The following is a 44,594-nucleotide window of genomic DNA, read 5'->3' on the forward strand; positions in this document are numbered from 1 at the left end:
CCCGAATAATGCGAAGGCGAAGGTCCGGCGAGAGTGGTTTAGCCATGGGGGCTGGCCTCCATCACCAGCCCTCAGGGTGAATCACGATTTGCTTCCCAAGGGAATCCCTTCCGATTCCGCCAAGTCGGAAAATGCTCTAGCAGTAATCGTCTGTCCATTCAGATCTCTCTGCCACGATATTCGTGGCGACATGGCCCAAGCATTCGCGACTGACAATGTTGCTATAAATGAAGCCACAGACAGCTTTCAGGCAGACGTTTCAATTGAGGATCTGTGGACCAGAAAGACGATCTTGATCGTAACGCCTGAAAAGCTTCTTTATCTCTTGCGCCGAACGCCTGAACTTGCCGCGACAATTGGTCTTGTCGTCTACGATGAAGGTCATCAGTTCGATAGTGGCGCGCGCGGGGTGACGTACGAGTTGCTTCTAACCTCGCTGAAGTTGATGCTTGCCACGAACACTCAAATTGTTCTGATTTCTGCGGTCATCGCCAACGCGGCCCGCATCTCCGAGTGGCTTTTGGGCAATCCGGACTTGGTAGTCGACGGAATCGGACTGTTACCAACATCGCGCAGCATCGCGTTTGCAACGTGGCGCAATCCGCTTGGCGCGCTTGAATACGTAAATCCACTCGATCCCGATGACAGGGAGTTCTTCGTGCCGCGCGTTATTGAGACGGTTACGCTGCCGGCCTTGCCTCGTGAAAGAGCGCCTCGGGTCTTCCCGAAGGCAGAAGACGGTCCCTCGGTCGGCCTGTATCTTGGTCTCAAGCTTGTCTCAAAAGGAAGCGTCGCACTCTTCTGTGGGCGCAAGGACACGGCCGCTAAGATTTGTGAGGATGCGGCCGCGATGAGCGCGCGAGGCATGGATCTCACCGGTCCCGCCGCTGTCTCGGACGGCAACGAGGTTGTCAAGATTGCCGCCCTCTTCGGTCGTCAAATGGGCGCGGCAGCAGCTCTCACTCGGTCGGCTGCCCTCGGGATTTTTCCACACCACGCTAGTGTGCCTCACGGACTTCGTCTTTCCATCGAGTTTGCGATGAAGGCGAGCTTGATCAAGTTCGTCGTCTGTACCTCAACCCTTGCGCAGGGGGTCAACCTCCCAATCAAGTATCTGATTGTGACTAGCGTGAACCAGGGGAAAGATAGAATTCTCGTCCGAGACTTCCACAATCTCATCGGAAGGGCCGGACGTGCGGGGATGCACACCGAGGGCAGCGTAATCTTTGCAGACAACGCGGTCTTCGATAAAAAGGGGCAGCGGAGGGAACGCTGGCGTTGGCTTGGCGCAAAGGAACTGTTGGATCCAGCAAATTCTGAACCATCGGCCAGCAGCATCTCAGAGATATTCAAGCCTTTCGTATACGGCCGTTTACCTGGACAATCCGTATCCGTCGATGTGGGGCAGCTGCACCACTTGCTGTTTTCCGATGACGAACAAACCTTGAACACACTTGCGCAGGCTGCGCGCACCGCCGATCCAAACGTAAAGGTCCGCGATTTCATACGGTTTCTGCAAGAGCGGGCTCGTATTGTGCATGGCATTGCATCGTTCCTTCTCGCGCATCTCGACTTCGAAACCCCGGGCTTGCCCGAACGGTCTGTCGAGCTAGCAAAGAACACGCTCGCTCATTTTCTCGCGGACGATGCTCAGCAGGTACAAATCGAAGACTTGTTCAGAACCATCGCCAAGAATTTACTAGCCGGCGCTCAGACGGTCGATGTTCGCGCGGCGCTTCGGCGGTCGCCGCTTGCTCCTCGATCGGTTCAGGCATTGAGAGCATGGCTCACTGTAAATCTAGCGGCATTGTTGCAGGCGACCCAGGCTGGGCGGCTGCTCGAAGTCGTCATACCCGCCATGTTGCAACACAATGTGCATGGCACGATTACCGCACTTTCCGATCCGACCATCGTACCTCATCTCGTTCAAGCTTGGGTTCGGGGTGATCCTTTCGAAGCGATACTGGGTATCCTGTCTGAACGAAATGTCAGAATTGGAGGAAATAGCCGCATTCCGAAAATAGAAGACGCGGTGGCGCTTTGTGAGGGCGGATTCGGGTATGAAGGAGCAATGATCATTGCGACGCTTGCCGATCTTGCTGATGGTCTAAACGACGTGCTCCGTGAAGCATTCAAATTTCTGCAGCGGCAGATGAAGGCCGGTCTCGCGTCAGCATCAGCTCTTGGGATGTACGAGGTAGGATTCTCGGACCGCGAAATTGCAAAGGATCTCGGCGCTCGCTTTGTGGACGTGATTGACTATGGAACGGCGACAGCCTGGATAAAAGCGAACGGCCAATACACGCGCGAGGCAATCGCAGTATATCCCGCGTATTTCGAGAATGTTTTGGATGAATTGCTGCGGTAATTTCGCCGTATGTGCATTGCACCATAGCCACCGAGGCGATCGTTCATCGAACTAACCCGCGCTTCACCACGTAAGCGGTAATCTTCTTTCATCGTAATTGGAGCCAAAAGTACCGTTTCTCAAGCAATAAGCCTTCTGGCGCAACGCCTCCCTCAAAACTCCCTAATCGCCTTCCCGTCCGGTCCCACCAGCGACGACGGTGCTTCCCCGAACACCAGCCCCTCCGGCTGAAACTTGATCGTCTTGCCGCCCTCGACGAACTCCGCAAAATTCCTTGGCGTCGCCGAGTGCACGCCGTTGTCCAGGAAGTCGTCGATCTCGTAGCAGGTGTCGGGCTTGCCGCCGGAGCCTTCGCCCAAGAACTTCTGGAAGTTCTGGGTCGTCACCTTGGCCTTCTTGCGGGCTGACCAGTTGGTGTAGCGGCGGTAAAGCTTTGGCAGGATCACCGGGCCCTTGTCGGTCGCGAGCACGTCGGTCTCATTCTTCTTGGGCTCGCGCAGGTCGAAGTCGAAGGCGCCGATGGTTTTCGCAAGGTGCTTCCAGACCGGCAGCTTCTTGGTGCGCGCAGGCTTGGCCAGCGCGAGGAAGGCCTTGATCTCGTCGTCGTTCATCGATGAGTAGAACGTCGGATAGGCGAAGCCCTGCTCGACCAGCCAGTGGTTGATGTCGACCGTCTTGCCTGCGATCGTCACCTCGATGTCGCCGACCAGTCGCCCGTAGGTGTCGAACACCTCGTTCGGGGCGTCGACATGGGTGAACACCCGGCAGGCGAGCGTCGCCTCGCCGGCGCCGCTGAGGAAATCATGCAGCGCCTTGCTCGAGGTGGCGCCGAGGAATTGCCGGTAGGAGTGGGTGACCTCGTGATAGGCCTGCCGCTTGGCATCCGTCAGGCCCTTCTTCTCGGCGGCCGAGAGCGGTGACGGCATGTAGTGCAGCTCGGGTGCGTCGATGCCCTGAAGGCGAATGGTGAGCTTGCCGTTCTTGATCGGCGCCGTCGCGGTGCGGCCCTTGACCTTGGCGTTGTCGAAGACATGGGTCGGCTGGAACGGCGCGGTGTCGTTCTTGCGGAAACGGATCGCGTCGGGGGCGATGGTCACGATGACCTTGGTGGTGTCGGCGTCCGACCGTCCCGCCGGCCAGAACTGGCCGACATCGATGGTGCCTTCGACCTCCAGCAATCCAACGGGCATCGGCAGCTCCCTGTCACCATGCGCGACGATCGCTCGATGGAAGCGACTCGCGCGCATGCGGGAGGTAGCGGACCATCTTCGTGCGACAGGCCCGTGACGACAGACGGGACAGGGGGACACGTCGCGGCGCGGAGCGCGCGCGGATTGTTTTTTCCAGGTCCCCAAAGAGCACGGGCCGGCAAGGTGCCGGCCCGCGTCAGATCAAAGGACGGTGTCGCCGAAGCGCGCCTTATCTCTCGGAGAGCTCCTGCCGAACCTCGACTGATGCATCCGCCTGCCGCGGCTTGGCCGCATAGGGGCAAACCATGGTCAGGTTGAGCAGCGTCGGCGCCTGGTCCTCGCCGTTGCCGTACTCCCAGACCAGGCGGATTTCGTGCTGGTCCGAGTTCGGGGCGTCCTTCTGATGCTGCGTGATGTCGGCCTTCATCGGGATCGGCGGCTCCGAGTTGAAGCATTTGCGGATCGATGCATCCAGCAGCGCGCATTTCGTCGGCGGGACCACGACACGCTCGTCGTTCGACAGCGGTGTGGTGTTGGGCTGCGCGGTGAGCTGAAGACGGGCATGGCCGAGCGCTTTGAACCAAACCTTGCCACTGCCGTTCGGCCAGGTGTCGAGCGGCGACAGGATCGGCTGATACTGGCCGTACTCCATGGTCTCGATGTCGATCTGCTTCGAGGCCTTGAGCCTGGCAACGCTCCTCTTCATGTTTTCGAGAGGATAGTAGTTGCCGTTCATCAGGTTCTTGTACTGTTGATCGTCGTAGATGCCGCCCATCGATCGCTCCCGTATTGCCCGGCCGCACCAGGCACGGGTGCCAGCGAGACATTCCAATTGCAACGCGGCTCACGACGAGCAGCGCTCGTGCCCCCAATCTTGCGCAGTGAAAAGCTATCATTCGAAAAGAAACGGCGTCAACAAAGACAACTCAAAAGCGCGCTTCGTTGTGCGCACCATGCGTGCCTTACTTGTCGGCGCTTTGCGCCAACGCCAGTTGGCCTTTTGCATCCGCCGTGCGCGGCCCCCAGCGTGTCAACGCAACCGCTGCGCAGGACAGCACGCCGAGCACGATCATCGAGCCGGCGGTGAGCGTGAAAAAGCTCGTGGCCGTTGCGGCCTGCGCGGTGAGATACCAGCCGCCCAAGAGGATGAAGAGCAATCGCGCGGTCTGTGCCAGGACCGGTCCGATCACGTTGCCCGCGCCTTGCGAGGAGAAGTACATCGCCGAGGCGAGCCCGATGAAGGTGTAGAACGGCGCGACCATCTGCAGGAATTGCCGGCTGGCGGTGCGCGCGCCGGCATCGTCGGTGAAGAGGTTGACCCAGGGATCTGGAAAGGCGGCGACCGCGCCCGCGAGTGCCCCGACCACAATGACGGCGACGAGGCCGGTGGTCCAGGCAACCCAGCGGGCGCGCGCGATGCGTCCTGCCCCGATCGCGACGCCAATCATGGGCACGGAGCCGATGCCTACGGAGAAGGCAATGGTCGCCAGCACATATTCGAGGCGTGCACCGATGCCATAGGCGGCAAGGGTGGCCGTGCCGAACATGGCGAGCATGTGGGTGAGGGTGAGGTTCGTCAGCGTATTCTGCAACGGGGAGAAGCAGGAGACCACGCCGACCTTGAGGATGTCGGCAAACAGCGCCCATTGCATGCGAAACCCGCGCAGCCGCGGGATGATGCGGCTCCGGCCTGAGAACAGGTACCAGCTCATGATCGCGATGTTGATTGCGTAGGCGATCAGCGACCCGGTCGCGACCCCCGGCATTCCGAACTGCGGCACCGGTCCGAGGCCGAGACCCAGCGTGCCGCCGAGGATGATCTGGCAGATCGCGGAATTGGCGACCATCAGCGAGGGCAGCTTCATATTGCCGGTGCCGCGCAGGATGCCGGCCTGCGTATTGACCAGCCAGGTCAACACGGCGCCGCCGAAGTAAACCTGGCTGTAGGCAAGTGCCTGCGCCAGCACGTCGCCGCGCCCGCCCAGCAATTCCAGCAGGTGCCGGCCACCGGTCAGCATGCCCAGCATGAAGACGAGGCCGAAGAAGACCGCGATCAAAAGCGCATGGGTGGCGAGATTCTCGGCGCGGTCGCGATCGCCGGCGCCGAGCGCGCGGGCAATGGCCGAGGCGACGCCCCCGCCCATGGCCGCGCCGGACATGCTCATGGTCAGCATCACGCAGGGAAACACCAGCGCCATCGCTGCCAGCGCCTCGATCCCGAGCCGGCCGATATAGGAGGTCTCCGCGACCGCAACCAGGGTGCCGGCCAGGAATGCGAGTGCGTTCGGCCAGGCTAGCGAGAGCAGGGTGCGCAGGATCGGTCCGTCGAGCAGCGCGTTCGCGGCCGGGCGAGGCGGTGGAGGCAACGGAGCTTCCTTGTTCGATCCTGGCTGCTTGTTCGGGCGGTCGGCTGTCCTGCCGCTCGCTCTCCGGCGGTTGATCGCGGGATGGTGCCATCGTGCCGGTGTTTTGCCCGACGTGTCAAACGGCTTGCCGGGCGACGCGACGCTTGACGGCTACTGTGCATGGGGTTGTTTTCGACTTTTTTGTTTCAGTGGGATGGGCCGCCATCGCGGCGATGCGACGGTCGCTTGTGCGGCGCAAGGAGGTGCCGTGGCACCCTCTTGTGACGACGAAAATCCCTTGCGCGGCCGCCAAGGTGAGCTACCGTTGACGGACTAGCCGCAGGGCCAGTGACGTTGCCAAGCGACGTTTTGACTTAGATTTTTTAGCATCCGATTTCATCGGCGCCGCGACGGCGCGACGCCCACCGAATGAGGCGGGGGCCATGATCGTACGAGACCAGTCGGCACTCCTGGCACCGGTCGAGCGCGACCTGCGGCTCGACCTGTTTCGCGGCATCGGCCTGTGGATGATCTTCCTCGACCACATTCCGCACGACGTCGTGGCCTGGCTGACGCTGCGCAATTACGGCTTCAGCGACGCCGCCGAGTTCTTCGTCTTCATCTCGGGCTACCTGATCGGCTGGATCTACGGCCCGATCGTCGCGGGCGGCTGGTTTCTCGCGGCCCTCAAGCGGCTGTGGCGGCGCGCAGCCGAGTTGTACGTCGCCCACATCATGCTGTTCCTGCTGTTCACGGCGCAGATCGCGCGCACCGCGCGCCGCTTCGACAATCCGATGTACGAGCACGAGTTCAACGTGTTCAATTTCCTGGCGCATCCGGACGAGCTGATCGGGCAGGCGATCGTGCTCAAGTACAAGCCGGTCAATCTCGACGTGCTGCCGCTCTACATCACGCTGGTGTTCGCTTCGCCCTTCATGGTCTGGTGCCTGGTGCGCCGGCCGAACCTGACGCTTGCGGCGTCCGCGGTGCTCTACATGCTGTCGCGCTGGTTCGACTGGAACGTCGCCTCCTATCCGCCCGGCACGACGTGGTACTTCAATCCGTTCTGCTGGCAGCTGATGTTCGTGTTCGCGGCCTGGTGCGGCATCGGCCAGATCGAGAAGATCGCGACCTTGGTGTGGTCGAAGGCGGCGATGACGCTGGCGGCGGCGTGGCTGTTGTTCGCGCTCCTGATCGTGATGACCTGGCACATCCCGGCGCTCGAGGCGCTGGTCCCGAAATGGATGATCAAGCGGATCTATCCGATCGACAAGACCGATCTCGACATGCTGCGCTTCACCCACTTCCTGGCGCTGGCGATCTGGGTGACCTATTTCGTCTCGCGCAAATGGCGCGCGCTGCACACGCCCTGGCTGCGGCCGGTCATCCTCTGCGGCCAGCATTCGCTGCCGATCTTCTGCCTCGGCGTATTCCTGTCGTTCTCGGCGCACTGGATCCTGACGCAGTACACCAAGGGCGTCTGGGAGCAGCTCGCCGTTTCGGGCATGGGCATCGTCATCATGATCGGTGTGGCCTGGCTGCTCGGTCGGGCCGAGCAGGTGCCGAACCTGTTTGTGAAGGTGACGGAAGTCGAGGAGGTCGATACGGGCCTTGACGGCGCGCAGGCGACGACCGCCGCCGCGCCGGCCGGTCATTGAGCATCGCCAGCGTGCACTTCGTGGAGAGCGGAGAGATCAATGTCGAGAGGTTTGTTGAGCATCGCGGGCGCGCTCTTGTTGCTCGTCTGCGGCGCCTCGGCGCAGGCGCCGTCGCCCGAGGCGATGGCTGCTGCGCGCAAGTTGGTGGTCACGCTGAAGATCGCGGATCAGTACCGCGCATTGCTGCCGCAACTCCTGCTCAAGCTTCGGCCCGTGGTCGCGCAGGACAGGCCGGAGATCGAGCGCGACTATGACGCGTTGACGGTGCCCGGCGCCGAGATCTACGCTCCGGCGCTCACGTCGATGACCGACCAGATCGCCGCGCTCTATGCCCAGAGTTTTACCGTCGATGAGCTGCGCCAGATCGAGGCGTTCTATGCCGGGCCTGCGGGCCGGAAATATCTCGAGAAGTCCGATGCGCTGGCGCAGGCGAGTGTGCAGATCAGCCAGGACGTCAGCCAGAGGGCCGCGGACGAGTTGAAGCAGCGCCTGATCGAGGCGCTGCGGCAGAAGGGACACAAGCTCTGAGCTGTTCGGCCCGAATCTAGGCGAGAAAGGCGCGAAACCGGCGCAGCGCGATCAGGAAGAAGACGCTGCCGATCAGCGCGAGCGCGACCAGCTGCGGCCACACCGCCTCGAGGCCGGCGCCGCGGAACAGGATCGCCTGCGCCAGCATCACGAAATGCGTGTTGGGTGCCGCCAGCATGATGTCCTGGACGAATTGCGGCATGCTCTCCCGCGGCGTCATGCTGCCCGACAAGGTCTGCAGTGGCAGCAGGATCATGATCAGCAGCAGCCCGAACTGCGGCATCGATCCGGCGACGGTGGCCAGAAAGATGCCCATGCTCGTGGTCGCGAACAGCTGAAGCGCAGCGCCGAGCAGGAACAGCGCCAGCGAACCGTCGATCGTGACCGCCAGCCATCCCTTCACCACGAACGCGATCGAGAGGGCCGAGGCGAGCAGGACCACCGCGCCCATCGACCAGACCTTGCTCGCCATGATCTCCAGCGGCGTGACCGGCATCACCAGCAGATGCTCGATCGTGCCGTGCTCGCGTTCGCGGATCAGCGCCGCGCCGGTCAGGATGATCGAGAGCATGGTGATCGAGCTGATCACGTGATCGATCGCCCCGAACCATGACTTCTTCAGCTCGGGGTTGAAGCGCGCCCTCAGCGCCAGCTCGATTGGCGGTGTCTGCGCATTGCGCGTATGCGCCAGAAACTCGACGATCTCCGCGCTGACGATCTGCTCGACATAGCCGCCGCCGTTGAACGCCTGCGAGATGCGCGTGGCGTCGACGTTGAGCTGGATGGTCGGCGATTTCCGCGCCAGCAGGTCGCGCTGGAAGTCCGGCGGAATGTCCAGCGCGAAGGTGTCGAGGCCGGCATCCATCCGCCGGTCCATCTCGTATTGCGAGATCAGGCGCGGCTCGGAGAAATAGGGCGCGGTGAACGCCATCTCGATGCGGGTCGAGACCGGTGATCGGTCCTCGTCGACGACCGCGATCGCGGCGCGGTTCAGCGTTTCCGGCAGGGCTTTGGCGCCGGAATAGACCGCCAGCGTGAAGGAATAGACGATGAGCACGAGCAGCATCGGGTCGCGCACGAGACCACGCAATTCCTTGATGCCGAGCTGAAGCACGTTGTCGATACGCATGGTCAGCGGGCCTGTTTTTTCAGCAGCATCGCGCCGGCGATCATCAGCACGGGGACCATGATGGCGAGCGCCAGCAGGTCGTTGTGAAGGGTGTCGAACGCCAGCCCCTTGGAGAAGGTGCCGCGCGAGATCGTGACGAAATAGGTGGTCGGATAGAGCCGCCCGACCAGTGCGCCAAACCCCTGCAGCGACGAGACCGGGTCGATCAGTCCGGAGTACTGGATGGCGGGGATCAGCGTGATCAGCACCGTGCCGAACAGCGCCGCGATCTGGCTGTTCATGAAGGCTGAGATCACCAGCCCCATGCCGGTCGTGGCTGTGACGTAGAGCAGGGCGGCGAGCGCATAGGTCGCGAAGCTGCCGGTGAAGGGCACGCCGAAGACGACGAGGGCGAAGCCGACGAGCAGGAGGAAGTTGCCGAATGCAAGCACGACATAGGGCAATTGCGTGCCGAGCAGGAATTCCAGACGCGTCACCGGCGTCACGTAGAAATTCACGATCGAGCCGAGCTCCTTCTCGCGTACGACCGCGAGCGCGGCCAGCACCGCCGGAATCATGACAAGCAGCAGCGGGATGATGCCGGGCGCCATGGCGACGACGCTTCTAACATCGGGATTGTAGCGGTAGCGCAGCTGGAGCTGGTAGGAGCCGGCAATCGCCGCCTCGCCATAGAGCTCGCGGCCCTTCTGGGCCAGCCACGTCGCGTGGATCGCCTGGGCGTAGGATCGCAAGGTTTCGGCACGGGTCGGATTGGCGCCGTCGACCCAGGCGCCGATTTCGACATGGCGGCCGCGGCTGACATCGCGGCCGAAGCCGGGCGGCAGCTCGATGGCGAGGCCGATCTCGCCGGCGCGCATGCGGCGATCGAGATCGGCGTAGTCGGAGATCGGAGCTTTCTCGGTGAAGTAGCGCGATCCCGCAATCTGGAGGCTGTAGTCGCGGCTGATGGCGCTGTCGTCGCGGTCGAGCACCGCGAAGGTCAGGTTCTCGACGTCCATGCTGATGCCGTAGCCGAGCACGAACAGCAGCAGCACGCTGCCGAGGATCGCGAGCGTGGCGCGGATCGGATCGCGCCGCAGCTCGAGCGTCTCGCGCCGGGAATAGGCCAGCATGCGGGTCGGATTGAACGTCGCGCTGCGCTTGCGCGGCGGCGGCGCTGCCGCGGCCGGTTCGGACGATGCGGCCGCAGGCTGGCCAGATGCATCCGCCGTATCAGCGATCGCCTCTTCCAGGCAGGCGATGAAGGCCTGCTCCAGCGATGCGGCGCCGCGCGCGGCCACGATCGCAGCCGGCGTGTCCGAGGTCAGCACCTTGCCCGCATGCATCAGCGAGATCCGGTCGCAGCGCTCGGCCTCGTTCATGAAATGGGTGGAGACGAAGATGGTGACGTTGTCCTTGCGCGAGAGCTCGGCGAGGATCTGCCAGAAGCGGTCGCGCGCGATCGGATCGACGCCGGAGGTCGGCTCGTCGAGGATGAGGATGTCCGGCGCGTGGATCATGGCGACCGCCAGCGACAGCCGCTGACGCAGGCCGAGCGGCAGCGCATCGGGCAAGACGTCCGCGACATCGGCGAGCTCGAATCTTGCGATCATCTCGGCGATGCGCGCGGCAATCGTGTCCGCCGGCAGCTCGAACAGCCGCGCATGCAGGTCGAGGTTTTGCCTGACCGTCAGCTCCGAATAGAGCGAGAAGCCCTGCGACATGTAGCCGATGCGCCGCCGCACCGACATGTCGCCCGCATCGATCGGCTTACCGAACAGCCGCGCGCTGCCCTCGCTCACCGGCAACAGGCCGGTCAGCATCTTCATGGTCGTGGTCTTGCCGCAGCCGTTCGAGCCGAGGAAGCCGAAGATCTCGCCCTTGCTGATGCGGAAGCTGACGTCGTCCACGGCGACGAAGCCGTTGAAGCGCCGGGTGAGATGGTCCGCCTCGATCGCGATCTCGTCATGGTCCGCGCTGCGCGGCGGAATGACGACGCCGGTCTGGCTGCCGCGGTCGGTGTCCGGCAGCAGGCGGATGAAGGCGTCATCGAGCGTGGCGGCGCCGGTCTGCCGGAGCAAGTCGGCGGGCGTTCCCGTCGCCAGCACGCGGCCGGCATTCATCGCGATCAAGAAGTCGAACTGCGCGGCTTCTTCCATATAGGCGGTCGAGACGATCACGCTCATGCCGGGCCGGCCGTTGCGGATCGCGCTGATCAATTCCCAGAACTGGCGGCGCGACAGGGGATCGACGCCGGTGGTCGGCTCGTCCAGGATCAGCAATTCGGGATCGTGGATCAGGGCGCAGCACAGGCCGACCTTCTGCTTCATGCCGCCGGAGAGCTTTGCCGCCGGCCGGTCGGCAAAGGGCGTCAGCCCCGTGTCGCGCAACAGGCCGGCGATGCGCCTGGTTCGTTCCGCCTTGTCGTGTCCGAACAGGCGGCCGAAGAAGTCGATGTTCTCGTACACCGACAGCGTCGGATACAGGTTCTTGCCGAGCCCCTGCGGCATGTAGGCGATGTCGGGGCACACGTTGCGGCGATGGCGCGCGCTCGCCATGTCGCCGCCGAGCACGTGGATGCGGCCCTGCTGGATCGCGCGCGCGCCGGCGATCAGGGCGAGCAGGCTCGACTTGCCGACCCCGTCGGGGCCGATCAGGCCGACCATGCAGCCGGACGGCAGGTCGAGCGTGATGGCATCGAGCGCCCGGGTCTTGCCGTAGCTCAGGCTCACGCCGTCCAGATGCACGACGCTGCCGGCGGCAGCCGTGGCATCGCCTGGGGCAGTCGCGCTCATCGCGTCAGCTTGATCTTGAGATTGTCGGGCCATTGCGCGGCCGGGTCGAGCTGCACATAGGCCATTCCGGGCAGGCCGGTCTTCACATGCTCGATGTGCTGGCGCAGCAGTTCGGGCGCGATATGCGCCTTGATCCGGAACATCAGCTTCTGGCGCTCTTCCTCGGTCTCGACGGTCTTGGGTGTGAATTGCGCGACGTCGGCGACGAAGGTGGCCTTGGCGGGGATCACATATTGCGGGATGGCATCGAGCACGAGGCGGACCTCGGCGCCGATCGCGACGCGGCCGGCATCGGCCGTCGGCAGGAAGAACGTCATGTAGACGTCGCCGAGATCGACCATGTTGAGGACACGGCCGCCGGCGGCGAGCACCTCGCCCGGCTGCGACACGCGGTATTGCACGCGGCCCTCGCGCGGTGCCTTCAGCACGCTGTCGTTGAGATCGGCGTTGATGCTTTCGATCGCGGCTTTCGCCGCATCGACGGAGGCGCCGGCATCGATCACCATGGCGCGCGAGGAACTGATTGCGGCTTCCGATGCCGCGACCTGGGCATGGGCCGCGGCCAGCGCCGCCTTCGCCGTGGCGTTGGCGGAGCGGTCGTCGTCCAGCACCTGCTGCGATACTGCGCTCGTTCTGATCAATTGCTCGGAACGATCGAGCTTGCGGCTCGTGGTGTCGAGCTGGGCGACGCGCTGGTCGACCACGGCTTCGGCGGCCTTGCGTTCGGCCTCGCGCTGGTTGACGAGGCTCTTTGCGGTCTCGACGTTGATCGTTGCGCGCTGGAGCTGCGCCTCGGCCTGGCGGCGCTGGGCCTGCAGCTGCTCGGTGTCCATGCGCGCCAGAACTTGGCCGGCGCTGACGAAATCGCCCTCGTTGACCAGGATCTCGCGGATCCGGCCCGGCGTCTTGGTGGCGATGTCGATCTCGACCGCTTCGATGCGGCCGTTGCCGCGGGCGAAGCCCGGAGCAAGCGCGTTGGAAACGCGGTGCTGCCAGTAATAATAGCCGCCGCCCGCAAGGAGGATGGCGATCGCGGCGACGACGCGCCCCGGTGTGAAGTTCATCTGTTCATAACGCCGCGCCGCGGCGCCCATTGTTGAGACACGAACGTCCGGCGGCGACTTGCGCCGACGGGCGGGCTCAACATTGCAGCGATTTTTGCATCGCAACTTGATGCAGATCAGACGACGGCGCGGTGGCGTCTGTCTCTATTTTGGGCAGCTCGTCGCGATGGCCCGCCGTCCGCCTTGGTCGATCAGGCGGACGGCGGGCCATGTTGAGCAGATCGGCTCACGGAATATCCGTGCTCACTTCACGAGCGGGCAGCCGCCATCCTTCAGCGGACGGAACGCCTGGTCTGCCGGCACTTCGGCGAGCAGCTTGTAATAGTCCCACGGGCCCTTGGATTCCTCGGGCTTCTTGACCTGGAACAGGTACATGCTGTGCACCATGCGGCCGTCCTCGCGCAGGATGCCGTTGTCGGTGAAGGCATCCTTCACCGGCAGCTCGCGCATCTTGGCCATCACCGTCTTGGTGTCCTTGGTGCCGGCGGCCTGCACGGCCTTGAGGTAATGCAGCGTCGCACTGTAGGTCGCGGCCTGGTTCATCGTCGGCATCCGCTTGATGCGCTCCTGGAAGCGCTTGCCGAAGGCGCGGGTCTTGTCGTTGAGGTCCCAGTAATAGGCCTCGGTGATGATCAGGCCCTGCGCGAGCTTCAGCCCGAGGCTGTGCACGTCGGAGATGAACATCACGATCGCAGCCAGGTTCTGGCCGCCGGCGACGATGCCGAACTCGCCGGCCTGCTTGATCGCGTTGATGGTGTCGCCGCCGCCATTGGCAAGCCCGATGATCTTGGCCTTGGAGGCCTGGGCCTGCAGCAGGAAGGACGAGAAATCGGCGGTGTTGAGCGGATGCTTGACGCTGCCGAGCACCTTGCCGCCGGCCGCCTTCACGACGTCGGAGGTGTCGCGCTCGACCGAATGGCCGAACACGTAGTCGGCGGTGAGGAAGAACCAGGTGTCGCCGCCGTTCTTGACGATGGCGCTGCCGACCGTGTGCGCGTTGGCATAGGTGTCGTAGGTCCAGTGCGCGGTGTAGGGCGAGCAGGATTTTCCGGTGATGTCGGAGCTCGCTGCGTCCGTCACGATCATGATCTTCTCGTACTGCTTCGACAGCTCCATCACCGCGAGCGCGGTGGCCGAGGTCGGCAGGTCGATGATCATGTCGACGCCTTCGGTCTCCCACCATTTGCGGGCGATGGTGGAGGCGACATCGGGTTTGTTGAGCACGTCGGCCGCGACCATGTCGATCGGCTTGCCGAACATCTGCCCGCCGAAATCCTCGATCGCCATCTTGGTGGCCTCGACATTCCCCTGGCCGCCGATGTCGGAATAGACCGAAGAGAAATCGGAGAGCACTCCGATCTTGAGCGGGGTCTGCTGGGCGGAGGCGGGGGCGATCAGGGCAGCCGACAGCAGGCCGGCCGCAGACACGAGTGCTGCGATAGGTCTCATGGATACGTTTCCTCTTGCGCGGGACTATGCTGTCCCTTTGTCCGACAAAGTTAGAGCGGGGTTCCGCAGGAGTCAATTTGCTGCACATGCGGCATGAATGCTGCCGTTTGACGCGTGGTCCGGCCGCTCCTATAGTTTGTCCGACAAACGCCATTGGAGTTGAATTTGCCCCTCGCGCCGCTCTTCCGTCCGATCGATGTCGCGCCGGCCTATCAGAAGGTCGCCGACGCCATCGAGCGCGAGATCGTCAATGGCCGGATCAAGCCCGGCGATCCCATCGGCACCGAGCACGACCTGGTGCGGCAGTTCGGTGTCAATCGCTCGACCATCCGCGAAGGCATCCGCGTGCTGGAGGAGGGCGGGCTGATCCGGCGCGATTCCTCGCGCCGCCTGCACGCCTGTCTGCCGCGCTACAGCAAGCTCGCAAGCCGGCTGAGCCGCGCGCTGGTTCTGCACGAGGTCACCTTCCGCGAGCTCTACGAGGCCTCGATGACGCTGGAGGTGGCGAGCATCGAAGGTGCGGTCGAGCGCGCGACGGACGAGAACCTCGCCGAGCTCGCCGATAATCTGATGCGCAGCGAAGCCGTGGTCGGCGATCCCGCGCTGCTGGCCGAATGCGATGCCGAATTCCACGTGCTGGTGGCCAAGGCCTCGCAGAACCGCGTGCTGCAGCTCGCGCGCGAGCCGGCGGCGCAATTGTTCTATCCGACCACCGAGATGATCGTGACGGGCGTGGCCGAAGGCGGTCCGCGCCTCGTCGCCGCGCACCGCCATCTGATCGACGCGATCCGCCGCCGCGACCGCGAGGCCGGCGTTCTCTGGACCCGCCGGCATCTGCAGGACTGGCGGCGCGGCTTCGAGAAGATCGCCTCGCTCGATCGATCCGTCGAGCACATGTACATGGAGCATGCGCAGGCGGCCCGGCGCAGGTAGCGCAAACAAACAAGACGCAAGATTTCAAACAAGAAATCCAGAAGACAAAGACACCATACGGAGGGACACATGACCGGCGACACCGCAGCCACCATTTCGAAAGCGCGTGAGCATTCCATCGGCGATCTCCTGCGCCGCTCGGCGGGCCGCGAGCCGAACAAGCTTGCGGTGAGCTGCGGCAGCGTGAGCTGGACCTTTGCCGAGATGGACGCGATCTGCAACCGGCTCGGCCGCGGCCTGCTTGGGCTCGGCGTCAAGAAGGGCGACCGCCTCGCCGTGCTCTCGCGCAATTCGCACGCGTTCGCCGCGCTTCGCTTCGCCCTGGCGCGGATCGGCGCGGTGCTGGTGCCGATCAATTTCATGCTCAATCCGGATGAGATCAATTTCATCCTGAAGAGCTCCGGCGCAAAGCTGCTCGCGACCGGACCTGATTTCGTCGAGCCGGCGAAGGCCGCGAGCGCCAGGGATTGCGCGGTCGAGAAGATGATCTGGCTGCCGGGCGAAGATCCCGCCACGGCGCCGGCCGGTCTCACCACCTTCGACGATCTGCTTCATTCCGACGGCTCGTACCTGGAGGCGTCCGTCGACAGCCGCGATCTCGCGCAGATCGTCTACACCAGCGGCACGGAGTCCCTGCCCAAGGGCGCGATGCTGACCCATGAAGCGGTGATGTGGCAGTATGTCAGCTGCATCATCGACGGCGGCATGAGTGCGGACGACAAATTCCTGCACGCGCTGCCGCTCTATCATTGCGCCCAGCTCGACGTGTTCTTGGGGCCGCAGATCTATCTCGGCGCTTCCGGCGTGATCACAGGCAAGCCGACTGCCGACAACATCCTGGCGCTGATCCAGGCGCACAAGATCACCTCCTTCTTCGCGCCGCCGACGATCTGGATCGCGATGCTGCGCTCGCCGCATTTCGACAAGACCGATCTGTCGACGCTCGAGAAGGGCTATTACGGCGCCTCGATCATGCCGGTGGAGGTTCTGCTCGAGCTGCAGCGCCGCCTGCCCAAGGTCAAGTTCTGGAACTTCTATGGCCAGACCGAGATCGCCCCGCTCGCGACCGTGCTGCGCCCCGAGGACCAGCTCCGCAAGGCCGGCTCGGCCGGCAAGCCCGTGCTCAATGTCGAGACGCGGGTGGTCAATACGGCGATGGAAGACGTCAAGGTCGGCGAGGTCGGCGAGATCGTGCACCGCTCGCCGCATCTGCTGTCCGGCTATTACAACGATCCCGTCAAGACCGCGGCGGCGTTCACCGGCGGCTGGTTTCACTCCGGTGATCTCGCCACCGTCGATGCCGAGGGTCACATCACCGTGGTCGATCGCGTCAAGGACATGATCAAGACCGGCGGCGAGAATGTCGCGAGTCGCGAGGTCGAGGAGATGGTCTATCGCATCCCCGCGGTTTCCGAAGTCGCGGTCGTCGGCCTGCCTGATCCGCGCTGGATCGAGGCGGTCACGGCCATCGTCGTGGTCAAGACCGGCGAGAAGCTCGACGAGGAATCCGTCATCAAGCATTGCGCCGGCCAGATGGCGCATTTCAAGGTGCCCAAGCGCGTCATCTTCGTCGATGCTCTGCCGAAGAACCCGAGCGGCAAGCTGCTCAAGCGCGAGCTGCGCCAGCGCTTCGTCGGCGGCGAGACACTCGACAAGGCGGTCCAAAAGAGCTTTGGCACCTGAAGCGGAGCGCGTCCCATGAAGGCCTGGCAGGTCGCGCGCGACTGGTCGATCGAGGGCATGGAGCTGGCCGATCTGCCCGAGCCTGCGCCCGGTCCGGGCCAGGTCGCGGTGCGAATGAAGGCGGCATCGCTGAACTATCGCGATCTGCTCACGATCCAGGGCAAGGGCGGCGTCACCCGCTTGCCGCTGATCCCGTTCTCGGATGGCGCAGGGGAGGTGATCGCCGTCGGCGAGGGCGTGGCCCGCATCGCGGTCGGCGATCGGATCTGTCCGATGTTCTTCCAGTCCTGGATCGACGGAAAAGTGTCGGCGAGCAGCCGCCGTTACGCGCTCGGTGGCACGCGGCCGGGTGTGCTGCAGGAGGTGATGGTGCTCGACGCCGAGGGCGTCAGCCGCATTCCCTCGCATCTGACGTTCCGGGAAGCGGCGACATTGCCCTGCGCCGGGCTCACGGCGTGGCGCGCGCTGTTCGAGGAGGCGGGAGTGCGGCCCGGCGACACCGTGCTGGTGCAGGGCACCGGCGGCGTGTCGATCTTCGCGCTGCAATTCGCCAAGCTCGCCGGCGCGAGCGTGATCGTGACCTCGTCGAGCGACGAGAAGCTCGAACGCGCCAAGGCGCTCGGTGCCGATCACACCATCAACTATCGGACGGTCCCCGAGTGGGGCAAGGCCGCTGCGGAGTGGACCGGCGGCGGCGTCGATCACGTCGTCGAGGTCGGCGGCAAGGACACGTTTGGCCAGTCACTGGAGGCGGCGCGCGTCGGCGGCACCATTCTGGTGATCGGCGTGCTGTCGGGCTTTTCGCAGCAGATCGCGATCCCGAGCCTGTTCTCCAAGAACCTGCACGTCATCGGCCTCTCCGTCGGCAGCCGCCGCATGTTCGAGGGCATGACGTCCGCGGTCGGGCGCAACGCCATGAAGCCGGTGATCGATCGCGTGTTCGGCTTCGACGCCGTCCCCGATGCGCTGCGGCTGATGCAGCAGGGCGGTCACTTCGGCAAGATCGTGGTGGAATTCGCCTAGAATAGACTCCCTAGCGCCTGGCCCAAGGCAGACCGTTGCTTTGATTCCTTGCGATTCCCGCCGGCGCCTCTCAGGCGGGTGCGTCGGGAAATTTGCTAACCGCCAGTTCGTACTGCGCGAGCAGACCATTCATCTCGGCTTGGGGTATCTGTGCATGGCTGTCGCCTTTAACCCATTCCCGCCAATACGCAAGCGGCCAGTCATGCTCGGTGTTGACCTGCATATTGGCGTAGGGATGAGAATAGCCGCCGACATACAGCCCGCGCAGTGAGACCTTTTCAGCAAGAATATCGATGCAGGTGCGCCAATCCCGCAGACATACGAACCGCCTCAACCGTCCCGTCATGTTCTCTGCGTGGACGCATGTCCCCGCGATGAAGGGCGTCCACTTCTCCGACTGCCTGCCACCATCCGCCTGTAAGCCGATGTAGTTGTTGTTGATGCCCTTGGTTCCACGGGCGCTTTCGTTGCGAAAGATCACGTAACATGCGCGCTTGACGACCGCCGGAACATGAATGCCGGACATATAGGCTTCGACATCGGACATCTCGACTGAAGTACGTTCGAACGGCAGTTCGGGCAATTCCGGGTAGGCGTTGTGCACGACAGCCGCAGTTGCAGCTGTAGCCGTAGAGGAACGGCTAGCAACCAATGCGCTCGACGGCGCGTTGACGTTGGCGTTTATGGATGCGAGCTGAATATGCGGTGCGTCTCCCTTCATATGAGCGCTGAGAGCTGCCGAGACGGAGTCGGGACGGTTCACAAACTCTTCGACTTCAAAATGCATGGGGTCGGCAAACGAAATTCCCCACTTGAACCCGAGTGCTTCGAAGACCGGTGCCACAGGCGCGACAGACGCGCCGTTCGAGCCATCGTCGGCGTTGAGATCAATGGCGATACCGAAGGCGTGGTTTGACGGCAGCTTGCTCAGCGCACCGCTGGTTGGCTTGCGCAGGCGGAAATTGAGAGAGCCAGCACAGGTCTTGATATGCTTCAGCAGCCCGAGACGTTCGACATCTGCAAAAGCCATCAACAGCTGGTCATGCGCACGCTTGTGAAACTGCAGCTTGCCGTTGTTGGAGCCCGGAATACCCACGAGCTGCGGTATGACCACCGTGGTAATGTCGTCGACGTCAAATCCGCTGATAAACGAGATGCCGTCGCCCCGGATCCAGACTGATGGATTGCTTGTGCGAAAGCGCACTTTGCCGAACAATGGATGATTGAATGATGCTTCCGGCATAATCACTCATCTCGCAAAATACAAACATAAATTGTATTGCGATTTACATATCACTTTTGGTTAAGAGCTGCAAGTTCGATGGGAGAGCCCGCGCGCACGCTATTGCGACGTCGGGAGGCGCGTAATCGATTTTCCCTAACCCGTCTCGCCGGAAAGTTTCCGGACGTCGTCGGGCGTCCGTCCGAAGCGGCGGCGGAAGGCGCGATGGAAATAGGAGACGTCGTGAAATCCGGCGAGATGCGCGATCTCGATGATCTTGCGGGTGCGCAGGTTCGGATTGCGAAGCAGTCGCTCGGCGCGCAGCAGCCGCTGCTCCAGCACGAAGCCGCTATAGGTGATGCCGGCCTGCTCGAACATCAGCTGGATGGTGCGCGGGCTGATCCGGTGCGCGGCTGACAGCACGGTGAGCGACAATGCCGGGCTGTCGAGCTGTGCCAGGATGTCGGATTTGAGGGTTTCGAGGCGCGCTGCGGCAAGGCCGCGCGAGCGCGCCTCCTCCGCGACGTCGCCGCGCGCTCCGATCATCAGCACGGCGAGGTCGAACAGATGCTGTGAGACTGCGTCGAGCTCCGCGGGCGCGAGCTTGTCGGCATAGTCATGCGCGAGGTCGTAATAGCGCAGGAACATCGAGGTGATCGGATTGGCGCCGGGGATCGACTGCGCGATCAGGTCCTCGGCATTCGGGCAGGCCCGCAGCAGCGCCTTGCGCGGCAGCAGCGCGGTCTGGAAATTGCCGTGCCCCGTCTGGGTGATGTGAGCGCCCTTGATCGAGGGATCGCCGATAGTGACGTCGCCGGCGGCAATCTCCAGCGGGCGCCGGCCCATGGCGCCGCTCAACGCCGAATTGGGCGACATCGTAATCACCAATTCGTCGTTCGTCCCCAACGAGACGAACGACATCGGCGTGCCGAACGAGGCGGAGAGCCTGAGGCGCGGAAGAATGGCCGGCGCAATGGTGCGGTGAACGCGCCCTTCCCCGATCGGAACGAAATCGACGTCAGCCACCTGACGGCAGAACTGCTCGCGCCATCTTTCATAGGCCGGGCCGTTCGGGTCGCCGTCGAATGAGAGTTGTGGCTGGATCATCGATCGGGAAGGGCAGGGTTGTTGGCGATTTACGGCAGGTTGTATCGGCAGACCGGTGCGCTGCAACGGCAAAAGCGCGCAATTGCGTGATAAGCCACTCGCGATGACGTGCTGAGACCGCGACCTGGTGCCGCAGCCTGCCGTGCCCGAAGCGCGCCGTGACGTCGGCCGTGGCGACGGAGCTCAATACGTCCGATGCCCGGCTGCGCTGGTTCTTCCACACTTGCGGTTGGAGGGCCGCGGTGTCACCTCATGCGTGTCCCGCCCTCGTTCTGGATCACCGCCATGCCCCTCTGGACCTGCGAAACCTGCGGCGCCCAATTCCCGGACAGTGAAGAGCCGCCCGCGGCGTGCCCGATCTGCGAGGACGAACGGCAGTTCGTCGGTTGGAAGGGGCAAACCTTCCTCACGCGCGACGCCCTGGCGGAACGTCATCGCGTGGTCTGGCGCGATGATCTCGACCTGATCGGCATCGGGCTCGAGCCGGGCTTTGCCATCGGCCAGCGTGCGCTGCTGGTGCCCGATGGCGGCGGCTGCGTGATGTGGGATTGCGTGCCGCTGGCGACGCCGGAGGCGATCGCGCATGTGCGCGCGTTGGGTGGGCTGAAGGCGATCGCGATCTCGCATCCGCATTACTATGGCGCGCTCGCCGATTGGAGCGAGGCGTTGGGCGGAGCACCGGTCTATCTGCATGCCGATGATCGCCAATGGGTGATGCGTCCGCATCCCGCCATCGTGCACTGGACCGGCGATCACCAGCGCATCTCCGACGATGTGCTGCTGCTGCGCACCGGCGGTCACTTCCCCGGCGCGACCATGATGCATTGGTCGCGCGGTGCCGACGGCCGGGGCGCACTGTTCGCCGGCGATATCGCGCAGGTGACGATGGACCGCCGCTTCGTCAGCTTCATGTACTCCTATCCGAACTACATGCCGCTCAATGCCGCTGCGGTGCGCAGGATTGCGGCGGCCGTCGAGCCGCTCGCCTTCGACCGCATCTACGGCGCCTGGTGGGGCCGCAACATCGCTGCAGGCGCCAAGGGCGCTTTCGCGGCGTCGGTGCAGCGGTACATCGCGGCCATCGCCTGAATTGCACGGGCGTCGGAATCATATTGCCTTCGTCAAATAACTGTACGATACGTACAGTTATTGAGCGCGACGCAACGGTGCGTTTGCTGGTCCGGCACGATCGATGCATCGTCGCCGTGGCGGGCGCATTCTGCGGCTGCGTGAGTAGGGTTGATCCATGACGGCGCAGAGCGACTACGAGATCTTTGAGGCCGGCGACGTCACGCTTCAGTCGGGCACCGTCCTCCCCGCGATGAAGCTCGCCTACCAGACCTACGGCACGCTCAGCCCGGCCAGGGACAACGTCATCCTCTATCCGACCTCGTTCAGCGCGCAGCATTTCGACACCGAATGGCTGATCGGGCCCGACGGCGTGCTCGACCCCACGCGCTATTTCATCGTCATCCCGAACCTGTTCGGCAACGGCCTGTCCTCGTCGCCGTCGAATTCCGCCGTGCCGTTTCCGCAGCTCACCTACCACGACGCCATTGCGATTCAGCACCGGCTGCTCACCGAACGCTTCGGCATCACAAAGCTCGCGCTGGTCTATGGCTGGTCGATGGGCGGCATGCAGGCCTATCACTGGGCGGCGCTGCACCCCGACATGGTCGAACGTGCCGCAGTGGTCTGCGGCAGCGCGCGCTGCGCACCCTATAACTACGTCTTCCTCGAAAGCGTGAAGGCGGCACTGACAGGCGATCCCGCCTTTCGCGACGGCCGCTTCGTCGAGAAGCCGGTTGCCGGCTATCGCGCCATGGGCCGCGTCTATGCGGGCTGGGCCATGTCTCACGGCTTCTATCGCGACGAGCTCTGGCGCGAGGCCGGGTTCACCTCGCTGGAAGACTATCTCGTCCGCGCCTGGGATTCGACCTTCGCGCGGCGCGATGCCAACGATCTCTTGGCGCAGGTCGGCATCTGGCAGCGCGGCGACATCAGCGACTGTATCGCGTTCGGTGGCGCCCTCGACCGGGCGCTCGCCGCGATCAAGGCACACATGCTGCTGATGCCCGGCGCGACCGACCGCTATTTCGACGTCCGCGACAACGAGGACGAACTCGGCAAGCTGGTCAACGCCAAATCAGCCGTGCTGCATCCGATCCCGTCGCTGCACGGCCATCGCGCCGGCAATCCCGTCGGCAATCCGCCCGACCAGGCCTTCCTCAAGGCCGAGGTCGCGGCGCTTCTCAGCAAGTAGGACAGGTCCCCGATCATGACTGATGCGACTGTTTCCGAGCACGGCCATCGCCTGAAGCCGCTGAGCCCGGCGATGCTGCGCGAATTGTCGGTGCGCTCGAATGTTCGGGGCGCGGCGCAGAGTCTCGGCCATTACGGCATGATCGTGCTGGTCGGCGCGCTGATCTGGATGGTGACGTCGCGCTACGGTGTGCTCTGGGCGCTGCCGCTGATGGCGGCGCAGGGCTATCTCGTTGCCTTCCTGTTCATGGCGGTGCACGAGACTGCGCACAAGACGGCTTTCAAGAGCCGCAGCCTCAACCTCGCGGTCGGCTATCTCTCGGCCTTCATCATTGGATTGCCGTACGAATATTACTGCCTTTTCCACTGGGATCATCACCGCTACACCCAGGATCCCGACAAGGACCCCGAGCTGATCGTGGGCGTCAAGCCGGCCTCCGACACGCAGCTTGCGATCGCCTATAGCGGTCTGCTCCAGGTCGCCGGACGTCTCTGGCTGATGCTGCGCCATGCCGTCAGCGGCAAGGTCGTCGTGCCCTGGATTCCCGAGAACAAGCGCGCCACCATCGTCACTGAAGCGCGCGCCTATGTCGCGCTCTATGTTCTGCTGCTTGCGCTCTCGCTGTGGTTCGCCTCGGCGCTGCTGCTCTGGGTCTGGATCGTGCCGCTGATCATCGGGCAATTCTTCCTGCGACCCTATCTCTATGCCGAGCACACCGGTTGCGAGCGCACCCGCAGCGCCTTCCAGAACACCCGCACCACCTACACCGGCGCTGTGGTCAAATGGTTCGCGTGGAACATGCCCTATCACGTCGAGCACCACGCCTATCCCTCGATCCCGTTTCACGCGCTGCCGAAGCTGAACGAGATCGTCGACGGCGAGATCGTCTATCGTGGCCGCGGCTACATCCGGACGACGCGCGAGACCTGGGCCTGGTTTCGCCGGAATCGGCAAATCTGCTAATTCAAAATGCGCATAGCCCAAACGCAAAACCCCGGCCGCAGCGCGACCGGAGCTTTGTCTGGAAGGCGAGATATCAGTAGATCCCGTAAGCGCAGACATTCACGACGCGCACGCGCAGGCCGTGGCGGGTCTGGACGACGCGCTCCTGGTAGCAGTTGTTGACGCCGGTGTTGACGTAGACGCCGCCGTAACCAAAGCCCCAGCCGGGACCCCAGTGATGATGGAAGCCGTGCGCCGAAGCGGCGGTGGGCGCGAGAGCAGCCGCACCGAGCGAGGTAGCGGCGATCAGACCGAGAGCAAGCTTGCGAAACATCTTCATTCTCCAGTGTGGCGCGAAGGCCGTTGTTGTGTCCCTGCTTCTCGGTCGAGCCGAGATGCGATCGCGTTCACGCAGGGTGAGGAGAATCGTGTTTCAGGATTGTTTCGTCGGTTGCGGCGAAGTGCGCCGCGGTCAGGCTTTCCGCGCCGCGCGATAGCGCGCGGCCATGGCCTGGGTCATCTCGGCCATCTTGTCGCGGAGGTCGGCGGGCTCCAGCACTTCGGCCTCGGAGCCGAGCCGCAGCAATTCGGACGCAGCATGCCATGACGTCTTGCCCGTCGGCACGCGCGCGATGCGCCAGCCGTCCGCGTCAGTGGCGTCTTCGATCTCCGTGCGCGCCTTGACGTAAGGCTGGCTCAGCGCGTCGAGCAGTTTTACGCCCAACGGCGACAGCCGGACGATCGCGACATTGGGATGCATCTCCGCCTCGAGGCGCACCGTCGCGGCCTGCCAGTAAGCAGCGAGATCGAAGTCGGCGGGGCGATCGAAGCGGTCGTCGAGCGCGGTGCAGTCGAGCACGCGCGCGACGCGATAGGTGCGCACGCTGCCATCGACCTGCCCGGCGAGATACCAGCTGCCGCCCTTCAGCACGAGGCCGAGCGGCGCGACGCGGCGCTGCTTCTCGGCGCGCCAGCTCCGGTAGCGGATCTTGATCAGTGTTCCGCGCAAGGCCGCGCCGGCAATCGCGCGCAGATGTTTCGGCTCCTCCGCCTCGCCGAACCAGCCGGGTGCGTCCAGATGGAAGCGCTCCTGCATCCGTCCGGCGTCCTCGCGCAGATTCGCCGGCAGCGCCGCCATCAGCTTGTTCTGCGCGGCAATCATCGCCGCATCCAGCCCGAGCGCGGCCGCCGGTCCCGGGAGTCCTGCGAGAAACAGCGCTTCCGCCTCGTTCTGCGACAGGCCGTTCAGCCGCACGCGATAGCCGTCGAGCAGGCGATAGCCGCCCTCCGCGCCGCGGTCTGCATAGACAGGAACGCCGGAGGCCGCGAGCGCGTCGATGTCGCGATAGATCGTGCGCACCGAGACCTCGCAGGCCTCCGCAAGCTCGGGCGCGGTGACCTGCCCCCTGGCCTGGAGGGTGGTGAGGATCGACATCATCCGGCTCGCGCGCATGATCCCTTAAACCATACCTGACACAGGATGTCAGGTATCCTCCGTTACAACCTGCGCCATCGCCAGCCGGCCAGATGGAGACCTGCCATGACCGAACAGAACCGCATCACGCTGTATTATTCGCCGCAAAGCCGCGCCACCGGCACGCGGGTGCTGCTGGAGGAGCTGGGGGCGCCTTACGATCTCCACGTCCTCAACTTGAAGGCCGGCGAGCAGCGCAAGCCCGACTATCTCGCCATCAATCCGCTCGGCAAGGTGCCTGCGATCCGCCACCGCGGGGAGCTCGTGACCGAGCAGGTCGCGATCACCATCTATCTCGCCGACCTCTTCCCCCAGGCGGGGCTGACGCCTGCGCTGAACGATCCGCTGCGCGGGCCCTTTCTGCGCTGGATCGCCTATTACGGCGCATCGTTCGAGCCGGCCCTGATCGACAAGTTCATGCAGCGCGAGCCAGCGCCGATCACGCAGTCGCCCTATGCCGATTACGACACCATGCTAGGCGCGCTGGAGACGCAGCTCTCGAAGGGCCCGTATCTGCTCGGCGAGCGCATGACGGCCGCCGATGTCCTGTGGGGCGTCGCGTTCAGCTGGACCATGATGTTCGGCATCGTGCCGAAGAAGGACGTCTTCGTCCGCTATGCCGAGCGGATGACCTCGCGGCCGGCGTTCCAGCTCATCAATGCGGCGGATGACGGGATGGCCGCGGAGCATGCGAAGGCGGTTGGGGGCTGAGGGCGCGCCTCAGACTCGGTGTCGTCCCCGGGGCGCGCGCAGCGCGAGCCCGGGACCCATAACCACAGGCAGACGTGGTTACGAGGACTTGGAGTGACCGCTTCTGCGCAACAAGTGCGCCCTGTGGGTCCCGGGCTCATCGCTTCGCGATGCCCCGGGACGACAGATGAGTGTGAGGCGCGGCCTTGTACTCCCTGACCGTCGTCACCGACAGCCTATCCCCTCAAAACCTCGGCGCTCGCTTCTCCCCAAACGCCTTGATGCCTTCCTTGATCTCGTCGCCGCGCATGCTGTCGCGGTGGCGCTGGTCGGCGGCTTGCTCATCGAGCTCGCCGCGCGCGAATTCGTTGATCGCGCGCTTCATGCCGCGCATTGCCTGCGGCGCGTTGCCGGCGAGGATATTGGCGAGCTTGTCGACTTCCTCGTCGAGAAGCTCCTCCGGCACCATGGCGGTGAGATAGCCGATGCGCAGCATCTCCGGCGCGGTGATCTTCTGCGCGGTCAGGAACAGCTTCTTGGCATTGTCGACGCCGAGCCGGGTCACGTAGCGCTTGATGCCGCTGCGGTAATAATGCAGCCCGAGCCGGGCCGCGGGCATGAACATCTCGGCGGTGTCGACGCCGATGCGGAAATCGCAGGCCAACGCAAGGTCGGTCGAGCCGCCATAGACGCCGCCGTTGAGCCGGCAGATCGTCGGCACGCCCAGATCCTCCAGCCGGTTGACGACCACCTCGAAGGCGGAGCCCGCGCTCTGCTGCTCGTTGGCGCTCACCGCGCGCTCGGCCACCGAATTGAGGTCGTAGCCCGCCGAGAAGGCGCGCCCCGTCCCGGTCAGCACCAGGACGCGGATGGCGGGATCGGCCTCGACGGCGTCGAACAGCCTGACGAGCTCGCCGAGGTCTTCGGCCTGGAGCCGGTTCAGATGCTTCGGCCGGTTGAGGCGGATGGTGGCGCGGGCGCCGGTGATGTCGAGCACGGGACTGCTGGCTGCGTCGGTGATGTCCGACATTCTTGTCTCCTGTTATTTGTTTTCGAGGGCGCGCCGCTTCGCCTCGGCGTCGATGGTTTCGGCGAGATCGGGGTGCCGCGCCATCAGCACGCGGAAGTCGACGAGGTCGAGCACCAGCAGCCGCGACACTTTCGTGGTCGAGACATTGGCGCCGCGCATGTTGTTGCCGAGCAGGGCCATCTCGCCGAAGAAGGCGCCCTCGCCGAGCTGCACCTTCTTGCCGGGGAGGTCGACCTCGACCGCGCCGGCTGCGATGAAATACATGCAGTCGCCCTGCGCGCCCTTGCGGATGATCATGGTGCGCGCCGGCAGTTCCATGGTCCGCAACATGTGGGTGACGTCGGCGATGGCGGCCGGGCCCAGCGCCGCGAAGAACGGCACCTTGCTGACGGATTCCCAGGTCTTGAGGAAATTGTCACGCCGCGTTTCCGCCGCGAACCCGGTCGCCAGAATACCGGTCCAGAGGCCGAACACGCCGAGGCCGGAGATCATCACCAGCGCCGCCACCATGCGGCCGAGCGGCGTCACCGGCACGACGTCGCCATAGCCCGTGGTCGTCAAGGTCACCACCGCCCACCACAGCGCGGCCGGGACGCTGCCGAAAGTCTGCGGCTGCACGTCCCGCTCCAGGAAATATTCGGCGACGGAGGCGAGGAAGACCACCATCAGGAAGATCACGAGCACGCTGAGCAGCGGCCCCGATTCCAGCACCAGCACGCGGCGAAGCTGCCGCAGGCCGGGAATGCCCGGCACCACCTTCAGCACCCAGAGCACGCTGAGCAGCCAGGCCGTCTTGGGCTCGACGCCGAGGATCAGCGCGACCGGAACGGCCAGCGCTCCGACCGCATCGACGATGCCGGCGGAGGAGGTGAGGTAGAGCGCAAGCCGCTGCGTGTGTGCCATGTGGCGCAGCCGGACCACCCATTCGAACACGAAGTAGACGAGGCAGGCCCACAGCAGGACATCGACCCAGCGATGCGCCGTCTCATAGGCCGGGCCGATCGTCAGCAGCACCATGCTGAGCACGCCGACGGCGACGGCCACATAGGCCACCTTGGTCATGTTGCGGCCGGCCGTGGCGGCCACGAACTGGGCCAGAGCAGGGATCATCGGCTTGGACATGCGGCAAGGCGGCTCGGTCGGGTTCTTGTCGGGTTCTTGCGGCCCCGGCTGGGGCCTCCGCGCCAAAGTGCCCGCCCGGGCAGGGGTCGTCAACGACCGGGGAGGGGCGTCTGCAGCATGGTCGAACAGGGGCGCGTGGCGTGAAGCTCGCCTGCGGCCATCCTTCGAGACGCCCGCCTCCGGCGGGCCCTCAGGATGAGGTCGGATTTCGCGGATATATGACCCTCATGGTGAGGAGCCCGCGTAGCGGGCGTCTCGAACCATGCAGGCCCGGCTCACCCGGCGACCTCCAGCTGGCCCCAGGGCGTATCGACAGGTCAGGCGCTCTGAGCTGTCTTCACCACCACGACATTGCTTTCCTCGGGCGGGGGGAGCGCTGCAGGGGCGGCGGCCGTTTCGGGGTCGCCGCAATGGCGCTTGAGATAGTCGCGGCGCATGCCGATCTCGTCGCGGACGAACTCGTAGCCGAGCTTGAAGGTGTCGAGCCCGTCAGTACTGATGGTGCCGTCCCTGAGACCGATGACGGCGCCGCGCAAGATGCCCTCCAGCTCGTCCTGGAGGCATTCGAGCTGGTCGAGCGAATGGGCGTGCTCGATGCGTTCGCCGATGTCGAGGACGGCGGTAGAGAGCTCGCCGGCCTTCTCCGGCGCGACCCTCGTGATCTTGGCGTAGATCGCCGCGAAGATCGAGCCGATGACGCTGAGCGCCGCGGCGCCCAGATACATCATGTCGCTGTACTTATCCATGAACGACTTGGTGTCGTCGTTGATGTAGTCGGCCGCGCCCTGATGCGCCATCACGTAGGCGTCCTTCTCGACGGAGGCCGGCTCGATCCGGGTGGCGAAGCCGTTGTCGAGCCCGAGCGCGGATTTGTTCTCGTAGACGATGCGCGCGAGGTCGCCGGCCGTGGATGCCGACATCTTGGACTGCGCGACCAGCAGCCATTCGAGCCCGATCGTTTCGAGGTCGTCGTCAGGAATTTCAGGCGATGCGGACAGCGTGCCCGCCGTCAGCGTCTCGTCGGAAATGCCGGGAAATTTGCGCGCCAGCGCCTTGGCCTCGTCGATCGCATTCAAGGTGAAGCCGCCGCGCCTGGCGACCTGCTCATAGGCCTTGTCGCGCACCGCCTTGGAGGCGTGGACGATGGCGATCACCGCGCCAAAGCCGTTCGCCGGTGCAAACAGCTTGTCGAGCGTTGCGCCCTGCGGCGCCATCTGGATCTTCGCGGCGTCGGGACCGTCAGGGATGTCGAGGATGCCGCGCACGAAGGCGAGCGAGGAATCGTTGTCGGCGAGGACGGCGACCTTCTTTTTCTTCAGCTCGGCAAGCGACTTGATCTTCTTGTTGCCGGGCCCGAGCAGCAGCACGAGGTCGTGCTCGAGGATCGCGAGCGTGCGCGCCCGCAGCGGCACCTTGGCGTCGGTGCGCAGCACGGCGAGGTCGGCCTGCTTGCGGTCGAACTGCGCGAGCGCCTTGGCATTGTCCGCGTTGTTGACGACCTTGATCCGGAAGCGCGAGGCGTTGGTCTTGAGCAGGGCGGCGAGCTTGGTGGCAAACAGCGCCTCGTCGCTGTTGGGCGCGCCAACGGCAAAGGTCAGCGTCTCTGAATTATGCAGCAGGGTGCGACCGCCCCAGACGGTGGCGAGCGACAGCAGCAGGGTCAGCACGACGTAGAGAAAAACCTGTTGCTGATTGGTCTTGATCACCTTGGGGCGCCGGGGCGGCGGGTCGCTCGGTGACAAGGTGGGGCCTTCAGTACTCATGGCAGCACTCTTGGCCTTATTCCTGGGGGCGGGCGGCTCGCTCATGCGATCGCGGCGAGTGCCCAGCAATTCCTAAACGACTGAAAAAAGAACGATATTCTCTGCTGCGAATGATAGCGTCCCAGGACCGGAATGCAAATTTCGAGCCGAAGGTAACCTTACTCAACTCGGCCGCGTCGTTTGGTCATCCTATCACCAGTTAGCCACAGTTGGCGATTTTCCGGTTCCCCCCGGCTGCATTCCGGCACGGGAGATGTCATAAATCGGCAGTCCCGGCGATTTGACCGGTCCAAGAAGAAGTTGCGCTGGACGCTCCAATTTTTCTTGTCACGTCAATGAGGGCGTCAGCTTTGTCGTTTCCACCCATGTCATCGGCGGTTCCGGTCGAAGCGCTCATTGGCTGGATGCTGCTGCTCACCTTCAAGCACATCATCGCCGATTTCGTTCTGCAGACCGCCTGGATGGCGCATGGCAAGGATCAGAAGCACGGCTGGGCGTTGCCGCTTTTGGTGCACTGCCTGATTCACCTTGCGGTAGCACTGCCGCTGATCCTGATCGTCGCGCCAAGGTTCTGGTTCGTGGCGTTCATCGACTTCCTGATTCACATTACCATCGACCGTGCCAAGGGATTCGTCTCGGCCAATTTCGGTGTCGACTTGGCCCATCCCTGGTTCTGGACCCTGATCGGTGTCGACCAGGCCCTGCATCATCTCACCGGGTTTGGTCTCTCGATCTTCATGGCGGCGAACTGAGGCTGGCTCCCCTCGGAGCGGCCAGCGGCCGATCTCGTAGCCCGGATGGAGCGCAGCGCAATCCGGGATCTCGCCACAAGCGAGAGGGGTCCCGGATTACGCTGCGCTCCATCCGGGCTACGCGGCTCTTCACGAGATTCCGGCCGGGAGGCGCCCCCTGATTCGCTGCCCGCGGGCAAGGACCCCGGGTGACTACCGGCCAGGGTGGTTAACCTTTCGTTAGAGAATTGCGCTGCATCTTCCGCATGACGAGGGAGAACTGCAATGTTTTCAAGCCGCGACGCTTTTGAAAGCGATTTCTGCCCGGTCCAGGACGAGCTCCTTGGCGAGATGTATCGCGCCAGCGAGAGCGGCCTGCCGAGGCTGGTTGAGAGTGTTTCCCCTGACGCGCGCGCCAGGCTGGCGCTGTTCTGCTATCGCCGCAGCCATCTGCATTCGCTGGCTGTCGCGATTGCAGCGAGCTGCAGCGAGCGCGACCTGATCGACAACGGCGGCCGTGTCGGCTCGACGCTCTACGCGCTGTCGCGCGGAGGCTCGGCCAAATCGTCGCCGTCGCTGTCGGGAGGCCGCAAGCCGATCACGCTGTCGACCAAGCCGCTCTCGGTGCTCGCACCGCTGGACGACGAGATCGACGACGAGATCAGCGAAGCCGTTCCGGCCTAAGCGGTCTCGATTAGAGGCAGCCCGAACTTCCGCCGCGCCATCGCGCATTCGGCGTCGCCCGGCATGCATGTGCGGCACACCTCAGGCCGCGCGGCGTAGATGCCGCACGCGGTCGCTTTTCCAATCTCGCCCTGCAAAGCCGTGCAGCGATCGCCCTCACAGCGCATGCCGGATTGACGTGCGTTGACGAACGCCTCGGGGATCGCGGCAAGCTCCTCGTCGCTCTCGATCGAAAAGCGCGGCCAGTTCTCCGAATAGCCGCAGCACGCGCCGCAGCTCTGGCAATAGCCCGAAAGGTCGATGGGGGATGTCGCGTCCGTCACCGTCATGTGTCCTTTGGCGGACCCCAGACCAGGCTCTGGCGCCACCTTGCGCGCAGCACGTCGCGACGCTCCGGATATTTCTCGTCGAGATAATTCGCCTCGACCACGCGATCGGTGCGGAAGCTGCGGAAGTCGCTACGCAGCTCGCACCAGGCCGCAAGCAGGCGCACGGCTTCGAGATAGCCGACCGAGATCGGCCAGATCATGCGTTCGCTGGGCCGGCCCTGCTCGTCGCGATAGCGCAGCATGATCTTCTTGCCTTCGTGGATCTGCGTGCGCGTGCGCACCATGTCGAGTCGATCAGGCTCCCTGTTCCAGCTCGGCCGCGCGCGGCTTGCGGGCTCCAGCACGAACGGACGCAGACGCTCCGGCACGGTGTCGGCGATCTTGGCCATCAGGTCTTCGGCGGCGCGCGCCAGCGCTGAATCGGCGTGGCCCGCGACCCATTGCGCGCCCAGCACCGCGGCCTCGATCTCGTCGGGTGTCAGCATCAAGGGCGGCAGGTCGAAGCCCTTCTCCAGGATGTAGCCCATGCCGGCTTCGCCGCGGATCGGCACGCGCTGGCCGATCAGTGTCGCGATGTCGCGATAGATGGTGCGCTTGGAGGTTTCGAGCTCGGCCGCGATCGCGTCCGCGGTCAGCGGCTTACGCGTGCGCCTCAGCACCTGGATGATCTGAAACAGCCGGTCGGCGCGTCTCATGACAATTCTCGTATCGGTGGCGGATCAGAAAACGGCGCGTGACTGCTGACAGGATGTTGGCAGCAGGGGAGTTCTATACCGGGACAACACATCGACTGAAGAGGATTTGTCCATGATCATTCCAACCCATTTCGGCCCGGCCGCACCGCTGTGGCGGGTGCAAATGTGGCATGCCTGGGCGTTCGGCCGGCTGGTTTCGCTCGATCTCATGGCCGTCGACCTCCGTTTCGCACTCGCAAGTGCGGTGACCCGCTCGCTGATCCAGGCTGCAGACGCGCTGGCCCACCATGTGATGGGCCGCGCCTGGCGAGGGGCCCGCTTCGCAGAAGATATCACGGCTGCTGCCACCATGGTGGCAGCAGCCCGTCACTAGGTTCCGTCAACTTTGGCAGGTTCAGGAGAGCTCGCATGATCACGCTTTACGGCTTTGGCACCGGCTTCGGCCTGCCGGAAATCAGCCCCTTCGTCACCAAGACGGAGGTGCAGCTCAAGATGGCAGGATTGCCCTACCGGAAGGAGCGCGCGATGCCGCCGGCGTCCCCCAAGGGGCAGCTGCCATTCATCGACGATGGCGGCGAGGCGGTGGCCGATTCCACTTTCATCCGCGCCCATATCGAGCGCCGCTACGGCTTCGATTTCGACGCCGGCCTGTCGCTGGCCGAGCGCGCGCAGGCCTGGGCATTCGAGCGCATGATCGAGCATCACGTCTATTGGGCGCTGGTCGGCGCGCGCTGGGTCGACCCGGTCAATTTCGCCAAGGGGCCCTCGCATTTCTTCGACGGTGCGCCGGAGCACAATCGCGAGAAGCTGCGCGAGGACGCACAATTCCGCGTCGCCGAGAACTATCTGCTCTCCGGCCTCGGCCGTCATGCGCCCGATGATGACGTAGATCTCGCCGTGCGCTCGCTGTTCGCGCTCTCGGTACAGCTCGGCGACAAGGCGTATCTGATGGGCAACAAGCCCTGCGGCGTCGATGCCACCGCCTTCGGCGCGCTCGCCGGAATCCTGACGCCGTTCTTCGAATCCGGACTGCGCCAGCGTGCCGAGGGATTTCCGAACCTCACCGCCTATGTCGATCGTATGATGGATACTTACTATCCGGAATTCGCCTGGACTCCGCTGCGGCAAGCAGCCTGACGCGCTCGCGCGGATCGCAGAAGCAAAGAGCCGGCCCGATGGGCCGGCTCTCGCCGTTTCGATATCGTCGCTGCGCTTACTTCACCAGCGTGTACTTGCCGTTCTTCACGGTGAGCAGAATGCGCGAGCGCTCGTCGAGGCCGTAGCGGTCCTTTTCGGTGAAGTTGTAGACGCCCTGGCTCGCGGCCAGCTCCCTCTCGGACAGCAGCGCCTGGCGGATCGCTTCGCGGAATTCCGGCGTGCCGGGCTTGGCGGTTTTCAGTGCCGTCGGAATGATGCGCTTGAGGATCTCGAAGGCATCGTAGGAATGGCCGGCGAACTGGCTGCGGCTGTTCGGGCCGTACTTGGCTTCATACGCGGTGTTGAGCGCAAGGCCGGGCTTCTTGGTGGCAGCTTCGTCCGGCTGGTCCTCGGGATCCATGACGGGACCGGAGGCCATCAGCACGCCTTCCGCCGCTTTGCCGGCGATGCGGATGAAGTCCATGCTGGCGGCGCCGTGGGTCTGGTAGATCAGGCCCTGATAGCCGCGCTCGCGCAGCTCGGTCTGCGGCAGCGCAGCCGCGGTGCCGGAGGCGCCGACCAGGATCGCGTCGGGATTGGCGGCAACGAGCTTGAGCACCTGTCCGGTCACCGACGTATCGGGACGGGCGAAGCGCTCCTCGTCGGCGATGGTCATCCCCATCGGTCCGGTCTGGGCCTTGAGGTCGTTGAACCAGAGGTCGCCATAGGAGTCGGAATAGCCGATATAGCCGATGGTCTTCACGCCCTTCGACTTCATGTGGTCGTACAGCACCTTGCCGACGATCGGGATCGGCTGCGGCATCGCCACCGACCACTTCATGCGCTCGGGCGTGATCGGGAACGGAGCGAGGCCGAAATGCGGGATGCCGGCTTCGTTGGCGACGTTGGAGACCGCGATGGTCGGCGGCGTCAGCGCCGAGCCCATGATGATGTCGGCCTTCGACTCGGTCACGAAACGGCGGGCGTTGGTGGTCGCCGTGGTGGGATCGCCGCCGTCATCGAGCACGATCACCTTCAGCGGCACGCCGCCGATTTCCTTCGGCACGAATTCCAGTGCGTTGCGCTCGGGAATGCCGAGGGCCGCGCCCGGGCCGGTCGTGGTGGTGGTGATGCCGATGGTGATCTCGTTGGTCTGGGCCAGTGCGGGCAATGCCGGCAGGGCAAGCGTCGCCGCGGCGATGGCGGCGGTCAGGTAAAAGCGTTTCATCTATTCCTCCCTTGACGTGTTTTCTTTGAAAGCAGAAATCGAACGTGAATTCAGCCCCGTCTTTTGGTGATGCGGCGATTTAGCTCCGGACTTAACTCCCCGTGAATTTGGCTACCATTTCCGGAGGGAATGGTGCCGATTTCAGCTTGTCGGGGTTAACGGGATCGCGGCCGACCAGGACGCGGGTCTCAAAGCCCTCGATCGCCAGCGCCTCGCCCTTGTAGACGTTGTGCTTCACCTCGAAGCTCGAGCGCTTGATGCTCTCGATCTTCGTCTCGATGGTGATCCAGTCGCCATAGGTCGAGGGGATGTAGAACTTGGCCCGCGTGTCGACCATGGGGATGCCCACCAGGCCGTATTTGCGGACCAGGTCCTGCTTGGAGAAGCCGGCGACCTCGAACAGCGTCGAGGTCGAATCGTCGAACATCGCGAAATAGCGCGGGTAGTAGACGATGTTGGCGGGGTCGCAATCACCCCACTGGATCTGGACGTCGCGCCGGTTCACGAACATGCGATGATCCTGCTGCCGTTGCGCCTTACTTCGGCGCCATGCGCAGCGAGCCGTCGAGGCGCACCACTTCGCCGTTCAGGTAGGAGTTCTCGACCATGTGCAGCGCGAGCGCGGCGAATTCGTCGGCATTGCCGAGCCGGCGCGGGAAGGGAATCGCGGCAGCGAGCGAGTCCTGGGCTTCCTGCGGCAGGTTGGCGAGCAGGGGCGTCAGGAACAGGCCGGGCGCGATGGTCAGCACGCGGACGCCGAACTGCGCGAGCTCGCGCGCGATCGGCAGGGTCATGCCGACGATGCCGCCCTTGGAGGCCGAATAGGCGGACTGGCCGATCTGGCCGTCATAGGCGGCAACGGATGCGGTGTTGATGATGACGCCGCGCTCGCCCGACGCCTGCGGCTCGAGCTTGGACATCTCGGTCGCGGCGAGGCGCAGCATGTTGAAGGTGCCGATGAGGTTGACCTTGATCACCTTGTCGAAATCGGCGAGCGCCATCGGGCCGTCGCGGCCGACGACGCGCTTTGCAACGCCGATGCCGGCGCAATTGACCAGCACGCGCGCGGGGCCGTGAGCCTTGGTTGCCTGCGCGATCGCGGCTTCAGCGGAAGCAGCATCGGAGACGTCGCAGGTCACGGCGACGCCCTTGATCTCGGCGGCAACGGTTTCCGCGAGCTTGGCGTTGAGGTCGCACACCGCGACCTTGGCGCCCTGCGCCGCCAGCTTTCGCGCGGTGGCCGCGCCAAGTCCTGATGCGCCGCCGGTGACGATGGCTGCCTGATCCTTCAACAACATGGCGTTCTCCTGTGGCGATGATTTGCTAGGCGACCGATATCATACGGTCCGATGGATTGGCAGCGTAGAGCTCGTCGATCAGCTCGTTGCGATGCTCCAGCACCGCGCGCTGGTTGATCGAGCCCTTGTCGGTGACCTCGCCCTTGTCGATCGAGAGCGGCGTATCCATCAGGATCGCACGCGTGATCCGGGTCGAGGAGCCGGTGGCCGAAGCGAGGAAACGGGTCAGGCGCTCGCGGAAGGCCTCCCGGACCAGCCGGTCGCGCGTGGCGACGACGAGATCGTCGGCCGGCAGCGTCGGATTGATCAGGCGGCAGCCGTCGAGGTCGAGCACGACGAGCGCAGAGATCTCGTCGCGGTTGATGCCGGCGATGACGACGTCGCGCACCAGCGGCGCGCAGGCCGCGACGAAGCGGGCACGCAACGGACCGACGCTGACCCAGGTGCCGCTGGCGAGCTTGAAGTCCTCGCTGACGCGGCCGTCGAAATCGAAGCCGGCATTGAAATCATCGGGATCGGCAGGCTTGAGGGCATCGCCCATCTTGTAAAATCCTTCCTCGTCGAAGGATTTTGCGGTGATCTCGGCCTGGCGCCAGTAGCCGGGCATCACGTTCGGGCCCTTGCAGCGCACCTCCAGCTTGCCGTTGTTCGGCACGAGCTTGGCGTCGTTGCCCGAGACCGGCAGGCCGACATGGCCGGAGCGGCTGGTGCGCGGATTGACCGACATGAAGAACGGTGCGGTCTCGGTCGCGCCGAGGCCGGTCAGCATCGGCACGCGATAGCCCTTTTCCTTCACCGCGAGCTCGTCGAGGCTGTTCCAGACGAACGGCGACAGCGCCGCGCCGGAGAAGAACATCGCGTGCAGCCGGTCGAAGAACTTTGCGCGCAGGCCCTGGTCGTCGCGCAGATAGGGCAGCAGCGACTCGTATCCCTTGGGCACGTTGAAATAGACCGTCGGCGAAATCTCCTGGAGATTGCGCACCGTCTCCTCGATGCCGCCGGGCACCGGCTTGCCGGCGTCCAGATACATCGAGCCGCCATTGTAGAGCGTCAGCCCGATATTGTGGTTGCCGCCGAAGGTGTGGTTCCACGGCAGCCAGTCGATGATGACGGGCGGCTCGTCCTTGAGGAAGGCGAGCGTCTCGCGCAGCATGACCTGGTTGGCGCAGATCATGCGCTGGGTGTTGATGACGGCCTTGGGATTGCCTGTCGAACCCGAGGTCAGCAGGAATTTCGCGATCGTATCAGGACCGATCTTGCTGTGGACCTCGTCGAGATCGCTGCGAACAGGCGTTGCCATGAGGTCGGCGAGCAAGGTGACGTCGCGGCCCGGCACCTGGCCGTAGGACGCCGCGATCTCGGTGCCGAGCGAGACATTGGCGGCGAGCGCGTCGGCGAACTTGTCGGCATCCTCGGCGAAGACGAGGCCGGGCGTCAGCAGCTTCATCAGGTAAGACAGCTTGCCGTAATCCTTCGACACCAGCGAATAGGCCGGCGACACCGGGCAGAACGGAATGCCGGCATAGAACGCGCCGAACGCCAGCAGCGCGTGGTCGATCGAATTGCCGGAGAGGATGACGACCGGCCGCTCCGCCGACAGGCCGCGCTGGATCAGCGCCGAGGCGATGTGCCGGCTCGCGGTGAGCAGCTCGGCATAGGTGATCTTGCGCCAGCCGCGGCCGCCTTCGCGTTCAGCCATGAAGACGCGGTCCGGCGTCGTCGTGGCCCAGTGGTGCAGGCGGTCGGTGATGCGGACGGGATAGTCCCCGAGCGGCTGCCTTGGTCTGAGATAGATCGTGCCGTCGTCGCGCCGCTCGACGTTGACGACGGGATCGCCGAACGAAATGGGCCGCAGCGGGGAAGTGCTCGCGCCGCGCTCCATGCTGGAAGAGGACGGCTGCGCGCTCATGATTTCGGCTTCACCTTGGCTGTCTTGTGCTCGAGGAATTCGCGGATCCTGCGCTTGGCCTCCTTGTCGCTCTGCGCGACGGTGGCCATCAGCGATTCCATCAACAGGCCGGTCTGCGGATTGGCCTCCGCGATCATCGGCAGCGCCTGGAGCACGGCGAAATTGGTCAGCGGTGCGTTGGAGGCGATCTTGGTCGCAAGCTCCAGCGCCTTGCCGAGCCCGTTGCCCGCTTCCGTCAGATATTGCGCAAAGCCGTAGGAGGCGCCCTCGGTCGCGCTGTAGACGCGGCCCGTCAGCATCATGTCCATCATCCGGGCGACGCCGATCAGGCGCGGCAGCCGCACCGAGCCGCCACCGCCGACGAAGATGCCGCGCTGCCCTTCCGGCAGCGCGAAATAGGTCGAGGGCTCGGCGACGCGGATATGTGCGGCGCAGGCGAGCTCGAGCCCGCCGCCGATCACGGCGCCCCTGAGCGCTGCGATCACCGGCACGCGGCTGTACTGGATGCGGTCGAACACCCGGTGCCACATCTGCGAATGCAGGAGGCCGCCGGTGGCGTCGTGGTCGGTCAGCTCGGACAGGTCGAGGCCGCTGGAGAAATGGTCACCGATGCCGTGGATGACGACCGCGCCGATGTCCTCGGGCAGGGACGCAAAACACTCGCCGATTTCCAGGATGATGCCGTCATTGAGCGCATTGCGCTTGGCCGGCCGGTTCAGACCCACGGTCAGAACCCGGTCCGCCCTCTCGATCCTCAACAGCCCGGAGGCGCCCGCGTCAGCGGTCTCGGCGTTTCCCTGTGTCATTTGCGTCCTTATCAGAATAGTTATGTTGTATAACGAATTTGGCGGGAGTCAATATGGCGCTGGCGTGTAAAGTGCGGGCGTTGCCACATCCTCCGTCATTGCGAGCCAACGGGTCCGCGCGAAGCGCGGCCCGATGACAGGCTCCGCGAAGCAATCCAGACTGTCACCGCGGAAGCAGTCTGGATGGCTTCGTCGCTTTGCTCCTCGCAATGACGAGGTTACTGCTCAGGCCGTCTCGGTCATCAGCTTCTTTGCGGCCTGCGCAAGCAGGCCGGAGCGCGTGTAACCGTGCGCTTCTGCGTATTTGTCGATCTGCTCCAGGACATCACCGGGCAAGGTGACATTGACGCGTACGATCTTTGGCGGATCGTTCTTCACCGACACCAGAATGGCAACGCCCGAGCGATTCTCGGGATTCGACATGATGTCTTCGAGCGACGAAGGCTCCGGGATCGCTTCCCCGTCTTCGGCCATGCCTTCGAGATGAAGTGCGAGGGCTTCCTCGGCCATGTCGCGCGCTTCGTCGAGCGTCGTTCCCGCCGTCGCAACTCCCGGCAGATCAGGGAACGACACGCCGAAATCACTATCGGCGTCCTTATGGATAAGACCAATGTAATGACGCATGGCGCTTACCTCAGCTTCAAGCCGGATTGTTTCTCAATGCTCTTCAAAGTTCCGAGGGGGATATCCCGCTTCGGATGAGGGACCGTGACGCGGCCGCTCTTCGCCGGATGCTTGAACTGCAAATGGCTGCCTTTCTGGGCCACCTGCACCCAGCCGTCTCTTTAAAGGGCCGAGATAATGTCCCGGCTATTCATGGTGTGTATTTATACACATCAATCGATCTGGTCAATGGATGGAGTTCACACCACTTGGTGCACGTCGATCACCACCCGGTCCGCATGCCGTGCGGCGGAGCCGACGAAGATGTGCTCCATCAGCCAGCGATAGTTTTCATGCCCGGTCTCGAACTTCGGGACGGTGCGGAAATAGATCAGCTTGGGGTCGACCGGCTCGCCGCGCTTGAGCTTCTGCAGCAGCTCGACCGGACCGAAACGCATGCCCTTGTTCTCGACATAGACGATGGCGCCGTCGTCGGTCTCGAAGGCGTACTTCGCCTCGAGGTCGATCAGCTCGTTGGGACGGATGGTCTGGAAGTCGGCGCCGAAGGGAAGGACTTTTCCGGTGATCGCGCCCGTCACCTCGCCGCCGATGATCGGAATGATGCGGCGGACGCCGATGCCGGTCTCGCCGGCGGTGATGACGTCGCCGATTTTGGCGGTGATGGTGAAGACGTATTTGGTTTCGAGGGTCGGAGTGGTCATCGCTTCGCCTCTCAGTTCGCCATCATGCGTGTCGGCAGCCAGGTCGCCAGCAGCGGGAAGGCGATCAGGATCACGAGGCGCACGAGGTCGGTCGCCACGAACGGGATCACGCCCTTGAAGATCGTGGAGAAGGAGACGTCCTTCACCACGCTCTTGATGACAAAGACGTTCATGCCCACGGGCGGATGGATCAGGCCGAGCTCGACCGTCATTACGATGATGACGCCGAACCAGATCGGATCAAAACCCAGATGCGTGATGACGGGGAAGATGATCGGCACGGTCAGGATGATCATCGCCATGGCGTCCATCAGGCAGCCGAGCACGAGATACATCACCATGATCAGCGCCAGCACGCCGTAGGGGCCGAGGCCGAGGCCGGTCAAGAATTCGGTCACCTTCTGCGGCGTCTGCGTCACCGTGAGGAAGTAGCCGAAGATCAGCGCGCCGATCAGCACGGTGAACACGGCGGCCGCGGTGCGCGTCGCCTGCAGCAGCGAGGCCAGAATCTTCTCGCGGTCGAGCCGCCCGGTGACGACGCCGATGATGAAGGCGCCCGCGGCGCCGACGCCGCCGGCTTCGGTCGGGGTAAAGCGCGGCAGGAAGGGCAGGCCGTAGAGGCCGCCGATCACGAACACGAACAGCAGCACCGGCGCCCAGATGTCCTTGAGGCCGGCGAAGCGCTCGCGCCACGGCAGCACCTTGCCCTTGGGCAGAAAATCAGGACGGAAATGGCCGATCAGGAAGATCGTGATCATGTACATCGTCATCGCCAGCAGGCCCGGAATGATGCCGGCGATGAAGAGCTTGCCGATGTCCTGCTCGGTGATGATGCCGTAGACCGCGAGCACGGTGGAGGGCGGCAGCATCGCGCCCAGCGTGCCGCCGGCCGCGATCACGCCGGTGGCGAAGGACTGCGGATAACCGAAGCGGCGCATCTCGGGATAGGCGACGGCGGAGAAGGTCGCGGCGGTCGCCACCGACGAGCCGCAGATCGCGGCAAAGCCGCCGCAGGCTCCGACCGTGGCGATGCCGAGCCCGCCGCGCAAATGGCCGACAAAGCCGTTGGCGGCGCGGAACAGCTCGCGGCTCATGCCGGAATTGCTGACGAAGGAGCCCATCAGCAGGAACATCGGGATGACGCCGAACGTGTAGTCGGTGACCGTCCGCATCGAGGTCTGGCCGACCAGCTTCAGTGCGGCCGTCCCGTTGACGAGATAGGCGAAGCCGGAGACGCCGACGAGGCCCATGGCCATGCCGACGGGCACGCGCAGCAGCATCAGGACAAACAGGGAAACGAAGCCGATTAAGGCGACGGCATCGGTGCTCATGATTACTCCGTCGCCTTCAATTTGGGATCATGCATGTCTTCGGGATGGAAGATCAGGCGGTAGGTGCGGATCGCGATCAGCAGCACGGCCGCGGCGTCGCCGATCCAGGCGACCGCGAAGAACGGCCAGGTCGGCATATGCATGTCGAAGGTCTGGACGTTGTCGTTGTAGGTGCCGCGCACCTTGTCGAACAGCGTCCAGGTTTGAACCGTGACGACGAACAGCAGCACCAGGGTCGCGAACACGTCGATCCAGCGCTGGTAGCGCGGCCCGACATTGCCCCAGACCAGATCCACCGTGATGTGGGTGCCACGATAGGACGTCGCTGCGATGCCCCAGAAGATCAGGATGCCGAGCAGCATGCGGCCGATGTCGAAGCTGTCGGGGATCGAATAGTTCAGCGTGTTGCGCAGCAGCACCGACAGGAAGATGTCGAGCGCGACGATGCCGACGAAGCCGGCCGCGATCCATTCGATCGTGTCGATGATGCGGTCCATCCAGGAGCGCTTCATGGGAAGTGTCTTGTCGTCTGATGTCATGCTTGTTCTCGGCTCAGGCGGCAGGCTTCGCCTCATCCCGCAAGCGGGAAGAGGGAGAGGAAGCGGCGCGCGCTCCTCGCCGTTCAACCCGCTTGCAGGACAACGGCGGCGAGATGCCCCTCGCCGCCGTGTTCCCCTCGGCGCGAGGCTACTCCGCCAGCGCGTTGTACTTCTTCAGCGAGGCCTTCAGGTCCGCGAGCGCAGCATCGGGATCGGCGCCGGCCTTCTTGGCGCCGTCGCCCCAGGTCTTGACCAGCGGCTCGGCGGCCTTCTTCCAGGCGGCGGTCTGCTCCGGCGTCAGCTTGTAGACCTCGTGACCGCTCTCGGCCTTCACCTTGTCGATGCCGGCGTCCTCGAACTTGCCCCAGTGCTCGCCGACCACGCCCGCCATCTCGATCGAGCAGTTCTTGTCGATCGCGGCCTTCTGCTTGTCGGACATCGCGTTGTACTTGTCCTTGTTGATCACGAACACGAAGGTCGTGGTGTAGAGCGGCGCCTCCATGTCGTACTTGGTCACCTTGTCGATGCCGAACAGCACCAGCGAGCCCCAGGGGAAGGTGACGCCGTCGGCGACGCCGCGCTCGATGATGTCGCGCACTTCCGGCGCGGACGACTGCACATTGGTGCCGCCGAGCGAGGTGACGAAGTTCGCCATGGTGGCGTGCGCCGGGCGGATCTTCAGGCCCTTCACGTCCTCCGGCAATACGATCTTCTTGGACTTGGAGTGGAAGGACGAGGGCGAGTGGACGAAGGCGAGGCAGTATTTGACGTCCTTCATCTCCTTCTCGGCATATTTGCGATACCAGGCGTCCAGCCCCATCGAGCCGCCCTTGGCGTCCGAGATCAGGAACGGCAGTTCGCCGGCGCCGATGATCGGGAAGCGGCCGGGCTGGTAGCCGGGATTGACATAGGTGACGTCGGCGATGCCGTCGCGCGCCATGTCGTAATGGTCGAAGGCCTTGCCGAGCTGCTGGGCCGGAAACACCTTGCCGGTGATGGTGCCGCCGGAATCCTTGTTCACCGCGGCCACCCAGTCTTCCAGGGATTTCTGCAGCGGGTGCGACGCCGGCACCCAGTGCGAGACCTTCAGGTCGAAGGTCTTGTCCTGCGCCAGCGCAGGGCTCACGCTTGCTGCCAGCAGCAAAGCCAGACAGGCCTTTCTCATCACGCATCTCTCCCTCTTTTTGATGGTGGGCTTCGATGGCCCATCCTCATTAATTAACATGTTATCTAATTGGCCGGCGCGTTCAAGCCGGAACTGACGCGCACCTTGTCGCGTCATCTACGTCAGCCATGTTGCATGGATTTGTCGCCCTGCTGCGACCCGCACTCCCCTTTTGCCCAACCGTTATATGTTATAATTAACTTGCGCGGATCAGCACGACAAGCGCCGCGCCGAAAGCCTACAGGATCGGGAGGAGCAAGTATTGCGGACAAAAGTCGCAATCATCGGGGCCGGGCCGGCCGGATTGTTGCTTGGGCAACTGCTGCATCAATACGGCATCGACAATACGATTCTGGAGCGGCAGAGCCCGGACTACGTGCTCGGCCGCATCCGCGCCGGCCTTCTCGAGGAAGGAACCGTCGGATTGCTCGACCAGATCGGCGCGGGCGGACGGGCGCATGCCGAGGGCTTGGTGCACGAGGGCATCGAGCTTGCCTTTTCCGGCCGCCGTCACCGCATCGACATGAAGGCCGCGACCGGCAAGACGGTGATGATCTACGGCCAGACCGAGGTCACGCTGGACCTGATGAATGCGCGCACGGCCGCCGGCCTCACCACGGTCTACGAGGCCAAGGATGTGCAGCCGCATGATTTCGACGGCGGTCAGGCGCGCGTAACTTACGTCAAGGACGGCGTCACCCATACGCTCGACTGCGATTTCATCGCCGGCTGCGACGGCTTTCACGGCGTCAGCCGCGCCAGCGTGCCGGCGTCGGCGATCGAGGAGTTCGAGCGGGTCTATCCGTTCGGCTGGCTCGGCATCCTCTCGGAGACGCCGCCGGTCAGCCACGAGCTGATCTATTCCAACCACGCCCGCGGCTTTGCGCTCTGCACCATGCGCTCGATGAAACGCAGCCGCTATTACGTGCAGTGTTCGCTTAACGACCATGTCGACGAGTGGCCGGACGATCGCTTCTGGGACGAGCTGAAAAGCCGGCTCGACCAGGAGGCGGCCGACAGCCTGATCACGGGCCCCTCGATCGAGAAGAGCATCGCGCCCTTGCGCAGCTTCGTCGCCGAGCCGATGCGCTTCGGCAAGCTGTTCCTGTGCGGCGACGCCGCCCACATCGTGCCGCCGACCGGCGCCAAGGGGCTGAACCTCGCCGCCAGCGACGCCCATTATCTGTCGCGCGCGCTGCGGGAGTTCTATGACGAGAAATCCAGCGCCGGCATCGACGCCTATTCCGCCACGGCGCTGGCGCGGGTCTGGAAGGCCGTGCGCTTCTCCTGGTGGATGACCTCGATGCTGCACAAATTCCCCGACACCGGCACCATCGGCGCGCGCATCCAGCTCGCCGAGCTCGATTACGTCACGCAGTCGCAGGCCGCGATGACGTCGCTGTCGGAGAATTATGTGGGGCTGCCGTTTTAGGCGGAGCTGGCGGTGCCGTAGGGTGAGCAAAGCGCAGCGTGCCCACCAGCGCTCTCGATCATGAAGAGATCGTGGGCACGGCGCTTCGCGCCTTTGCCCACCCTTGTAATAGCGCAATCAGATATTGTCGGTGCATTCCGAGAGGAATGGCCTGCCGCAGCTGCGACCGCGGCAGGCCGCTGGCGATCGGATCGCGCCCACCCTGAGCAGTTTGTGGCTGCCCCGTAG

General features: G+C 64.1%; 42 protein-coding genes. 15 read left to right on the forward strand and 27 right to left on the reverse strand.

Annotation, left to right across the window (positions count from 1 at the left end):
- Positions 1-76: 76 nt before the first annotated feature.
- Entirely contained in the window at positions 77-2,368 is a 2,292-nt protein-coding gene (locus VGR99_RS29905; RefSeq protein WP_326903584.1) for a DEAD/DEAH box helicase, read from the forward strand.
- A gap of 152 nt (positions 2,369-2,520) precedes the next feature.
- On the opposite strand, the gene VGR99_RS29910 is transcribed toward VGR99_RS29905, so the two are convergent.
- From VGR99_RS29910 to VGR99_RS29920, 3 genes are all read right to left on the reverse strand, one after another.
- On the reverse strand, positions 2,521-3,558 hold the full coding sequence (locus tag VGR99_RS29910) for a thermonuclease family protein (protein WP_326903548.1): 1,038 nt from the start codon (positions 3,556-3,558) through the stop codon (positions 2,521-2,523).
- Between the two features lie 229 nt (positions 3,559-3,787).
- On the reverse strand, positions 3,788-4,333 hold the full coding sequence (locus tag VGR99_RS29915; RefSeq protein ID WP_326903549.1) for a hypothetical protein: 546 nt from the start codon (positions 4,331-4,333) through the stop codon (positions 3,788-3,790).
- Between the two features lie 187 nt (positions 4,334-4,520).
- The gene (locus VGR99_RS29920; RefSeq protein WP_326903550.1) at positions 4,521-5,924 is read right to left on the reverse strand and encodes an MATE family efflux transporter; all 1,404 of its coding nucleotides are present in this window, start codon (positions 5,922-5,924) and stop codon (positions 4,521-4,523) included.
- A 422-nt stretch (positions 5,925-6,346) separates the two neighbouring features.
- Between VGR99_RS29920 and VGR99_RS29925 the strand changes: the two genes are divergently transcribed.
- Both VGR99_RS29925 and VGR99_RS29930 read left to right on the forward strand, forming a co-directional pair.
- On the forward strand, positions 6,347-7,561 hold the full coding sequence (locus tag VGR99_RS29925; protein WP_326903551.1) for an OpgC domain-containing protein: 1,215 nt from the start codon (positions 6,347-6,349) through the stop codon (positions 7,559-7,561).
- Positions 7,562-7,600: 39 nt separating this feature from the next.
- Positions 7,601-8,089, forward strand: coding sequence for a DUF2059 domain-containing protein (locus tag VGR99_RS29930; RefSeq protein ID WP_326903552.1), 489 nt, complete (start codon positions 7,601-7,603; stop codon positions 8,087-8,089).
- A gap of 16 nt (positions 8,090-8,105) precedes the next feature.
- On the opposite strand, the gene VGR99_RS29935 is transcribed toward VGR99_RS29930, so the two are convergent.
- The 4 genes from VGR99_RS29935 to VGR99_RS29950 form a co-directional block, all read right to left on the reverse strand.
- Positions 8,106-9,218 (reverse strand): ABC transporter permease, encoded by a 1,113-nt coding sequence (locus tag VGR99_RS29935; RefSeq protein WP_326903553.1) that lies wholly within the window; start codon positions 9,216-9,218, stop codon positions 8,106-8,108.
- A 2-nt stretch (positions 9,219-9,220) separates the two neighbouring features.
- Positions 9,221-11,992 carry a ribosome-associated ATPase/putative transporter RbbA gene (rbbA, locus tag VGR99_RS29940; RefSeq protein WP_326903554.1) on the reverse strand — a complete coding sequence of 924 codons (2,772 nt, stop codon included), beginning with the start codon at positions 11,990-11,992 and terminating at the stop codon, positions 9,221-9,223.
- Positions 11,989-13,056: an HlyD family secretion protein gene (locus tag VGR99_RS29945; RefSeq protein WP_326903555.1), complete on the reverse strand. Its 1,068-nt coding sequence runs from the start codon at positions 13,054-13,056 to the stop codon at positions 11,989-11,991. Before VGR99_RS29945 ends, rbbA begins: the two co-directional genes overlap by 4 nt.
- A 243-nt stretch (positions 13,057-13,299) precedes the next feature.
- Positions 13,300-14,505: an ABC transporter substrate-binding protein gene (locus VGR99_RS29950; protein WP_326903556.1), complete on the reverse strand. Its 1,206-nt coding sequence runs from the start codon at positions 14,503-14,505 to the stop codon at positions 13,300-13,302.
- 165 nt (positions 14,506-14,670) lie between these two features.
- Here VGR99_RS29950 and VGR99_RS29955 point away from each other — a divergent pair, with 165 nt between their 5' ends.
- The 3 genes from VGR99_RS29955 (at position 14,671) to VGR99_RS29965 (ending at position 18,144) form a co-directional block, all read left to right on the forward strand.
- Complete coding sequence (locus tag VGR99_RS29955) at positions 14,671-15,438, forward strand: FadR/GntR family transcriptional regulator (RefSeq protein ID WP_326903557.1); 768 nt, start codon at positions 14,671-14,673, stop codon at positions 15,436-15,438.
- 69 nt (positions 15,439-15,507) lie between these two features.
- Complete coding sequence (locus VGR99_RS29960) at positions 15,508-17,121, forward strand: acyl-CoA synthetase (RefSeq protein ID WP_326903558.1); 1,614 nt, start codon at positions 15,508-15,510, stop codon at positions 17,119-17,121.
- Positions 17,122-17,136: 15 nt separating this feature from the next.
- A complete protein-coding gene (locus VGR99_RS29965; protein ID WP_326903559.1) occupies positions 17,137-18,144 on the forward strand; it encodes an NAD(P)-dependent alcohol dehydrogenase in 1,008 nt (335 codons plus the stop codon).
- A gap of 70 nt (positions 18,145-18,214) precedes the next feature.
- Here the strand turns inward: VGR99_RS29965 and VGR99_RS29970 are convergent, their stop codons facing one another.
- Positions 18,215-19,387 (reverse strand): M15 family metallopeptidase, encoded by a 1,173-nt coding sequence (locus VGR99_RS29970; protein WP_326903560.1) that lies wholly within the window; start codon positions 19,385-19,387, stop codon positions 18,215-18,217.
- A gap of 135 nt (positions 19,388-19,522) precedes the next feature.
- Positions 19,523-20,473: an AraC family transcriptional regulator gene (locus VGR99_RS29975; protein ID WP_326903561.1), complete on the reverse strand. Its 951-nt coding sequence runs from the start codon at positions 20,471-20,473 to the stop codon at positions 19,523-19,525.
- Between the two features lie 285 nt (positions 20,474-20,758).
- Between VGR99_RS29975 and VGR99_RS29980 the strand changes: the two genes are divergently transcribed.
- The 3 genes from VGR99_RS29980 to VGR99_RS29990 all read left to right on the forward strand — a co-directional run bounded on the left by VGR99_RS29980 (position 20,759) and on the right by VGR99_RS29990 (position 23,699).
- Positions 20,759-21,562 carry an MBL fold metallo-hydrolase gene (locus VGR99_RS29980; RefSeq protein WP_326903585.1) on the forward strand — a complete coding sequence of 268 codons (804 nt, stop codon included), beginning with the start codon at positions 20,759-20,761 and terminating at the stop codon, positions 21,560-21,562.
- Between the two features lie 157 nt (positions 21,563-21,719).
- A complete protein-coding gene (locus VGR99_RS29985; RefSeq protein ID WP_326903562.1) occupies positions 21,720-22,736 on the forward strand; it encodes an alpha/beta fold hydrolase in 1,017 nt (338 codons plus the stop codon).
- Positions 22,737-22,751: 15 nt separating this feature from the next.
- The gene (locus VGR99_RS29990) at positions 22,752-23,699 is read left to right on the forward strand and encodes a fatty acid desaturase (protein ID WP_326903563.1); all 948 of its coding nucleotides are present in this window, start codon (positions 22,752-22,754) and stop codon (positions 23,697-23,699) included.
- A gap of 73 nt (positions 23,700-23,772) precedes the next feature.
- Here VGR99_RS29990 and VGR99_RS29995 read toward each other — a convergent pair whose 3' ends face one another.
- Positions 23,773-24,012 (reverse strand): hypothetical protein, encoded by a 240-nt coding sequence (locus tag VGR99_RS29995; protein ID WP_326903564.1) that lies wholly within the window; start codon positions 24,010-24,012, stop codon positions 23,773-23,775.
- 138 nt (positions 24,013-24,150) lie between these two features.
- Positions 24,151-25,131: a YafY family protein gene (locus VGR99_RS30000; RefSeq protein ID WP_326903565.1), complete on the reverse strand. Its 981-nt coding sequence runs from the start codon at positions 25,129-25,131 to the stop codon at positions 24,151-24,153.
- 87 nt (positions 25,132-25,218) lie between these two features.
- On the opposite strand from VGR99_RS30000, the gene VGR99_RS30005 reads away from it, so the two are divergent.
- Positions 25,219-25,863 carry a glutathione S-transferase family protein gene (locus VGR99_RS30005; protein WP_326903566.1) on the forward strand — a complete coding sequence of 215 codons (645 nt, stop codon included), beginning with the start codon at positions 25,219-25,221 and terminating at the stop codon, positions 25,861-25,863.
- A gap of 223 nt (positions 25,864-26,086) precedes the next feature.
- Here the strand turns inward: VGR99_RS30005 and VGR99_RS30010 are convergent, their stop codons facing one another.
- The 3 genes from VGR99_RS30010 to VGR99_RS30020 form a co-directional block, all read right to left on the reverse strand.
- Positions 26,087-26,872 (reverse strand): enoyl-CoA hydratase/isomerase family protein, encoded by a 786-nt coding sequence (locus VGR99_RS30010; protein ID WP_326903567.1) that lies wholly within the window; start codon positions 26,870-26,872, stop codon positions 26,087-26,089.
- A gap of 12 nt (positions 26,873-26,884) precedes the next feature.
- On the reverse strand, positions 26,885-27,994 hold the full coding sequence (locus VGR99_RS30015; protein ID WP_326903568.1) for a cyclic nucleotide-gated ion channel: 1,110 nt from the start codon (positions 27,992-27,994) through the stop codon (positions 26,885-26,887).
- Between the two features lie 317 nt (positions 27,995-28,311).
- Positions 28,312-29,757: a TAXI family TRAP transporter solute-binding subunit gene (locus VGR99_RS30020; protein WP_326903569.1), complete on the reverse strand. Its 1,446-nt coding sequence runs from the start codon at positions 29,755-29,757 to the stop codon at positions 28,312-28,314.
- A 404-nt stretch (positions 29,758-30,161) separates the two neighbouring features.
- On the opposite strand from VGR99_RS30020, the gene VGR99_RS30025 reads away from it, so the two are divergent.
- Positions 30,162-30,509, forward strand: a complete 348-nt coding sequence (locus VGR99_RS30025; protein ID WP_326903586.1) for a DUF3307 domain-containing protein — start codon at positions 30,162-30,164, stop codon at positions 30,507-30,509.
- A gap of 264 nt (positions 30,510-30,773) precedes the next feature.
- Complete coding sequence (locus VGR99_RS30030; protein WP_326903570.1) at positions 30,774-31,172, forward strand: hypothetical protein; 399 nt, start codon at positions 30,774-30,776, stop codon at positions 31,170-31,172.
- Here VGR99_RS30030 and VGR99_RS30035 read toward each other — a convergent pair.
- Positions 31,169-31,501, reverse strand: coding sequence for a YkgJ family cysteine cluster protein (locus VGR99_RS30035; protein ID WP_326903571.1), 333 nt, complete (start codon positions 31,499-31,501; stop codon positions 31,169-31,171). The two genes, VGR99_RS30030 and VGR99_RS30035, sit on opposite strands and share 4 nt — an antisense overlap.
- Positions 31,498-32,196: a YafY family protein gene (locus VGR99_RS30040; RefSeq protein WP_326903572.1), complete on the reverse strand. Its 699-nt coding sequence runs from the start codon at positions 32,194-32,196 to the stop codon at positions 31,498-31,500. Before VGR99_RS30040 ends, VGR99_RS30035 begins: the two co-directional genes overlap by 4 nt.
- A gap of 112 nt (positions 32,197-32,308) precedes the next feature.
- On the opposite strand from VGR99_RS30040, the gene VGR99_RS30045 reads away from it, so the two are divergent.
- Both VGR99_RS30045 and VGR99_RS30050 read left to right on the forward strand, forming a co-directional pair.
- The gene (locus VGR99_RS30045) at positions 32,309-32,569 is read left to right on the forward strand and encodes a hypothetical protein (RefSeq protein WP_326903573.1); all 261 of its coding nucleotides are present in this window, start codon (positions 32,309-32,311) and stop codon (positions 32,567-32,569) included.
- Positions 32,570-32,604: 35 nt separating this feature from the next.
- Positions 32,605-33,333: a glutathione S-transferase family protein gene (locus VGR99_RS30050; protein WP_326903574.1), complete on the forward strand. Its 729-nt coding sequence runs from the start codon at positions 32,605-32,607 to the stop codon at positions 33,331-33,333.
- A 76-nt stretch (positions 33,334-33,409) separates the two neighbouring features.
- Here the strand turns inward: VGR99_RS30050 and VGR99_RS30055 are convergent, their stop codons facing one another.
- The 11 genes from VGR99_RS30055 to VGR99_RS30105 all read right to left on the reverse strand — a co-directional run bounded on the left by VGR99_RS30055 (position 33,410) and on the right by VGR99_RS30105 (position 42,934).
- On the reverse strand, positions 33,410-34,561 hold the full coding sequence (locus VGR99_RS30055) for an ABC transporter substrate-binding protein (protein ID WP_326903575.1): 1,152 nt from the start codon (positions 34,559-34,561) through the stop codon (positions 33,410-33,412).
- 91 nt (positions 34,562-34,652) lie between these two features.
- On the reverse strand, positions 34,653-35,072 hold the full coding sequence (locus VGR99_RS30060) for a thioesterase family protein (RefSeq protein WP_326903576.1): 420 nt from the start codon (positions 35,070-35,072) through the stop codon (positions 34,653-34,655).
- 25 nt (positions 35,073-35,097) lie between these two features.
- Positions 35,098-35,859 carry an SDR family NAD(P)-dependent oxidoreductase gene (locus tag VGR99_RS30065; protein ID WP_212426096.1) on the reverse strand — a complete coding sequence of 254 codons (762 nt, stop codon included), beginning with the start codon at positions 35,857-35,859 and terminating at the stop codon, positions 35,098-35,100.
- A 25-nt stretch (positions 35,860-35,884) separates the two neighbouring features.
- A complete protein-coding gene (locus tag VGR99_RS30070) occupies positions 35,885-37,768 on the reverse strand; it encodes a feruloyl-CoA synthase (RefSeq protein WP_326903577.1) in 1,884 nt (627 codons plus the stop codon).
- Positions 37,765-38,574, reverse strand: a complete 810-nt coding sequence (locus VGR99_RS30075; RefSeq protein WP_326903578.1) for a crotonase/enoyl-CoA hydratase family protein — start codon at positions 38,572-38,574, stop codon at positions 37,765-37,767. Before VGR99_RS30075 ends, VGR99_RS30070 begins: the two co-directional genes overlap by 4 nt.
- Positions 38,575-38,799: 225 nt before the next feature.
- A complete protein-coding gene (locus VGR99_RS30080) occupies positions 38,800-39,198 on the reverse strand; it encodes a type II toxin-antitoxin system HicB family antitoxin (RefSeq protein ID WP_326903579.1) in 399 nt (132 codons plus the stop codon).
- 5 nt (positions 39,199-39,203) lie between these two features.
- Positions 39,204-39,347, reverse strand: coding sequence for a type II toxin-antitoxin system HicA family toxin (locus VGR99_RS30085; protein WP_326903580.1), 144 nt, complete (start codon positions 39,345-39,347; stop codon positions 39,204-39,206).
- A gap of 90 nt (positions 39,348-39,437) precedes the next feature.
- Positions 39,438-39,899 (reverse strand): DUF3237 domain-containing protein, encoded by a 462-nt coding sequence (locus VGR99_RS30090; RefSeq protein WP_326903581.1) that lies wholly within the window; start codon positions 39,897-39,899, stop codon positions 39,438-39,440.
- Positions 39,900-39,910: 11 nt separating this feature from the next.
- On the reverse strand, positions 39,911-41,230 hold the full coding sequence (locus tag VGR99_RS30095; RefSeq protein ID WP_028157350.1) for a TRAP transporter large permease: 1,320 nt from the start codon (positions 41,228-41,230) through the stop codon (positions 39,911-39,913).
- 2 nt (positions 41,231-41,232) lie between these two features.
- On the reverse strand, positions 41,233-41,742 hold the full coding sequence (locus VGR99_RS30100; protein ID WP_014498282.1) for a TRAP transporter small permease: 510 nt from the start codon (positions 41,740-41,742) through the stop codon (positions 41,233-41,235).
- 175 nt (positions 41,743-41,917) lie between these two features.
- Positions 41,918-42,934: a TRAP transporter substrate-binding protein gene (locus VGR99_RS30105; RefSeq protein ID WP_326903582.1), complete on the reverse strand. Its 1,017-nt coding sequence runs from the start codon at positions 42,932-42,934 to the stop codon at positions 41,918-41,920.
- A gap of 262 nt (positions 42,935-43,196) precedes the next feature.
- On the opposite strand from VGR99_RS30105, the gene pobA reads away from it, so the two are divergent.
- Positions 43,197-44,366, forward strand: coding sequence for a 4-hydroxybenzoate 3-monooxygenase (gene pobA / locus VGR99_RS30110; protein WP_326903583.1), 1,170 nt, complete (start codon positions 43,197-43,199; stop codon positions 44,364-44,366).
- The last annotated feature ends 228 nt before the right edge of the window (positions 44,367-44,594 follow it).

The organism is Bradyrhizobium sp., from assembly GCF_035935975.1.
GTDB lineage: Bacteria > Pseudomonadota > Alphaproteobacteria > Rhizobiales > Xanthobacteraceae > Bradyrhizobium.

Excerpts from the sequence above, each read along its gene's own strand:
- VGR99_RS30075 (WP_326903578.1), bottom strand. The coding sequence starts at position 38,574 with ATGACACAGGGAAACGCCGAGACCGCTGACGCGGGCGCCTCCGGGCTG.
- VGR99_RS29950 (WP_326903556.1), bottom strand. The coding sequence starts at position 14,505 with ATGAGACCTATCGCAGCACTCGTGTCTGCGGCCGGCCTGCTGTCGGCT.
- VGR99_RS30010 (WP_326903567.1), bottom strand. The coding sequence starts at position 26,872 with ATGTCGGACATCACCGACGCAGCCAGCAGTCCCGTGCTCGACATCACC.
- VGR99_RS30035 (WP_326903571.1), bottom strand. The coding sequence starts at position 31,501 with ATGACGGTGACGGACGCGACATCCCCCATCGACCTTTCGGGCTATTGC.
- VGR99_RS30105 (WP_326903582.1), bottom strand. The coding sequence starts at position 42,934 with ATGAGAAAGGCCTGTCTGGCTTTGCTGCTGGCAGCAAGCGTGAGCCCT.
- VGR99_RS30020 (WP_326903569.1), bottom strand. The coding sequence starts at position 29,757 with ATGAGTACTGAAGGCCCCACCTTGTCACCGAGCGACCCGCCGCCCCGG.
- VGR99_RS30080 (WP_326903579.1), bottom strand. The coding sequence starts at position 39,198 with ATGCGTCATTACATTGGTCTTATCCATAAGGACGCCGATAGTGATTTC.
- VGR99_RS30045 (WP_326903573.1), top strand. The coding sequence starts at position 32,309 with ATGATCATTCCAACCCATTTCGGCCCGGCCGCACCGCTGTGGCGGGTG.
- VGR99_RS30050 (WP_326903574.1), top strand. The coding sequence starts at position 32,605 with ATGATCACGCTTTACGGCTTTGGCACCGGCTTCGGCCTGCCGGAAATC.
- VGR99_RS30070 (WP_326903577.1), bottom strand. The coding sequence starts at position 37,768 with ATGAGCGCGCAGCCGTCCTCTTCCAGCATGGAGCGCGGCGCGAGCACT.
- VGR99_RS29935 (WP_326903553.1), bottom strand. The coding sequence starts at position 9,218 with ATGCGTATCGACAACGTGCTTCAGCTCGGCATCAAGGAATTGCGTGGT.
- VGR99_RS30065 (WP_212426096.1), bottom strand. The coding sequence starts at position 35,859 with ATGTTGTTGAAGGATCAGGCAGCCATCGTCACCGGCGGCGCATCAGGA.
- VGR99_RS30005 (WP_326903566.1), top strand. The coding sequence starts at position 25,219 with ATGACCGAACAGAACCGCATCACGCTGTATTATTCGCCGCAAAGCCGC.
- VGR99_RS30000 (WP_326903565.1), bottom strand. The coding sequence starts at position 25,131 with ATGCGCGCGAGCCGGATGATGTCGATCCTCACCACCCTCCAGGCCAGG.
- VGR99_RS30025 (WP_326903586.1), top strand. The coding sequence starts at position 30,162 with ATGCTGCTGCTCACCTTCAAGCACATCATCGCCGATTTCGTTCTGCAG.
- VGR99_RS30060 (WP_326903576.1), bottom strand. The coding sequence starts at position 35,072 with ATGTTCGTGAACCGGCGCGACGTCCAGATCCAGTGGGGTGATTGCGAC.
- VGR99_RS29910 (WP_326903548.1), bottom strand. The coding sequence starts at position 3,558 with ATGCCCGTTGGATTGCTGGAGGTCGAAGGCACCATCGATGTCGGCCAG.
- VGR99_RS29930 (WP_326903552.1), top strand. The coding sequence starts at position 7,601 with ATGTCGAGAGGTTTGTTGAGCATCGCGGGCGCGCTCTTGTTGCTCGTC.
- VGR99_RS30030 (WP_326903570.1), top strand. The coding sequence starts at position 30,774 with ATGTTTTCAAGCCGCGACGCTTTTGAAAGCGATTTCTGCCCGGTCCAG.
- VGR99_RS29945 (WP_326903555.1), bottom strand. The coding sequence starts at position 13,056 with ATGAACTTCACACCGGGGCGCGTCGTCGCCGCGATCGCCATCCTCCTT.
- VGR99_RS30015 (WP_326903568.1), bottom strand. The coding sequence starts at position 27,994 with ATGTCCAAGCCGATGATCCCTGCTCTGGCCCAGTTCGTGGCCGCCACG.
- VGR99_RS29990 (WP_326903563.1), top strand. The coding sequence starts at position 22,752 with ATGACTGATGCGACTGTTTCCGAGCACGGCCATCGCCTGAAGCCGCTG.
- VGR99_RS30100 (WP_014498282.1), bottom strand. The coding sequence starts at position 41,742 with ATGAAGCGCTCCTGGATGGACCGCATCATCGACACGATCGAATGGATC.
- VGR99_RS29925 (WP_326903551.1), top strand. The coding sequence starts at position 6,347 with ATGATCGTACGAGACCAGTCGGCACTCCTGGCACCGGTCGAGCGCGAC.
- VGR99_RS29965 (WP_326903559.1), top strand. The coding sequence starts at position 17,137 with ATGAAGGCCTGGCAGGTCGCGCGCGACTGGTCGATCGAGGGCATGGAG.
- VGR99_RS29915 (WP_326903549.1), bottom strand. The coding sequence starts at position 4,333 with ATGGGCGGCATCTACGACGATCAACAGTACAAGAACCTGATGAACGGC.
- VGR99_RS30040 (WP_326903572.1), bottom strand. The coding sequence starts at position 32,196 with ATGAGACGCGCCGACCGGCTGTTTCAGATCATCCAGGTGCTGAGGCGC.
- VGR99_RS30055 (WP_326903575.1), bottom strand. The coding sequence starts at position 34,561 with ATGAAACGCTTTTACCTGACCGCCGCCATCGCCGCGGCGACGCTTGCC.
- VGR99_RS30095 (WP_028157350.1), bottom strand. The coding sequence starts at position 41,230 with ATGAGCACCGATGCCGTCGCCTTAATCGGCTTCGTTTCCCTGTTTGTC.
- VGR99_RS29980 (WP_326903585.1), top strand. The coding sequence starts at position 20,759 with ATGCCCCTCTGGACCTGCGAAACCTGCGGCGCCCAATTCCCGGACAGT.
- VGR99_RS29985 (WP_326903562.1), top strand. The coding sequence starts at position 21,720 with ATGACGGCGCAGAGCGACTACGAGATCTTTGAGGCCGGCGACGTCACG.
- VGR99_RS29975 (WP_326903561.1), bottom strand. The coding sequence starts at position 20,473 with ATGATCCAGCCACAACTCTCATTCGACGGCGACCCGAACGGCCCGGCC.
- VGR99_RS29995 (WP_326903564.1), bottom strand. The coding sequence starts at position 24,012 with ATGTTTCGCAAGCTTGCTCTCGGTCTGATCGCCGCTACCTCGCTCGGT.
- VGR99_RS29960 (WP_326903558.1), top strand. The coding sequence starts at position 15,508 with ATGACCGGCGACACCGCAGCCACCATTTCGAAAGCGCGTGAGCATTCC.
- VGR99_RS29970 (WP_326903560.1), bottom strand. The coding sequence starts at position 19,387 with ATGCCGGAAGCATCATTCAATCATCCATTGTTCGGCAAAGTGCGCTTT.
- VGR99_RS30090 (WP_326903581.1), bottom strand. The coding sequence starts at position 39,899 with ATGACCACTCCGACCCTCGAAACCAAATACGTCTTCACCATCACCGCC.
- rbbA (WP_326903554.1), bottom strand. The coding sequence starts at position 11,992 with ATGAGCGCGACTGCCCCAGGCGATGCCACGGCTGCCGCCGGCAGCGTC.